Origin of the sequence: Pantoea sp. ICBG 1758 (assembly GCF_002928325.1) — a bacterium.
Taxonomy (GTDB): domain Bacteria; phylum Pseudomonadota; class Gammaproteobacteria; order Enterobacterales; family Enterobacteriaceae; genus Pantoea; species Pantoea eucrina.
Genome location: NZ_POWL01000003.1, coordinates 342,921 through 400,591 on the forward strand (window position 1 = coordinate 342,921; position 57,671 = coordinate 400,591).

The following is a 57,671-nucleotide window of genomic DNA, read 5'->3' on the forward strand; positions in this document are numbered from 1 at the left end:
TGAAAGAGAGTATTGAGCAGCTGATGGTGGTTGCCGATAAGCGCGGCATCGATATCGGCTATAGCGGCAGCACGCGTTACCGGCTGCAGGCCAGCCGCTCTGAGCTGCGCACTCTGTTTGATAACGTCATCGGCAACGCAATGCTGCATACGCCAGAAGGAAGCCTGGTCGATGTGCTGCTGCACCGCACAGGCGATCGTACGGTGGTCGATATCGTCGATAACGGTTCCGGTATGCCGGAATCGTTTCTTGAGCGGGCGTTTGACCGCTTTACCCGTTCACCGGACGTGCAGGCGCAGGGCAGCGGTCTCGGCCTGTCGATTGTGCGCAGCGTGGCGCAGAAGCATCAGATGCAGGTGGCGCTCTCTAACTGTCTTACCCCTCAGGGCGAGCGCTGCGGACTGCGGGTGCGGGTGACGTTGCCATAGGGGCTGGCGCTGAGCCGCGCGGGGCTGATTGCGGCAGCGCGCGGCACCGGAGGGGTTCCGCCCGCCAGCGCAGAGGGGCGCTAAGCAGTGCGCGGCACTGAGGGGGTTCCGCCCGCCAGGCTTCTGGCAGTTTCAGCGGCATCTCCGCACGCGGACGGGCTAAGGGGCGGGTGGGCGCGCCCCTTAGAAATCCGCGCCCCGCGCCGTCCTCGCGAATTCCCGGACTTATCCCTCCGGCCTTAACGGACCGCGCGGATTCGCTCCTGCTCACCCCGCGCTCTCGCCGGCGTCCTGCCGGCTCGCCCTGGCCGTCACTCTGCGCCCGGCGCTGCGGATAGCGCCCCTCCTCCCCGCCTGCAAATTCTTCGTTTCTTTTTTAAATTTGGTTTGGTGTGCGCAGAGGCTTCTCTACAGAACCTTCAGCCATAAGACACTTGTTGAAGAGAAAAAAAGCAGCAGCGGCGGGAAGCGCCATCCGTGTCCGCCGAGGGAGGGCACGGTTCCGGGATGAGCCGACAGGACGTCGGCGAAAGGGCGCGGTGAGCAGGAGCGAATGGCGGCCGGTCCCCGGGAAGCGGGCGTGAGCGAGGGAACCGCGCAGCGGCGGACGGGGCTGGCGCAGGGCCGGGGAGTGCAGAGGGCGCGGCCAGGCGTCCTCTGCCCGGTCGCCGTGCCGGGGCAAAGGCAGCCGCCGCAGCTGACGGCGAACGGAACCGGCCCCGGGCCCCGTAGCGAACGGAACCTGCCCCGGTGCAGCATCGCCGTGCCGGGGCACAGGCTGCCGCCGCCGCTGACGGCGAACGGAACCGCCTCCGTGGCGAACGGAACCGGCGCTTAACCCGGAACCGGTGCCCGTAGCAAACGGAACCGGCGTCCACGCCCCACTCCCAATCGTATCTCTTCGCGACCACGTAAACGGTTGCGGAGTTCCGTTCGCTGCAGATAGAATATGTGACAATTGTCACAAAATAACTGAATCCTATTGCAACACTTTTTGACAAATGTGATGAAAATCTATTTTCTAACGCTCTGTTACAGGCACATTACGCGGGCCTGAAGGCTGGCAGTCAGCACGCGTTATCGCCGCATACTGCTCAATACCCGGGAACGTACTCATTCGATCGTGGCATCTCTGCGGCGATCCTCAGCAAGTGGTCAAACAATAATGAAATTTAAATCGTTGATAGCAGGTGCATTACTGATTGGTAGCGGAATGGGCGCAGCGCAGGCAGAGAGCGACCCGCAATATCTGTCTGACTGGTGGCATCAGAGCGTAAACGTGGTGGGCAGCACCCATACCCGTTTCGGGCCGCAGTTTAATAACGACGTCTACCTGGAATATGAAGCCTTTACCAAACAGGAGTGGTTCGATTTTTACGGCTACATCGATTTGCCAAACTTCTTCGGTGCGGGCAACAGCAACGCCAATGGCATCTTCGATCACGGCACGCCGCTGTTTATGGAAATTGAGCCGCGCCTGTCGCTCGACAAGCTGGCGGGCACCAGCCTGGCATTCGGTCCGTTTAAAGAGTGGTTCTTTGCCAACAACTATATCTACGATATGGGCCGCAACAGCGACAACCGGCAGAACACCTGGTATATGGGTCTCGGTACCGATATCGACACCCACAGCGATGTCGGTCTTTCGCTTAACGTTTACGCCAAATATCAGTGGGAAAACTACGGCGCGGCCAACGAGAACAGCTGGGATGGTTACCGCTTCAAGGTAAAATACTTTGTGCCAATTACCGACCTGTGGGGCGGCAAGCTGAGCTATATCGGCTTCACCAACTTTGACTGGGGCTCCGATCTGCGCGATAAATCTGACCGCTCGCGCACCAGTAACTCTGTTGCCTCAAGTCATATTTTATCACTGAACTACGACCACTGGCACGTCTCTGCCGTTGCGCGTTATTTCCATAACGGCGGTCAGTGGGCGGATGGTCAGGAGCTGAATTTCGGCAATGGTCCGTTTGAAGTGAAATCAACCGGCTGGGGTTACTATCTGGTGGCAGGTTACAACTTCTAAGTGCGGCAGTTTTGCCCCGCCGGATGCAGCGCCGGAGGGGCAAAAACAGAGGCGTTAATCCTGCGATTTCACGACGTTGATGCGCCACGGAATGTTGAACTTATCGATAAACATGCCGAAGCCGTCTGACCAAAATGTTTTCTGCCATTCGGTCGTGATTTTGCCGCCAGCAGAGAGTTTATCAAACCACTCTTTGCCCTCTTTCTCGTCAGTGGTTGCCAGGCTTACCGCATAACCCGCGTGCTCAGACGCCGGTGGCTTGCTGGTATCGCCGTCGCTCAGCATCAGCTCGCCCTGACCAATCTGCAGATGTGCATGCATGATTTTTTCCGGTGGCAGCGGCGGTGCGGATTTATCGCCCACCTGCTCTCCCTGCTCCGGATTATCGCCGAAGGTCATTTTTTGCAGCACTTTGCCGCCGGTGGCCTGCAGGTAAAATTCGATGGCTTCTTCACAGCGACCATACAGAAACAAATAAGGACTTACTTGCATCGTTCCCTCCGCTTATCAGTTAGTGAGCTTTTGCACTCACCACTAAGTGTAGACGATCGCGTTCAGCCCCCGCCCGCGCTGGCTTTGGCTGATCCGTCGCTGTTTTTCGCCCATAAAAAATCCGGGCACCAGGCCCGGATAATTAACGCTCCGCAGGCGCGCTTACTTCTCTAATGCGTGGATATCCGCGCTGCCCTGATAAGGCTGTACCGTTTTATCCTTACGCTGCTTCGCCACGTCGCCAGCCGTTACGCGGGTGGTAACGCCGTTGCCCCAGCTGCTGCGAATAAAGTTCACCACATCCGCAACCTGCTGGTCGCTGAGACGCCAGCCAAATGCCGGCATGGTGATGGCCGTCGGCGCGCCTTTCACGCCTGGGAGCGTACCGCCCACCAGCACAATGTGGATCAGCGAAGCCGGATCGTCAGCCATCACGACCGGGTTGCCGCGCAGCGCCGGATAGAAGCGCTGATAGCCTGAACCGTCAGTTTTATGGCAGGCAGCACAGCTGTCTACGTAGACTGACGCGCCCGGCTGGCTGTCATCGCCGTGCCACAGCGCTTTCGCTACCGTATCATCCGGGGTAAATACCGCCTGCTGCGGATCCTTGGCGCCCAGCGACTTCAGATACTTCGCAATCGCGCTGATATCCTCATCGCTGAGATGCTGCAGGCTGTGTTCCACCACCTCGGTCATACCGCCAAACGCCGCGGTGTGATCGTTACGGCCAAAGCGCAGGAACTGCTTCAGCTCCTCTTCGCTCCAGCGGCCCAGCCCGTCACGGTTGTCACCGCGCAGATTGCTGGCGGTCCAGCCATCAATCGGTGCGTTGCTGCCGGCAAGGTAGTCGCTGCCGTCACCGTTGTTCAGCGCTTTCTCCTGCATCGTAATGCTGCGCGGCGTATGGCACGCTCCGCAGTGTCCGAGCCCTTCAACCAGATAGCGTCCGCGCGCCAGCGCCGGATCTTCCTGTGCGGCGGGCTGGAACGCTTTCACGTCCGGTGCAAAGATGCCGCGCCAGATCGCCAGCGGCCAGCGCATGGAGAGCGGCCAGGGAATGTCGCTCTCTTTGTTCGCCTGGCTGACCGGCGCCACGCCGTGCATAAAATAAGCGTAAAGCGCTTTCATATCCTCGTCGCTGACAACCGCGTAGGAGGGATAAGGCATCGCCGGATAGAGCGTATCGCCATTTTTCGCTACGCCATGACGCACTGCTTTCTGAAAGTCGTCATAGCTGTAGTCACCAATGCCGGTCGCTTTATCAGGTGTGATATTGGTGGAGTAGATGGTGCCAATCGGCGTCGCCATTGCCAGTCCGCCGGCAAACGGCTTGCCGCCGGCCGCGCTATGGCAGGCCACGCAGTCCCCGGCGCGCGCCAGATATTCACCGCGTTTGATCAGTGATTCGGCGGCCACATCGTCAGCCAGCGCGCTGAACGTCAGGGTGCCCAGCATCAGGGCCAAAACTGATTTCATCATCGTCATGTTCCTTATGCCTGTACCAGCGGACCCGGGTTTTTCAGATACTGTTCGCGGATCGCTTTCGCTGACCAGTAGCTCAGTGCAGCGACCATACCGGTCGGGTTATAGCCCAGCCCCTGCGGGAAAGCTGACGCCCCCGGCACAAAGACGTTGGGCACATCCCAGCTCTGCAGATAGCGGTTGACCGCGCTGGTCTGCGGATCTTCACCCATGATCGCACCGCCGCTCATATGTGTGGTCTGATAGGAGGTCGTATCAAAATGGGTTCCCGGCGCTTTGGCGGAGCCGATAATGGTTTTCGGGTTCATCGCCTCGGTGATCTTGCGCATCTTGCCAATCATAAACTGCGCCATTTTGATGTCGTTATCCTGCCAGTCAAAGGTCATACGCAGCAGCGGCTGGCCGTACGCATCTTTATAGTTGGGATCGAGATCGAGATAGTTAGCGCGATAGGACTGGTGCGCACCGTGCGCATCCATGGAAACATGGTGCGTATAGGTATCGGCTACCGCCGCTTTCCACTGGCTGCCCCAGCCTGGCGTACCGGCTGGCACCGGCACGCCGGAGATAGGCTTGGTGCCGGCCTGGTTAACCCAGAAAGGAGACCCGCCAACAAAACCGTGCGGCCCGTGATCAAAGTTGTCCGCGTTAAAATCATCTACCGCCACACCCGCCCCGCCTGCGCCGATAAACGGGTTGGTGGTGGTGTTTTTATCAAACAGCGCTTTCAGCGTGGAGAGATTCTGATAGGCGAAGTTGCGCCCCACCACGCCCTCATTAGTGATCGGATTATAAGGTTTGCCGATCCCGGAGAGCAGCATCAGATGAACATTGTGGAACTGGAAGGCGGAGAGGATCACCAGATCGGCCGGCTGCACCACTTCACGTCCCTGACCATCAAGGTAGGTTACGCCGGTAGCACGCTTTTTATCATCGGTCAGATTGACGCGCAGAACGTATGAATTGTTGCGCAGCTCAAACTTCGGCTCCTGACGCAGTGCCGGCAGGATATTGACGTTAGGCGACGCTTTGGAATACATGTAGCAGGCGTAGCCACTGCAGAAGCCGCAGAAGTTGCACGGCCCCATCTGTGCACCGTAGGTATTAGTATAGGGTCCGGAGGTGTTCGCTGACGGCATATCATAAGGGTGATAGCCAACCGACTCCGCCGCCTGCGCAAACAGCTGCGCAGAGTAAGTACGCTTCTGTGCCGGCAGCGGAAAGTCGCTGGAGCGATCCGGCGCAAACGGGTTGCCGCCGTGTGCGTTATTGACCACTTTGCCCTTGATTGACCAGGCGCTGCCGGAGGTGCCAAACACCTTTTCGGCTTTGTCGAAGAACGGTTCCAGCTCATCGTAGCTGACGCCAAAATCCTGAATGGTCATGCCTTCCGGAATAAAGCTTTTACCGTAGCGCTGCTCATAGTGGCTGCGCAGATTCAGCTCAACCGGATCGACGCGGAAATGCACGCCGGACCAGTGCAGGCCCGCACCGCCGGTGCCGGTGCCGGGCAGAAAAGCGGCCAGCTGGCGATAAGGTACCGCGGTCTGCGACGCATCGTGACGGATAGTCACGGTGCTTTTAGAAAGGTCCTGAAACAGCTTTTTGCGAACGTTGTAGGTTAGTTCATCAATCGACTGCGGATAAGAGCCGTCCGGATAGGTGTCGCGATGCGGACCGCGCTCCAGCGCAACGACGTTAAGACCCGCTTCGGTCAGCTCTTTCGCCATAATGGCGCCCGCCCAGCCAAATCCCACAATCACTGCATCAACTTGTTTTAATTCGTTTGCCACGCTTACGCCCTCGCTCCGCGAATGTCGACTGACGGGAACGGATAACGTTCACCGCGCTCTACCCAATCCATAAAGTCGGCGCGGGCGCCCGGGAAGCCAATCAGCTTCCAGCCCACCATGCCCTGGTTGCCGCCATGAATCGGGTCGCAGAAAAAGCCTTCGCGGGTATTCTGCAGCAGGTAAGAGAAAAAGGTTTTTGCCGGCAGCTGGGCAAACTCAGCCTTACCGGTTTCGAAGGCGCTCAGCAGCGCATCCTGCTGTTCGCCGCTCAGGCTGGCGAACACCTTGCCATGCTGTTTCTGACTCCAGGCATTGGCGTCGGCAATGCCTAAGCGATAGATCTGCTGCGGCACCAGCGGCAGCTGGTAGCCCAGCTCTTTCGGCATATCCGGGTGAAAAGGTCCCTGCATATACCAGTTGCTGCCGGTGGCGTAAGGCGTATTCATCTGACGATCGATAAATTCCGGTACGCCTGCTTCCAGCGCGCCTGGCCCGCGCTCGTCGCTGGGGATCAGCCGCGCCACGGCGGCGGTGATGAAGGCAAACTCTTCGGCGGTAAACCAGCCTGGCTGATAGTCGCGTGCCGGCTGCGCTGGCGCTGCTGCATCGCTGGCAGCAGCAGGCGCGACCAGCACGCCCATGGCGGTTGAACCGACCGCCATAGCGGGTGCGAGGGTGATCGTCCTCAGCAGGAAATCACGACGTGAATGACCCTTTTTTTGTTCTGACATGACATTGCCTCAGTACCGCATATAATGCGGCATGGAAGGTTAAGTAGTTGCGTTGTAATGGTTTTTATTCTTGACTTAAGGGATACAGCACGTTTGTTACCGGTAACAAGATGACAATTGTAACACCGAAACGGTAACGAATTTAGTTTTCCGAAACAATTACGCACAAAATACTTAACATTTTCCCGCGCTGGTTTACATTCCGGCGACGGAATTGTCATGCCCGGAAACAACCCACTACAGACAGATAAACAGAAATAGCGGTATAAACGTGTCTACACCACAGCGGAGTGCTTATGTTTAAATCCTTTTTTCCGCGGCCCGGCGCATTTTTCAGCTCGGCAGCGATTTGGAGCGTGCTTGTTATTTTTGCCTGGTTTGGCTTTTTCAGCGACCTGCCGGCGCGCTGGCCCGCACTGCAGGCCGCGATGCAGCAGCCGCTGCCTACCAATGCCAGCCGGTTTATTCACGCCAGCCAGCTCTGGTTTTACGGCTACTACTGGTCTGCGGTTGCGCTGTTTGCCCTGGCGTGGATGATAATCGATCGCCATCCGTGGCAGCGCTGGTCGGTCTGGGGCACGGCGCTCATCATCTTTGTCACCTGGTTCAACGTTCAGGTCAACGTGGCGGTCAACGCCTGGTATGAGCCGTTTTACGATCTGATCCAGAAAGCGCTGACCAAAGCGGGTGCCGTACAGATAACCCAGTTTTATAGCGAAATCAGCGACTTTCTCGGTATAGCGCTTATCGCCGTGACGATTCTGGTCGCCAACGTCTTTTTCATCAGCCACTGGATTTTCCGCTGGCGTACCGCGATGAACAGCTACTACATGCACAACTGGCAGCGTCTGCGGCATGTGGAGGGGGCGGCACAGCGTGTGCAGGAAGATACGATGCGTTTCTCCACCACGCTGGAGGACTGGGGCGTCAGCTTTATTAAGGCGATCATGACGCTGGTAGCGTTCCTGCCGGTGCTGCTGGCGCTGTCGAAACATGTGAAAGATATACCGATTCTCGGTTCGATACCCTATGGCCTGGTGATCGCCGCTATTCTCTGGTCGGTGTTCGGCACCGCGCTGCTGGCGCTGGTCGGCATTAAGCTGCCGGGACTGGAGTTCCGCAATCAGCGGGTGGAAGCGGCCTACCGTAAAGAGCTGGTCTATGGCGAAGACGATCCGTCGCGCGCGTCACCGCCCACGGTGCAGGCGCTGTTCAGCCGGGTGCGCTACAACTATTTCCGGCTCTACTTCCACTACCTCTATTTCAACGTCACGCGTTTTCTCTATCTGCAGGTAGATAATGTCTTTGGCGTGTTTCTGCTGTTTCCGGCGATCGTGGCCGGTGCGCTGACGCTGGGCCTGATGAATCAGATCCTCAACGTGTTTGACCAGGTACGCTCCTCCTTCCAGTATCTGATCACCTCCTGGTCGACGCTGGTCGAGCTGATGTCTATCTACAAGCGTCTGCGCAGCTTTGAGCAGATCCTGCAGGATATCCCGCATCAGGAGATGCTGCGCGAGGCGGCGAAAGAGCCAGCCGGCGAGTAACGGCATCCTGGGCCCGCCTTCTGCATGGCCGGGAAGGCGGGCGCAGCCTGGTGCGGTGTCACCCTGGCAGGCAACTCAGCCTGCCATCACCTGAAACACTTTCTCTACCGCATACGCACCGGGATCTTTTACCCCATCCAGACTCTGCTGGTTGAGATAGGCTGAGCGTCCCGCTTTCGCACTGTTCATCTGCGCCGTAGCCTCTGCGCCCTGCGCCGCCGCCTGCGCGGCCGCCGTCAGCGATTCGCCCGCTACCAGTTTTTCCAGCGCCGGCTGCAGCGCATCAATCAGCGTGCGATCGCCCGGCTGCGCGCCGCCATAGTGCTTCATGCGCTCCAGCCCCTGCATCAGCGCCTCCGGCAGTGAGCTGCCCTCTTCCAGATGCTGTCCGGCGGAGGTAAACAGAATCGACATCAGTACGCCGCTGGAGCCGCCCATCGCCCCTGCCAGCTGCTCGCCAATCAGCGCGATCAGCGTCGGCAGCTCGTTCAGCGGCAGCTGCTTCTCCTGCAGCGCGCGCTGAATACGCTTTGCACCCGCAGCAAACGTGGAGCCGGTATCACCATCGCCGACCTTTGCGTCCAGCGCATTCAGTTCACTCTCCAGATCGATGAGCGTCTGCGTAACGCGCGTGATCCAGCCCGCCACCTCATCATTTTCAGAGGGATCGAAGTCGAGCGCGCTGCTGACTTTCTCTGCCGTCTGCAGATTGATGGGCGCAAACTCATAGGGCGCAACCCAGCCCTGCACCTGAACCGGTGCCTGCAGCGCCAGCAGGAACGGCTCTTCCAGCGCCAGCACGGAGAGTGAAAAGCCTTTCATATCCAGCGCGCTGACCAGCGTAGCGGGACCGATAAGATGGGTAATACGCGCGGCCAGCGGCGTGCGCAGGACTTCACGCGTCAGCAGCGCCAGCTCCAGCTGCGAAAAACCGCCTAAATTGTTGATAAGCAATAGCGCCAGCTTACCGTCCGGCAGCGCCTGCGCCAGTTTATCCGTCATCAGAGCGGTGATTTTTCCGCTGTCCTGCGTATCCAGCGTAATGACCCCCGGCTCGCCGTGGATCCCCATACCGAGTTCACTGTGGCCTGGCGCCACGCGCGCTTCGCGCTTCTCACCCGGAAGATGGCAGGTCGCAAACGCCAGACCAATAGAGAAAACAGACTCAATCGCCCGCTGCGCCAGCGCCTTCACCTCCTGCAGTGAATGCCCGTGCTCAGCCGCGTAGCCCGCAATCTTATGCACCAGTGCGGTGCCGGCGAGACCGCGCGGCTGCGGGTTTTCAGGCAGCGCAATATCATCCTCGACCATGACCAGTTCTACGTGATAGCCCAGGTTTTTGGCTTTCTCAGCCGCCAGACCAAAATTAAGGCGATCGCCGGTATAGTTTTTAACGATCAGCAGACAGCCCGCGTCACCGGTCACGTTGATAATGGCGTTAAGCACCGCCTCCACGCTGGGCGATGCGAAAATATCACCGCAGACGGCCGCAGTCAGCATCCCTTTGCCGACGAACCCGGCGTGCGCCGGCTCATGGCCCGATCCGCCACCTGAGATCAGCGCCACCCGGCTTTTATCCCAGTCTGAACGCACCACAACGCGGATATCATCGCCCAAATCGAGACGACGCAGGTTACGCCACGGCGTGCTGAGTAAAATACCTTCGATGGCTTCGTTAATCAGATCGTTCTTTTCATGCATAAAAAACTGGCTCATCGCTTTTTTCCCCCTGGTGTAGTTGTCACTAAAGGTAGCGCATCTGTGCAGAAAACCGTCAAAGCAACGCGCGGAAATGCAAAGGGCGGCACACGCCGCCCCTGAATCAGAAAAAGCCCTGCCGCTGCACCTTAGCCATGCTGCCTGACGCGCGTATAGATGGTTACCGCCGCCAGCAGCATCATGACGCCGCTTGCCATAAAGACGCCGCCCGCGCCCTGCAGGTCAAACATCCAGCCGCCGGCCGCCGCGCCCGCCGTGATCGCCAGCTGAATGGTCGCCACCAGCAGTCCGCCGCCCGACTCTGCATCATCAGGCACGGCACGCGAAATCCATGCTGACCAGCCGGTGGGCATGGAGCCAAATGCCAGTCCCCATAGCGCCACGCCGGCTCCCACCAGCCACGGCAGCTGCGCCATTGCGGAGAGTACCACCGCCGTCACGCTCATCAGCAGCGCCATGCCGGTCAGCGTCAGCGAGACGCTGCGCGTAACCAGCACGCCCGCCAGCGAGGTGCCAAAGAAGTTAGCTATTCCAAACGCCAGCAGCGCGAGCGACAGCTGATTAACGTTAAGCTGCGCGCTGCCCTCCAGATAAGGTCGCAGGTAGGTAAAGAAAGCAAAATGTCCGGTAAACATCAGGATCACCGCCAGCATGCCCCAGCGCATGACGCCCTGGCGCAGCAGATCAAGCACGCCGCCGCTTTGCGTCCGGTTTTCCGGCGGCATTGCCGGCAGCGTGAAGAACTGCCACAGCAGCGCCAGCACGCCCAGCAGCCCCGTCATCAGAAAAATGTTGCGCCAGCCAATCACATCGCCGAGATAGCTGCCGAGCGGTGCCGCAATAATTGTCGCCAGCGAGATGCCGCTAAAGACAATTGATAGCGCGCGCGGCACCTGCTCTGCCGGCACCAGTCGCATGGTAATGGCGGTTGACAGCGTCCAGAAGCCGCCAATCGCCATACCCAGCAGCACACGTGCCAGCAGGATCATCGGCAGACTGTCCGCCAGCGCCACCAGCAGCGCCGAGGCGATAAGCAGCAGGGTAAATGCCAGCATCACCAGACGACGATCAAACCGCCGCGTAAGCGTGCCGATCACCAGACTGGTGAGCAGCGCAACCAGCGCGGTTACCGTCACCGTCTGCCCCGCCTGACCTTCGCTGACCTGCAGCGACGCGGCTATCGGCGTCAGCAGGCTAACCGGCAGGAACTCAGCGGTGATCAGGCCAAACACGCCAAATGCCATGGCAAATACCGCGCCCCACGCGGGTTTTTCTGCCACCGCGCGGGCAGCTGTCAGTTCAGTTTCCAGACTCATTTGCGATCCCCATCACAAAAAAATAGTTTCGCTAAGGATAGAGCGCTGCGGTAAGACGATCTATGATACAGAAAGTTTATTAGTTGATAATTCGTCTGGATTGCGATGAGCCGTTATAAAGATTTAACCAGCGAGCTGCTGATGGGCATGCGCCTGTACGGCGTAAAATATCAGCGTATTGCGCTGCATGCGCCTTTTGGCCTGCAGTATGACGACGCGCCTGGCCGGGCGCAGCTGCATTTTGTCGGGCGCGGTACGCTGCTGCTGCGCGCCGCTTCCGGTACGATCTATCCGCTGCAGGCGGGCGATGCGTTACTGATCCCGCACGGAAAAGCGCATGCGCTGATCTCAGATGAGACGGCGCACTGTGAACCGATCACCACGTTTAACAGTAAGCCCATCTGCCCCAGCGTCTGCGCGATCAACGATGCGGCAGATGCCGATCTCTGTCCGGCGGATAGCGATGTGATCCTGTTCAGCGCCTGCATGGCGTTTGAACTGGGCGGTATGCAGCCGCTGGTACACACCATGCCGGATGTCATGCTGGTCAGCACCCTGCTGGGACAGTATCCGGAAATCCAGCCGATTCTGGACGCGATGGAGCGGGAAACCCGCCAGCGCAAAGCGGGCTTCGCCGGTATTCTGTCGCGGCTGGCGGATGTGGTGGCCGCGCAGATCGTGCGCGGCTGGGTAGAGAACGGCTGCGGCGCCGGCAGCGGTCTGGTCCAGGCGCTGCGCGATCCGCGCCTGAGCCTGGCGATGGCGGCGATGCACCGTGCGCCGGGAGAAAACTGGACGGTGGAGCGGCTGGCGCGTGCGTCCGGCAGCTCGCGCTCGGTGTTTGCTGCCCGCTTTCAGAACGCCACCGGCATGACGCCGCTGCGCTATCTTACCGAACTGCGTATGCGGCTGGCGAAAGAGCGTATCGTTGATCAGGGCGAGGCGGTAGAGAGCGTTGCGTTTGAGCTTGGCTACGGATCGCTGGCTGCGTTCAGCCGCGCCTTTAAACGGATTACGGGCACGTCACCCGGCGCGCTGCGCGCCGGGCGGGAAGTGGCATAAGCGTTAGCGAAAGACGCTAATCGCCTCAACCAGGCGGTTCGCCTGATGCGCCATGCGGGTTGAGGCTTCTGCGCCTTCAGCCACGCGCGCGGCGTTTTGATGGGTGATATCATCCAGATCTTCTACCGCCGTGCTGACCTCGCTCAGCGCCGTGGCCTGCTCGGCGGTGGCTGCGCTGATCTGCGCAATCAGCGTCGTCACGTTCTGCACCTGGCTGACAATATCCTGCATGGTGCGGCCGGCGGCTGCCGCATAGTCGTTGCCTGACGCTACGCGGCTGGCGCTGGTCTCTACCAGCGTTTTGATTTCGCTGGCGGCTTTTGCGCTGCGCTGCGCGAGATTGCGCACTTCACCCGCGACTACGGCAAACCCTTTACCCTGCTCACCAGCCCGCGCCGCCTCTACCGCCGCATTGAGCGCGAGGATATTGGTCTGAAAGGCGATGCTGTCGATCACGCTGGTGATGCTGGCGATGCGTTTCGCGCTGTCGGCAATATCGCCCATCATGCCTGCCATCTCCTGCATCACCTCGCCACCTTTGATAGCAGCGTGGCTGGTGGTGCCCGACAGCGCATTGACCTCGCTGGCGGTTTCCGTGTTGCTCTTCACGGTGGCCGTCATCTCATTCATGGTGGCGGCCGTCTGCTGCACGTTAGCGGCTGCCTGTTCAGTCCGGCGGGAGAGCTCACTGTTACTGCGCGCCATCGCATCACTGGCACTGAGGACGTTGATCGCCTGGCCGCTGACGTCATCCACCAGCCAGCGGAACATCAGCCCCAGCTGGCCGATGGCGCGCAGCGTCATGCCGATTTCATCCACGCGGTCGGGCTGATCGACTTTATGGCTGTTGCCGGTCGCCACGCTCAGCGCCTGCTGGCACATCCGCTCGATGGGGCGTGAAATTTGCTGCTCCAGCCAGAGGCTCGCCAGCAGCAGGCAGAGGGCCGTCGCAACGCTGAAGCCGCCGAGTGCCAGCGCCGTCAGGCCTGCCCCCCAGGCGCTGCCCGCTATCAGCGGCAGCAGCAGCGCCAGCGCTGAACGAATGCGCCAGCGCAGCGGCAGCGTTTTCAGCAGTGAGGTGGCGCGACGCCAGCCGCTGCCGATAATCAATCCTTTGTAAAAACAGCGTCCTTTGCTGCGCCCTTCGCGAAAATCGCGGTACAGGGTTTCAGCCTGCTGCACTTCCGCTGCTGAAGGTTTGGTCCGCACCGACATATAGCCGCGCACGCATCCTTCGCGTACCACCGGCACCGCATTGGCCCGCACCCAGTAGTGATCGCCATTCTTACGCCGGTTTTTCACCAGCGCGCTCCAGGGCTGCCCCTGCTTCAGGGTATGCCACATATCGGCAAAGGCTTCGGGCGGCATATCCGGATGGCGCACCATGTTGTGGGGCTGACCGTTTACCTCTTCCGGCGTGAAGCCGCTGACCTCAATAAAAGCGTCGTTGGCGTAGGTAATATGGCTGCTGAGATCGGTAGTCGACATCAGCGTCGCATCGTCATTGAAAACGAATTCACGCTGTGTCACGGGCTGGTTATTGCGCATACAGAGATCCCTGGTCAATTCAGGCTGATAAACATTATTCCGGATCTATCGGCTGATTAGCGGAACGACTTAAGCGCTGATGATTTATTTCTTGCTGCTAAAAAAGAGCAATTTTTATAAATAACTGTATTGAAGGGTAAAAACTGAAAGATGAAAACAGGATTATGCGTTGCGGCTCACACCATTATTTAGCCAGAATGGAGGAAACGGTAAATATTTACGGGCGCAGCAGCGCCCGCAGCGGGCGTTAACCCAAATCGATATTTTTCATGCCCCACCACCAGGTGAAGAGAAACCCGCCCGTCCAGGCGACCAGCAGACCGGCAAGATAGACCGCCATGCCGGCAAAAATGCCCTGTGCTGACGTCATCAGCGGCAGCGTCACCAGGCCGGAGGGGCCAAACACCGTATTCATCCCCACCGGCAGGCCGAGCCAGGCCACCAGACCGATAAAGAAGCCGCCCAGTGCACCCCCGCAGCAGGCGGTGATAAAAGGCTTGAGGCGCGGTAGCGTGACCCCGTAAATCAGCGGTTCCCCCACGCCCAGCAGCCCCGGCACAATGGCTCCTTTGATCTGGCTGCGCAGCAGCGACGCTTTTCCGGCTTTGCACCACAGCGCCAGCGAGGCACCGACCTGCCCCGCTCCCGCCATAGCCAGTATGGGAAACAGCGAATTAAAGCCCTGCGTCTCCATCAGCGCGAAATAGACCGGAATAAAGCCCTGATGGATACCAAACATCACCGCAATTAAAAACAGCCCGGCCAGAATGGCACAGCCAAACGGATTGTTATTGAGGTGAATAAACAGCCACGACATTCCTTTAAACAGCTCCCCCCCCACCGGCATAATGAGCAGAAATGTCACGGCGCCGGTAATAAGCAGCGTCAGCAGCGAGGTGAGGATCATATCCAGGTTATCGGGAATGATTTTACGCAGCTGCTTCTCTGTCCAGGCACCAAATATCGCGGCCAGCAGCACGCCGATAATGTTGCCGCGCGGATCGATCGTCAGCCCGAAAAAGTTCTCCATCCCGCTGTAGTACCCGACGGTGGCTTCCGGGCTGTAGCCAAGCACAAACAGCGAGGCGATAATCGCGCCGTTGACGCCGGTGCCGCCAAACGCTTTCTGCGCGTTATAGCCGATCAGAATGCTGAGAAAGGTAAACAGTCCTTTGCCAAACACTTTCATGTAGGCCACGGTCGCCAGCAGCCACGGGGCGTGCTCACCCGGCTGATTAAGGTGAAACAGCTGCTCGGTCAGGGTGGCAAAACCGAGCAGCAGGCCAGCTCCGATAAATCCCGGAATAAGCGGCGTAAAGATGGTGGCAAAGCAGGCGAGAAAGCGGTGCAGCGCACTGCTCTGTTTCGCTTTTAACTGCTGCTTTTGCGCCTGGGCGATCGCCTGCAGATCCTGCGCCGGAGTGCCGTCATTGAGCAATAGCTGCATCTTTACCGCCGCGGTTTGCGCCTTGCCCGGCCCCAGAACAATCTGCAGCTGAGCGTCGCTGACAATCACGCCCAGTACGCCCGGCAGCTGTTTCAGCTGCGGGCTATCCGCCAGCGCAGCATTCACCAGCGTCAGGCGCAGGCGGGTCATGCAATTGCCGCACATCGCTACGTTACCCGGCCCGCCCACGGCCCGCAGAATATCGCGCAGCAGCGTTTCAGTGATTGCGGCCATCAGCGTACTCCTGAGTCACGTAATGCGGCGCGGATAAACCCGCGGTTCTGATCCAGCAGCGCGCGCGCCTCCTCCGCCGTCAGGCCCGCCAGCACCATGACGATAGCGGTTTTGCAGTGGCCGCCGCACGCCGTCAGCGCCTGCTGTGCCGTGGCGTCGTCGCATTCGGTGGCCTGCTTAACAATGTTTATCTGACGCTGAACCAGTTTCTGGTTGGTGGCTTCCACATCTACCATCAGGTTGCCATACACCTTGCCGCTGCGGATCATCGCGCCGGTGCTCAGCATATTCAGCACCAGCTTCTGTGCCGTGCCCGCCTTCATGCGCGACGATCCGGTGACGATCTCCGGCCCCACAACCGGCGTCAGCGCGACATCAGCCGCCTGCGCCATCGCGCTGTCGGGATTGCAGGTCAGCGCGGCGGTAAACGCGCCCTGTTCACGTGCGTAAGCGAGCGCGCCCAGCACATAGGGGGTGCGGCCGCTGGCCGCAATTCCGACCAGCACGTCCCGGGGGCTGAAACCGATATCCGCCAGATCCTGTGCGCCCTGTCCGGCGTTATCTTCCGCGTTCTCAACCGCCTGCAGGATCGCCGTATGCCCGCCGGCAATCAGCCCCACCACCTGACCGCGCGGCGTACCAAAAGTAGGCGGGCACTCACTGGCATCCAGGATACCGAGCCGGCCAGAGGTACCGGCGCCGCAGTAAATCAGTCGCCCGCCCTGGCTAAAGGCGTGCGCAATCGCCTCCGTAACCTGTGCGATCTGCGGCACAATCGCCTCTACCGCCAGCGCCACTTTTTTATCTTCGTCATTAATGACGCGCAGCATCGCTTCCGTGCTGAGCTCGTCAATATTCTGGCTGGCCGGATTGCGGCTCTCGGTGATCATTTTGTTGAGATCAAGGGTCATACTACGCTCCTGCGAATGAATAATTTATTCTGAAAAATTTATACCACAAAGAATTGTTAATTCATGTGCAGCGGCGCAGAATTTTTTTATTTTTACTGCAGGCATAAAAAAACCCGCCAGCGGCGGGTTTTGTTATGCTTAGTAGCGGATCAGGTGGCGCTTTGCATACGCAGCTGCAGCTCGTAGGCGGCGGCCTGCTTAGCATCAAACTGATTTTCCCAGCGTGCAATGACCAGCACAGCGAGCGCATTTCCCACCACGTTCAGCGCCGTACGCGCCATATCCATGATGCGGTCAACGCCTGCGATAAACGCCAGCCCTTCAAGCGGGATCCCTACACTGCCCAGCGTCGCCAGCAGCACCACGAAGGAGACGCCCGGAACACCGGCAATCCCTTTTGAGGTTACCATCAGCGTCAGCACCAGGATGATCTCATCGGTCAGCGACAGGTCAATGCCGTAAAGCTGGGCAATAAAGATGGCGGCAATACTCTGATAGAGCGTAGAGCCATCCAGGTTGAAGGAGTAGCCGGTAGGCACCACAAAGCTGGTGATCGCTTTCGGCGCACCATACGCCTCCATCTTCTGCATAATGCGCGGCAGCACCGTCTCTGAACTGGAGGTAGAGTAAGCCAGAATCAGCTCATCCTTCAGAATACGCATCAGGGTCGTAATACGCAGCTTGCAGAAGCGCGCGACCGCACCGAGCACGACAAAGGCGAAAAACAGGATGGCGGCATAAACCAGCAGTACCAGTTTCGCCAGCGGGTAGAGCGATGCAAAACCGAAGTTAGCAATGGTTACCGCAATCAGTGCAAATACGCCCACCGGCGCATACCGCATGATCATATGAGTCACTTTGAACATGGTTTCTGATACCGAGCGGAACAGGCCGACCAGCGGATCGCGATGTTCCGACGGCAGCGCCGACAGACCCAGGCCAAACAGCACTGAGAAGAAAATAATCGGCAACATATCGCCTTTGACCAGCGAGGCGAAGATGTTCTGCGGGATCAGTGACAGGATGGTACTGACCAGGCCATGAGGAGCGCCCTGAACCGCTTCGGTGGTAGCTTCATATTTAGAGATGTCCACCGTTGCCAGCGTTGACATATCAATGCCGCTGCCGGGTTGGAATACGTTAGCCAGCGTGATGCCGACCACAATGGCAATGGTGGTGATCACTTCAAAATAGATAATGGTTTTCACCCCGATACGCCCGAGTTTTTTCGCGTCCCCGACGCCGGCAATGCCAACAATCAGCGAGGAAATAACAATCGGCACCACAATCATCTTGATCAGATGAATGAAGATATCACCGGCAGGAGTAAGAATATTGGTGATTAACCATTCACGATCGTCTGGCTGATTATGCAGCACGGTTCCTGCGATAATGCCGAGGATCAGGGCAATCAGGATCTGCCAGGCGAGGGTGAGTTTAAAACCTTTCATAACGCGTTATTTCCTCAGTTAAAACCCCTTTGCTCTGCTGCGAAGGTGCAGGAGATGGTACACACAGGGAAGTGAGCAAAAGCCCGATAAAATAGAGGGTTATAATGGGCTGTATTCCGCTTTGTTCTGCCGGCGGTTTGCGCCAGCGCAAGGATACAGCCTGAGTTGATACCTGCTGAACAGCGGCCAGATAAGTACCATTTTCACTACGGTAAATGCAACCCCCGGCGCGATAGCTTAAATCGTGCGCAGCTCAGTAGCATAAAATGCTGCTGTTATCCTGTGGCTATAACCCGCTGTTATGAAAAGCGTTAATTCGATAATTTTCCGCATAGCTATTCAGATCTGACGATTTTATCGCCCGGCGCGTTTGCTTAACATTTAATCACAAAACCCTCTGTTGCCTGCTGACAGCCGCTTTCAGCACGCTGCTTTTTTGCCGCAAAAAGCGCCGTTTTTGCGCGCTTTAGCGCATGCCGGCAGGCCGTGATCCAGACTGCAAAACCGAAACAAAGCCCCTGCCCCCTCTTCAATTAACCTTTGATTGACATATGATTAACATCTTCAAGGAGGTCAGCCATGAGCCAAATTCACAAGCATCCTGTACCCGCTGCCATCGCAGCGAACGCCCTGATTAATGCCGACGAGTATGCGGCGCGCTATCAGCAGTCCGTGGACGATCCTGACGCCTTCTGGGGTGAGCAGGGAAAGATTCTCGACTGGATCACGCCTTACAGCACGGTGAAAAATACCTCGTTTGCGCCGGGCAATATCTCTATTCGCTGGTATGAAGATGGCACGCTGAATCTTGCGGCTAACTGCCTGGATCGCCATCTGGCGACGCGGGGCGATCGCCCGGCCATTATCTGGGAAGGGGATGACGCCAGTGAAATTAAAACGCTGACTTTCCGGGAGCTGCACGCTGACGTCTGCCGCATGGCAAATGTATTAACGCAGCTTGAGATTAAAAAAGGCGACGTGGTGGCCATTTATATGCCGATGGTGCCGGAGGCCGCTGTCGCCATGCTGGCCTGCGCGCGTATTGGTGCCGTGCATTCAGTGATTTTTGGCGGCTTTTCGCCGGAAGCCGTGGCGGGACGCGTGGTCGACAGCAACGCGAAGCTGGTGATCACGGCGGATGAGGGTATCCGCGCCGGACGTGCCATTCCGCTGAAAAAGAATGTTGATGACGCGCTGGCAAATCCGCTGGTGACCAGCGTGAAGCAGGTAATCGTATTTAAGCGCACCGGAAAAACCACGGAGTGGCATGAGGGACGCGATCTCTGGTGGCACGATCTGGTCAGCCAGGCCAGCGCAGAGCACGAAGCAGTGGCGGTTGAAGCGGAACACCCGCTGTTTATTCTGTACACCTCCGGTTCAACCGGCAAGCCAAAAGGCGTATTGCATACCACCGGCGGCTATCTGGTCTATGCGGCCAGCACCTTTAAATATGTCTTTGATTACCATGACGACGACGTTTACTGGTGCACCGCAGACGTCGGCTGGATCACCGGTCACAGCTATCTGCTCTACGGGCCGCTGGCCTGTGGCGCAACCACGCTGATGTTTGAAGGGGTGCCCAACTGGCCGAAGCCGAGCCGGATGGCGGAAGTCGTCGACAAGCATAACGTTACCCTGCTCTACACGGCGCCCACCGCGATTCGCGCGCTGATGGCGGAAGGCGATCGGGCGATTGAAGGCACCCGACGCAGCAGCCTGCGCATCATGGGCTCCGTGGGTGAACCGATCAATCCGGAAGCCTGGGAGTGGTATTACAAAAAGATTGGCGACAGCCGCTGCCCCATCGTCGATACCTGGTGGCAGACTGAAACCGGCGGCTTTATGATCACGCCGCTGCCGGGCGCAACCGAGCTGAAAGCGGGCTCGGCCACCAAACCCTTCTTTGGCGTACAGCCGGCGCTGGTGGACAACGAAGGCAATCAGCTTGAGGGCGCAACCGAGGGTAACCTGGTTATTAATGACTCCTGGCCTGGTCAGGCGCGCACGCTGTTTGGCGATCATGAACGCTTTGAACAGACCTACTTCTCCACGTTTAAGCATCGCTACTTCAGCGGTGACGGCGCGCGGCGCGATGAAGATGGCTACTACTGGATCACCGGACGCGTGGATGATGTCCTGAACGTTTCCGGACATCGTCTGGGCACGGCAGAGATTGAGTCCGCGCTGGTTTCACATCCGAAAATTGCTGAAGCGGCCGTGGTCGGTATTCCGCACAGCATTAAAGGGCAGGCCATTTACGCCTATATCACCCTGAATCAGGGCGAAGAGCCGTCAGCGGAGCTGTATACGGAAGTGCGCAACTGGGTACGCAAAGAGATCGGCCCTATCGCCACGCCGGACGTGCTGCACTGGACCGACTCGCTGCCGAAAACCCGCTCCGGTAAAATTATGCGGCGTATTCTGCGCAAAATTGCAGCGGGCGATACCAGCAACTTTGGCGATACCTCTACGCTGGCCGATCCAGGTGTAGTAGAGAAATTACTGGAGGAGAAGCAGTCGATCGCCATGCCGTAATCGTTGCCCTTATCAGCGGAGAGCATCAGCCTGTCCCCGGCAGGCTTCTCTCCGTTAGTTCACCTTACGCCGTATGCTGTTCACCATCGCACAACCCTGATAACCAGAATATTCAATCCGTTAAATCACATTAATGTGAGATTTCCGTCTGCTTTGCCTCTGGAGAAACTGTGATGAATGACACCCTGAATCAACAGGAAGCCGTCTGGCAACAAATAGAAAATAACCCCCGTTTTCAGGAGCTGGTCCATAAGCGCCAGTCTTTTGCGCTGCTGCTGAGCATTATTATGCTGGTCCTGTATGTCGGGTTTATCCTGCTGATCGCGTTTGCGCCCGGCTGGCTCGGCACGCCGCTGCATGCCGGTACCAATGTGACGCGCGGTATTCCGATTGGCGTGGGCCTGATTGTGGTCTCTTTTCTGCTTACCGGCGTCTATGTCTGGCGCGCCAATGGCGAGTTTGATCGCCTGACTAAACAGATCGTCAGCGAGGTAAAATCATGAAGCGCGCGCTCCCGATTCTGCTGGCGCTGGCGCCAGCGGGCGTACTGGCGGCCGATGCGCTGACCGGCGACGTCCAGCAGCAGGCGACCAACTATGAAGCGATAATCATGTTTGTGGTGTTTGTCGCGTTCACGCTGGGTATTACCTGGTGGGCATCAAAGCGCACCCGCTCACGCAGCGACTACTACACCGCAGGCGGCAATATTACCGGCTTCCAGAATGGCCTGGCGATGGCGGGCGATTTTATGTCCGCCGCCTCATTTCTTGGTATTTCGGCGCTGGTCTATACCTCGGGCTATGACGGGCTGATCTATTCGCTCGGCTTTCTGGTCGGCTGGCCGATGATCCTGTTTCTGATCGCTGAGCGGCTGCGCAATCTCGGACGCTATACCTTTGCCGATGTGGCCTCCTACCGGCTGCAGCAGAAGCCGATCCGCACCCTCTCTGCCTGCGGTTCGCTGGTGGTGGTTGCGCTCTATCTGATTGCGCAGATGGTGGGGGCCGGCAAGCTTATCCAGCTGCTGTTCGGCCTTGATTATCATATCGCCGTGGTACTGGTTGGCATTCTGATGGTGCTCTATGTTCTGTTCGGCGGCATGCTCGCGACCACCTGGGTGCAGATCATCAAAGCGGTGCTGCTGCTGTTTGGTGCCAGCTTCATGGCGATTATGGTAATGAAAGCTACCGGTTTCAGCTTTAACGCGCTGTTTACGGAGGCGATGGCGGTCCATCCTAAAGGCGCGGCGATTATGCAGCCCGGCGGACTGGTGAAAGATCCTATCTCCGCCCTGTCGCTGGGGCTGGGGCTGATGTTTGGTACAGCGGGACTGCCACACATTCTGATGCGCTTCTTTACCGTGGCGGATGCGCGCGAGGCGCGTAAAAGCGTGTTCTGGGCAACCGGCTTTATGGGTTACTTCTATTTCCTGACCTTTATTATCGGCTTTGGTGCGATTCTGCTGGTGGGTGCAAACCCGCTGTTTAAAGACGCCAGCGGCGCCCTGATTGGCGGCACCAATATGGCAGCGGTGCATCTATCGAATGCGGTAGGCGGCAGCCTGTTCCTCGGCTTTATCTCGGCGGTAGCTTTCGCCACGATTCTGGCCGTTGTCGCCGGGCTGACGCTGGCGGGCGCGTCGGCAGTGTCGCACGATCTCTACGCCAGCGTGATCCGCAAAGGTCAGGCAACGGAGCGTGAAGAGCTGCGCGTCTCTAAAATTACCGTGCTGGTGCTGGGTGTGGTTGCCATTGCGCTGGGGATCCTGTTTGAGAAGCAGAACATCGCCTTTATGGTCGGTCTGGCCTTCTCTATTGCAGCCAGCTGCAATTTCCCGATTATTTTGCTCTCCATGTACTGGTCGAAACTCACCACACGCGGCGCGATGGTGGGCGGCTGGCTGGGACTGCTGACGGCGGTGGTGCTGATGATTCTGGGCCCTACCGTCTGGGTTCAGGTGCTGGGTCACGCTACCCCGGTCTATCCTTACGAGTACCCGGCGCTGTTCTCCATGCTGGTCGCTTTTGTCTGCACCTGGTTCTTTTCCATCACCGATCACTCCGCTCAGGGTGCACAGGAGCGCGCACGGTTCCGCGGACAGTTTATTCGTTCGCAAACCGGTATCGGTATTTCACAGGGGAAATCGCACTGATCGCAGCCGCACCGGGTTCGACACGGTCGCCATAAATGGCGTCATCGGATCCGGTGCGGGAATTGACCAGGGCGTCATGAATGGCGCCCCTACGGGGGTGATGTGGGGGGCGCATTTATGCGCCCCTGGTTTATTACGCGCACCGCATCGACCGCCATAAATCGCGTCATTCAGTCACGTGCGGGAATTGGCCAGGGCGTCATTAATGATGTCATCGGAACCGGGGCGGATATCAACCAGGGCGCCATTAATGGCGCCCCTGCGAGGTGATGTAGGGGGCGCATTTATGCGCCCCTGGTTTGCAGCGGCAGATCAGAAGCGGAGTGAGGCACCTACGTATGGGCCATCTACCAGCACGTTATCTTTGCGGCTGCCTTTATTGTTCAGCTCGATATACTGGTAGCCCACGCGCAGGTTCAGCAGTGAAACTGGCGTAAAGCTCAGGCCGCCTGACGCTTCCTGATAGCTGTCCAGACGATCGGAAAACGCCTCTGGCGCATAGTAATATTCACCATACAGGCCCCACATGCTGTTGAAGCTGTACTGTGCACCTGCACCCACGGCGATGGTGAAGCCATCACGGCCATCTTCCGGGTGCGTAAACAGCGCTTTTGCCGTCGGCGCGACGCGCAGATCGCCAACATCGATGTTATAGCCCAGACCTGCACCGTAGGTGCTGCCGTCATGGTCGCTGCGCAGCCAGTTACCTTTCAGAAACAGACCCGGAGAGGTAGTACCGAGGCCAAGGTTCAGGTTGGTGCTGTGCTCACCCACGTCAACACTGCCCTCAATCGCCTGTACGCTACCGCTCAGCAGTGCAAGGCCCAAAACGCTTCCGGTAACAAGTTGCTTGATCATGCTAATCCACTCCATGAAGTAAAAAATAAGTCGGCGCAAAGAGTAGTTAGCATAGTCGTCAGACACAACTTTTATTGGAAACCTTTACGTAAAATTAAATTACAATGGGAACGATTTATCGATAAACGTGTCACGCCTGCCACAGCAGATGGCTCAGAAGCGGCGCCAGCAGAACCGTGACGACGCCCGAAAGCATCATCACCAGGCTGGATACCACCCCCTCCTGCTGACCAATCTGATAGGCGCGCGCAGTTCCGGCACCGTGAGAGGCGGCACCCAGCCCGGCGCCTTTCGCCACCCCCTGTTTTATCGCGATGCGCAGAAAAAGAATATCCCCTGCCGCCATGCCAAACACGCCTGTGATCACCACAAACAGCGCGACCAGATCGGGCTGTCCGCCCATCGGACCGGCGGCGGCCAGCGCAAATGGCGTGGTGATTGAACGCACGGCCAGACTACGCTGAATACTCTCCGGCAGCGCCAGTAATCGCGCCAGCCAGACTGAGCTACACACGGCAACCGTGGTAGCGCACAGAACCCCCGCACTCAGCGACAGCCAGTGACGCCGGATGAGCGCCATGTTTTCATACACCGGCACGGCAAACGCCAGCGTGGCGGGTCCCAGCAGCCAGAGCAGCCAGTGACTCTCCGCAATATAGTTTTGCCAGCTGACATGCGTAATCAGCAGCAGCCCGACCAGTATCAGCGGCGTCAGCACCAGCGGCATCAGCATCAGCCGCCGCCAGCGCCGGTAGAGACGCTTGTTGAGGTAATAGACCAGCAGGGTGAGTGCCAGACAGAGCAGACTGATGATGGCGTTACTCATTGATATCCTGCCTGCGTGCCGCACGCGCCATTTCAAACCGGTAGAGGCGATCAACCACCAGCGATGTGACCGCCAGCACCAGCAGCGTGCTGATCGCAATCACGATAAAAATACGCCATCCCTCACTGCGCAGCAGATCGCTGTAATTGACCACCGCCACCACCGCCGGAATAAAAAACAGCAGCATTTCAGCCAGCAGCCAGTTTGCCCCGGCCCGGACCCAGCCCAGCGGCAATACGCGCAAAACAATCAATAACAGCAGCATAACCATGCCGAGTACATTTGCCGGTAGCGGCAGGTGCAGCCAGCGCACCAGAAGATCGCAGACGCTGAATAGCCCGATATAAAGCAGCAGCTGCAGCGGCAGTATCAGATGTTGTAACAGACGGGGGCGCGGATTAATGGCGGCAGCCATGGCGATCTCCGGTAAGGAATGTGAGAAACGCAGTATAAATCTGCCGCTAACCGTGAAAGAAATGAATTAAAATCATCCGGACTATGCCATTAAGGAATGATCATGGATATACGTGCCCTGCGCTACTTTGTCGCCGTAGTACAGCAGCAGAGCTTTACCCGTGCAGCAGAGCAGCTTTATGTTACGCAGCCCACCATCAGCAAAATGGTGCGCCAGCTGGAAGAGGAGCTGGGGTGCGCGCTGCTGCGGCGGGAGGGACGCCGTCTGCATCTCACCGACAGCGGTCAGGCGGTCTACCAGCGCGGTCTCGCGATCCTGCAGGAGTTTCATCAGTTGGAGGCGCAGATTGGTGATATCAATCAGCTGAAAACCGGTGAGCTGCGCCTGGGTATTCCGCCGATGGTGGGCATGCAGATTGCCGGCTCAATTTCAGCATTTCAGCGCCGCTATCCCGGCGTGCAGCTGCATATTGCAGAATCAGGTGGGCTGACCGCACAGCAGGCGGTGCTGAGCGGCGCGCTGGATATTGCGCTTACCGCCCTGCCGGTTGAGCCCGATTTACCGCTTAACACGCTGGAGCTGATGCGCCATCCGCTCTGCGTGCTGGTGTCGCGCAGCGCGGCCTGGCACGCCCGCCCGCATCTGACGCTGACAGAACTGGCGCAGCATCCGCTGCTGATCCTGAATGAAGAGTTTGCCCTTAACCGCCAGCTGATGCAGGCATTTCAGCGTGAAGGCGTAACGCCTCAGATTGCGCTGCGCAGCGGTCAGTGGGATTTTCTGGCTGCGATGGTGCAGGCGGGGATGGGCGTAGCCGTACTGCCGGAACCTATCTGTCAGCGGCTGGATCCGCAGTCGCTGGCGTGGCTGCCGCTGGCATCTGCGCTGGAGTGGCGTATCGGGTTGATCTGGCGTGAAGGGAGCTATCTGTCGCGCAGTGCGGAAGCCTGGATCAGCTGCTGTCGCACACACTGGCCGGATGATGCGCCGCGTCTGCAGGTGTGAGACGCGGCGGCATGCAAAGGAGGTTACTCCTCTTTCTCGATCAGTAGCGCTTCCAGCAGATCGAGATCGCGCAGCAGGCGCTGCATCGTTTCATTGGAAATCTGCTGCGTTGCGCGCAGGTGATACACTTCAGCACGCTCGGCGCGCAGCGCGGTCAGACGGAAACGACGCTCCAGGTTCTCAGCAAACAGTGCCTGATCCACGTCATCCTTGCCATCCACGCGGCGGCGCAGGTTGCCAATCACCCGCAGGCTGACCTCTTTAAGCAGCTCCGGATCGATATTCTCTTCGGTATCACTCTCCAGCCGCTGCTCCATCTTATGCAGGCTTTCAATCGCCACACCCGCCATCGCGGCTCGCGCATGCTGCAGTTCATGACGGTGGCCTGCTTTATCATGGCTGTCGATACCGCGCAGCAGGAGAGGCAGCAGGATAACGCCAACAAACAGCGAGAAGAGGATCACGCCGGTGGCGATGAATACCAGTTCATAACGCGCCGGGAAGGGCTCGCCATTACTGAGAAACAGCGGAATAGAGAGCACGCCCGCCAGCGTAATCGCACCGCGTACGCCCGCAAAAGAGGCAATCAGCAGCTCGCGCAGCGAGTAGTTTGAGAATTCCAGCGGTTTTTTCTTCAGCAGGCGCATGCTGGCGCGCTTCATGATCCAGAGCCAGCCAAAACGCACAATCATCAGCGCCGCATACACCAGCGCGACATCGGTAAACAGCATCCACAGCTCGACGTTGGGATCGGCATTCGCCTGCTCAACGGACGTCGCAAGGATATCCGGCAGCTGCAGGCCGAGCATCAGGAACACCATGCCGTTGAACACAAACTCCAGCATCTGCCAGACGCTGTTTGCGCGCAGGCGCATCGCCAGCGGCGCCTGACGGATGATGCCGGAGCGCGTGATGGTCATCCCGGCCGCGACGGCGGCAAGGATACCGGAGACGCCGAGATGTTCAGCAATCAGGTAGGAGGCAAACGGCAGCAGCAGCAGCAGCACGGTCTGCGTCGCCGGATCGTCTCCGCTCCAGCGGCTCAGCAGGCGCAGCGAGCGGCCATAGAGCCAGCAAACGGCCACGCCGGCAATCAGTCCGCCAATGGCCACTTTAAGAAACTCCACGCTGGCGCCGCCCCAGGTAAAGACCATGGTGCCCATCGCCACGGCGACCGCAAATTTCAGCGATACCAGGCCAGAGGCGTCGTTCATCAGCGCCTCACCCTGCACAATCGACATGATTTTCTTTGGGATGCGCCCTTCGCCAACGATACCCGACAGCGCCACGGCGTCGGTCGGTGACAGCACGGCTGCCAGTGCAAAAGCCGGGATCAGCGGAATACCCGGCACCAGCCAGTAGATCAGGTAGCCGATACCGACCACGGTGATGAGCACCAGTACCAGCGCCAGCCCGAGGATCTCGCGACCGTGGCTCAGAAACTCATTGATAGGCGTCTTCCAGCCGTCAGCAAACAGCAGCGGCGGGATAAACAGCACCAGAAAGAGTTCCGGATCGAAATCGACATGCAGGCCAAACGTGGGCCAGGCAAGTAAGGCACCCGCTGCGATCTGCACCAGCGGCAGCGGAATTTGAAACGGCAGGATTCTTGCCGCGACGCCGGAGAGTGACACCACCAGCGTCATAATGAGAATAGTAAAAAAGATTTCCATGCTTTCCTTAGGCGAATCGAAATGGTTAAAAGCGAGGGTCGTTACGCTAAAAAGTGTAAAACAAAACGCCGCACATAGGGGGACCCGATGTGCGGCGCTGGCAAAGTCAGGGGATTATCTGAAAATTACTGGAACCTGTGGTCAGATAGCCCAGCCTGCCGCATAAAAGGTGACCAGTGCAACAGCGATCGCTACCGTCCCCACGTTGAGTTTGCGCCACTCCCCGGCAAACAGACGGCCAATCACCAGCGAGGCGAAGCCCAGCATAATGCCGGTCACGATGTTACAGGTCAGCACAATAAACACCGCGGTCAGCAGGCCTGACATGGCATCTACAAAATCGCTGAAATCAATTTTTGCCACGTTGCTCAGCATCAGTAGCCCGACATACATCAGCGCCGGCGCGGTCGCATAGGCCGGCACCAGACCGGCAAGCGGCGACATGAACAGCATCAGCAGAAACAGTACGCCTACGACGATAGCGGTTAAGCCGGTTTTGCCACCCGCTGCCGTACCGGCTGCTGATTCAATATAGACTGCTGCCGGAGACGCACCGACCAGGCCGGCAAACAGGCTGCTGAGGGAGTCGCTGGTCAGCGCCCGGCCGCCATTGAGGATCTGCCCTTCTTTATCCAGCAGATTGGCCTGCCCGGCAACCGCACGAATGGTGCCGGTCGCATCGAATACCGCTGTCATAACCAGCGCCAGAACGCTGGGCAGTACGGCTGGCTGCAGCGCGCCTGCGATATCCAGACTGAACATCGCTGACTGACCGCTGGCATCCTTCAGGCTTGGCATCGCAAACAGCCCCTGCCAGGTCACCGCCGGATCAAACACAAGCCCAATCAGTGAGATAGCCAGTATAGTCAGCAGGATGCCGCCAGGTACGCGGCGTTTTTCCAGGCCAAAGATTGCCGCCAGACCCACCAGCGACATGATGACCGGAAACGCGGTAAAATCGCCCAGCGCCACCGGCAAGCCTGCGGCCGGGTTTTTTACCACCAGGCCAATACCGTCTGCTGCAATCAGCAGTAAAAACAGGCCGATACCAACCCCGGTACCGTGCGCCACGCCCATCGGCAGATTGCGTAAGATCCAGGCGCGGATACCGGTTACCGAGATAAACGTAAACAGTAATCCCATCAGGAATACGGCGCCCAGCGCGACCGGTACGCTGATGTGCTGCCCAAGGACCAGGCTGAATGCAGTGAAGGCGGTCAGCGAGATAGCACAGCCGATAGCCAGCGGCAGATTGGCCCAGAGTCCCATCAGCAGGGAGCCAAACCCGGCGACCAGGCAGGTGGCAACAAATACCGCCGTAGGGGAAAAGCCCGCTTTACCAAGCATGCCCGGTACCACAATAACCGAGTAGACCATGGCCAGGAAGGTGGTAAGCCCCGCCAGCACTTCCTGCCGCACGTTGCTGCCGCGTGCTGAAATGTGGAACCAGGCGTCCAGTTTTCCACTGGCCGGGCGTGAGTCGCCAGACATAATTATTCCTCTGCATATTTTAGATGTAAGTCGCCGCACAGCTGCCGCTTACGCATCACCCTGGTGGGGATTTCTCAAAGAGAAAAGAGGCGCAAACGATTACGCAGCTATGTACTTCCCGTCAAAGAGGGGGAGATAAAATGGCAGGCGATTATCTGGCGTTTGGGGTAACGTTTTCAACTGTTAATCGTCACCGGACTGGAGAAAGCACGCCTGCGGTGACGGCGGACCAATTCGGGGCGCATTAATGCGCCCCCTACGATTACCGGATTCCGGGCCGGCGTCAGTCGCTGAATTTAATCGGGCCGCCCTGCTTCAGCGCCCGCTGCCAGGCGGCGCGCTGCTGCATCTCTTCCAGCCAGCGGGTGGTGGCAGGCAGATCGTGCAGGCCGCCGCGCATCTGAAGCGCCAGCAGCGGAAAACTCATCTGAACATCAGCGATGCTGAAACGCGAACCGGCAAAAAACGCATGCTGACTTAAATGCTGTTCAATCACGCGGGTATGCAACGCCAGCTGCTTATTCAGCCAGGCTTTCTCCATTCCTTTACGCATGGCGCCACCGATCGGGCGCAGCAGCCAGGGAACCGGTTTTTTGCTTAGCTGCGCAAAAACCAGCTTGATGATCAGCAGCGGCATCAGCGATCCCTCGGCATAATGCAGCCAGTAGCGTCCCTGAATCTGTTCATCTTCATTGCTCAGCGTCAGCTGCTGCTCGCTGTCATACTTCAGCTGCAGATACTCCAGAATGGCGCCGGATTCAGCAATAACGCGGTTGCCATCGGCTATTACCGGTGATTTCCCCAGCGGATGCACCTTTTTCAGCTCATCGGGTGCCAGCATCGTATTTTCCCGCTGATAACGTTTGATCTGATACGGCACCGCCAGCTCTTCCAGCAGCCATAACACACGATGCGAACGGGAGTTTTCCAGATGATGAACGGTGATCATGTACAGCTCCTTGCTGATAAAGGTATCGCACCAGTATAGCGGATTAACGCCCCTGCTCATCCTGCTCCGGGTCAAGCAGCACGGCGCCTGAACCCTGCTGCGCCAGCCGGTCGCCGGGGTTGCGTAACGGACAGTCGCGCATCGACAAACAGCCACAGCCAATACATCCGTCCAGATCGTTCCGCAGCCGCGTCAGCGTCTCAATGCGTTTATCCAGCTCCTCACGCCAGTGCTGCGTCAGTGCATCCCACTCCTGCGTCGACATCCGTTTATTCGCCGGGACATGCATCAGGCTCTCACTCACCGTCGCCAGCGGAATACCGATACGCTGCGCAATTTTAATAATCGCCACGCGGCGCAGTACATCACGGCTGTAGCGTCGCTGATTGCCATTATTACGGGTGCTGGAGATCAATCCTTTGGTTTCATAAAAGTGCAGTGCCGAGACCGCTACGCCGCTACGTTTTGCCACTTCTCCTGGCGTCAGCACCGGCTTTGGATAGTTACGCTCTTTTTTTACCATCAGCCTTTACCTCAAGTTAACTTGAGGAACTATACTCGCTCACCATCAAAAGTACGAATTTCTCACCGGGTAATACCCCTTCAGAAGGATGAGGCTATGATGCAACAGGAAATCATTCATTCACTGACTAACTGGATCGATCAGAATCTGGATAAAGCACTGTCGATTGATGATGTGGCAGCAAAATCGGGTTACTCAAAATGGCACCTGCAGCGTATGTTCCGTACCGTGACGAAACAGACGCTGGGTGGCTATATTCGTGAACGGCGTCTGACGATGGCGGCAGAAGCGCTGCTGCAGACGCAGCGACCGGTTTTTGATATCGCTATGCAGTATGGTTACGATTCGCAGCAAACCTTTTCGCGCGTGTTCCGCCGGCAGTTTTCGCAGACGCCTACGGCCTATCGTCACGCCATGCGTCGTCAGGCGATTGCGCAACGGCCTCGCCTGCTTAGCTTTGACTGCAGCGACAATATGAACAGCTTCGCCCAGCGCACCACCGGTGAATGCTGCCCTGTCCGGTAATCAGCGCGCCTGCTTCAGGCGCTCTCTTCCAGCTTTAGCCGCGCGTCCCAGCCCGCCTTCGCGGGTACAAAATTTGTTCAAAAATTCAAATCCGCTGATATAATGTGATCCAAATCACACTCAATCCGACGTGAGAGCGTTTCCTGACGCGCTCTTTGCCGTCAGTGATGTCCGGTTAATGTCAGGGATATCACTGATTCGAAGAGGTTTTGCGTTAATGGCTACGTTAACAACCAGTTTACTGGTAATGCGCTGGGGTATTCTGAGCGCCGTTCTGATGTTTCTCGCCAGCTCAATGAAAATAAAACTGCTGCAAAAGAGCCATCCGGTTATGGCGCTGCTGTGTGGCGGTCTGGGCGTGGGGATGTCGTGCTGGTTTGTGACCGGACTGCTGGGTATTACGCTGAGCATGGAGAACGTGCACAACTTTATGCAGATTGGCAAACAGGCTTTTATCGATGTGATGAGTCAGGCGCCGACTGAGTGGCCAATTCCCTGAATAGTATGCATAAAAAACCCCGCGCTGCGGGGTTCTTTATATTGCTGTGCGATCAAATTTTCTTCAACACGGCGGGAATACCGACTTCCGCAACCGAAACGCCCGGTCTCTTCGTACCGCGACGATCCTGAATCCACATATCACCCATCATCTGGTCCAGCCCGCGGTCCAGACCCGTTACCAGTCCGGCACCCGGCGTGAAGGTCAGCTCACCAAAGTAGATCTCTTCACCGTGGATATACCAGTCAACGCGGACATAGTCGAAATCGCTGGCCAGCGTCTTGCTCAGCGCCAGCGCCTTCTGCAGCTGCGGCAGAATAGGCTCAACATCCAGACCGGTATCGCGGATCTTATGATACGCCTCGTTCAGATTGTTGACGTAAAAGTTCATCGACAACAGCGGGTTGCAGCGGTTGTAGATCACCTGCAGCACATATTCAAAACTGCCATCGCGCTTATTGAACATGTGAAATTTGTAGTCAATCGGCGCACTTTTGCCATCGCCAATGTACTGCTCTACCAGAATCCGCGGCTTGATGTAGCGATAGTGGATCTCACGCGCTTCATTAGCGAAGTCCGTTTTCAGCCAGCGATGACAGTCGCTGATGATCTGCTGCTTCTTCAGCGCATCCGGCTCTTCCAGCAGGATCTCAACCATGTTGGAACCATGGTTAGGCTTGATCACAGTATTCTTCCACTGCGACAGCGTGTGAAGCGAATGCGGATCGCTGGTCTCGTAAACCAGCGGGATCAGATACTCACTGCCTACCTTCTCAGCAATGTATTCGCGTACTGAATACTTGTCCGACAGGCGACCATAGATTTGATAGTCGCCATACACAAATTTGCGATACAGCACCTTCTCGTTAAACACCTTTGGCTCGCGCAGATTAGGCAGCTTACGGAATTTACGGAAGTAGTAGATGCGATCCTGCGTAGCCCAGGGCATCTTCTTGATAAAATACTGAACGCTTCTTCTGAGTTCTTCTTTCAACCTGAGCATATCTGACCTCATTTGTAGGTTTTGTAGTTGAGTGAGGAAACCTGAATTTTTTGAATGACGCCGTTTTTAAAGAAGTAATTCATTACGGTAAGGGAGAGCAGCTCAGTGATGAAGACGCTCCAGGCGGCACCCATAATGCCGTACCCCTGGATCAGCCACCATGAGAGCGGCAGGCTGATAACCATCAGGCAGAGGATCTTCTTCAGCAGATAGTTAAACCCGCCCTCTTTGACCATGTAGCGGTAAGCTACGGTCCCCATTGCCGAAAAGCAGGTTGCTAACGACAGTAACGTAACGAGACTTCCCGATTGTGTGTACTCGTGACCATATAACGCGATGATGATCTTCTCGCCAAACATGGCGATCACCGCCAATAACAGCAATGAAACTCCCATGACATAGCCGTTCAGCCGCGCGGTGAGTTTGATTGCGGCTGCTCCACGCTCACGGAAAATTTCCGAAAAGCAGGAAGTGATGATGGCAACCGGGATAAAAATCCAGGAAGCCGAAATGGTGTTAGCCGCGGCGAACAGGCCCAGATCGCGGGCGGAAGCGATACCGGCCAGAAACATCTGCGCCGCTTTTACCTGCACGGAGATAAAAATGCTGGAGATAGCGAGCGGCAGACCGGCATACATCAGGTAGCGCAGATAGGTAGTGCGTTTCTGCTGCGGCGGCGCAATGTCCTGATGCTCACGGTAAAAATTGATGCGCTTGATGAGATAAGGCACCAGCGTTACCGCCACGATGGATATGGTCAGCCACAGCGGATTGAGATGCAGCCACGCGATGGTAAAGCTCAGCGCGAAGCCAAGCAGCAGTCCCACTGAGTTAGCCAGCGTATTGAGCCGCGACGCGAGACGCGCATTGTTGTAGACGCTAAAAGTGTCCTGCGTTACAAATACCGAGGAGATAAATGAGGCCAGTGCAAATGCGAGAAAATTCTCCTGCATGTTGTACCAGACCCAAATCAAGACCGGAATGGAGGTCAGCAGCAGCAGCGCGAGGCGCATGGTGCGCGCCACGGCCATCAGACGCAGACCTTTAGGCGCACTTTTGCTGATGCGCTTAAACAGGATGGTTTCGGTACCGAAAATCGCCACGGTCTGCACCATGGAGAATAGCGAAGCTGAAAATGCCATCTGGCCAAATATGGTCGGGCCAAACGATTTTGCCACATAGGAGGTGACAAAGATGACGCCGAACACCGAGACGACTTTTTCAGACATCATCCAGACGGCATTAGACATTACGCTCAATTTCATTGACTGGTCCTTAGTATTACTTACAGCAACTGCCTTGCGGTAAAACGTCCTTGAAATGAATTAACAAGCGCTCAGTGGGCCTGACAAAAATTAATAACTTCAAACCAGGCTGGTCCGAAAAATGAGACTCGCGTCAGGATTTAGAAGAGAAATTCAGGAAAATTCTGATTAAATCTGGTGCGAATTTCAGCGGATGTAAACGATTTCAACCCGAATTCGAGACAAAAGTTTACTGGCACGCCCTCTCTTTTTTGCAAGAAAGCTGTACCGAATATCCAATGTTTGTCGTATTTTTCTGCATTTGGGATGGAATGAATCTATATCAAAAAGCCAATGCCAGGAAGATGTTCATTGGCATTCATAATAAAATAAGATTTATCCCATGATGATATTTATTCTAAATATCTTAATTTATCCCTCGCAATTCAAATCGCGCACTTTAATACTGCATTAATACCGTTTTTGCAGTACCAGATATTAATACAGTAATTCTCATCCACTAATTGATAAGAAAGGTAAGAGCATTTATGAGAAAGTCACGATATAGCGAAGAGCAAATCACAAATGCCATTAAAGCTTCTGAAACAGGAGTAAAAGTCAGGGAGATTTGTGAAGAGCTCGGCATTTCAGAGGCTACCTTCTACAGCTGGAAGAAGAAATTTTCAGGCCTTTCTTCTGAAGAAGGAAGAAAGATCAAGGAGTTAGAGGACAAACTACAGAACCTTACCCGCGAACTGCAAACGCTGAGTTCCGATAAAGAGATGCTGCAGAGCGTGCTCAAAAACTTCTTTACCACCAATGAAAAGCGTCAGGCAGTCAACTTTTTGCAGACAACCTTTGATATTGGAACCCGCCGCAGCTGTCGTTTGCTCGACATCAGCCGCAGCGTTTACCACTATCCGTCAGGATCAGAAAATCGCTAATAGTTGTAAGGCCGCTGTTATTTGACTAAATGCTGAGATTTGTTCTTACCAGAAGAGATGAAGATCATTTAATCCGGCGTTCACAATATAACAATTCGCACCTCTTTTTCCTGATGAGTAATGGCAGGAAAATGCTTCTTTTTTTGCGGTAAAATTGATTCACACCAGCAAAAGTCTTGTAGTTTAAGCCATTTAGACGTTGCCCAATCTCATTGCGGTGAGATTGGCGCTTCGTTTATTGCATTAATGCCACTGTTGCTGGCCTTAAATCACAGTTGTTTTTAGTTAGCACAACTGAACATCTCCTCCGGCTGCACCACTTTTCCCCTCTCATTTATCCTGGCCCTGACGGTTGCGCTTAAAAATCGGCGCGTCGCGTGGGATAAACAATTTATGATTTAATTTCTCCAGGAATTTTCCCGCCCAAAAACGTAATGAGCTTTAAACTATGTAAGATAAAAAGCGATATGATCGATAAATAACATTCGGTTATTTGTCGCTGGTTTTAATATTTTTATGCGGAATGTGACCGGGATCATTCTTAACCGCAGCGCTCTCGCTTGATACCTGAATGGTTTTTCTTACCATTAAACAGGGCCATTCTCTGATTAAAACCGGGGGCAGCAGAGCGGTTCCAGCCAATTTTTATTCTCATTTCGTCTCATCAATATGCAACTGCTGCTCTGTTTTGCATAAAAAACAGACGTCCTGACACATTTATCATCGGGGTAAGCACGCCATAGCAGCCGGGCTTTATGTCAAAAGGTGATTAAAAGACAACCTGTCTGCCTGCTCAGGAGCATATAGCAGCGGATGTGCAGGCGATAAGGCGGGTAAATCAGGCAAAAGCGGGTGGGCTAAATTCTTAAAAACGCCGGTATAACACTACAAATCAACGCCGGTTGGACATCGCTGGCCGTGGTCACAGAATGAGGAGGCATGAACGCCAGCAACCTCAGCAAAAGCTGTTAGCGACATAATACGCAGAGCACAACCGGCACGCCTCTGGCTGTAAAAAGCGCGTCACTGCTGGCGAGCTATATCGCAGCGTAAACCTGCCGGGCTGACGCTACGGCACTTCTGTTTTCGTCAGGCTGTCCGTTGCCTCTCAATCTCAGTCAGTAACTTCTGGACTAACCCTGCAGCAAAACGCTGTCGGCTAACAAGCTCATCTTCGTCTTCATCGTTCTCGCTATGGAAACGTGCATAGGCAACGGGGGACCAAACCACCGACAAGTCTCAGAGTTTCTCTCAAATTTCCAAAGGCGCTTAACAGTGTAAGCAGCGTCCTCTCGCATGCCAGTGTGACATTTTGATCGTATCCAGCCGCTGTACGAGGTTTCAATTCCGTTGCCATAAAGACTCCAATCGTTCTCTGATATGTTGCGCCAGTTCCTTGTTACGGCCCCGACCATCTAATAAGTCCAGATACAGAATGTAAGGACTGGCGAAAAAGGCAGGCTGATCCGAGCGCATATATCGATAAAGCAAGCTCGCAGGTTCGCGCTCGATGAGCGTAACGTTTGCCCCTTTACTCACTGGCTTCAGGCCTAATCTATCAGCCATCTTATCCGCATAGCCCCTGGGCACAATGATTTCTGCTCCCTCAGTACTGGTCAGCAGTGGAGCATAAACATTCGCTGCAGCAGCACCCGTAAATGCCCACGGATAATCCACTTTCTGACGGTCTATCTCTTCCGCCAGGTGAGCCAGCAGATGCTCGGGCGTTTCGACAAAGGTGTACCACTTTGACCTTTTTTCTTTACGCCCCTGCCACTGCTCAGACCAGGCGTCTAAAAGCTTATCAGGGTGAGTGAGCATTCTGCGCTTGCCCGGTCCTCTACCAGTAGACTCCACCCATTCACGCAGCGTCAGCTCCTGCAGGACGAGAGAGCAGGTGTATGGAGATGTTTCGGCTTTTTCGGCCAGTTCTGCACCGGTTAACCACTTATGACTATTCATCAGAAGCGCATGTATTACACTTTCCCGAGCCTCAGTGAAAAGCTCAATGCCATGAGTGTTCTTTTTGGTACGGTGGGAAGGCTTTTCGATGTTAATGAGCCAGCCTTCATGCTTCAGATAAAGGCTGCCCCCCAGCTCGAATGAGGCGATATTTTGATTCCTGAGCTCCTGTTTAGCCCCGGGACTCAACTCACCTGCAGCAAGCAGTCCAATCGCTTCGTGACAATCACTGGTTTCATCTATGCCTCTGCGAAGCTGGTAGACAGCATTTCTCAGGTCTCTTGGGTAGACCTTTTTTTTGACGTCGACGAATACCTGCAGGGTTTTACCAGGAGTCTTGATCACAATCTTGCCATCAAGTTCAACTCCAGCTTCGGGAAGCTCGTGTGAGGCATTCAGTACAGAAGCTTTGGAGCCGAAGGCTTCAGCAATAGCTTCCCTCAGTGCATCCAGCATCTGTTGTTCGAATTCTGAATAATGTGCGTAATGGCTCATAACATTCGTTTCCAGCCCGTTATTAGCTGTGCAAAAATAAAGCTAGCTTAGCTAATATTAGTCATAATTGCATCATTAGCTGCGCAGCTAATAATTATTCTAAGGCTAATATTGCTCTTTCCTGCTTTACATCAGCTGACGCGTTCATACAGATAAAATATGCCACTCTTTTTTCTCCTGGCTGTCATGCAGGATCTTTGGATCAAAAAACGGATATGAATTGATATTTGATGAGTGCCGAAAGTACAAAATAAAAAGCCCCTGTATTAACAGGGGCTTGCGCATATATTTTAAAAGGTGACTTATCAGTCAGCTTCAGAACGGGATATCGTCGTCGAAATCCATTGGCGGTTCGTTGTTCGCCGGTGCGCTCTGCTGCTGTGGACGCTGCTGCGCGCCGCCGCTGAACTGATTGCCGCCCTGAGACTGCTGCTGCTGCTGCGGCTGCTGTGGCTGACCCCAGCCGTTGTTATTTCCGCCGCCGCTCTGGCCGCCCATCGGTGCGCCACCTGCATTCGCACCGCCCTGCTGACGTCCGCCCAGCATCTGCATGGTGCCGCCTACGTTGACAACAACCTCGGTGGTATATTTTTCCTGACCGCTCTGATCCTGCCACTTGCGCGTACGCAGCTGACCTTCAATATAGACCTGTGAGCCTTTACGCAGATATTCGCCGGCAACTTCAGCCAGTTTGCCAAACAGCACAACGCGGTGCCATTCGGTGTTCTCTTTGTTTTCACCGGTCTGCTTGTCACGCCAGCTTTCAGACGTGGCCAGCGTGAAGTTGGCTACAGCGCCACCGTTTGGCATGAAACGCACTTCCGGATCCTGACCCAGATTCCCGACAAGAATCACTTTGTTTACGCCACGACTGGCCATGTTGCTCTCTCCCGATGAGTTGATGCTATAAGTCTAAACGACAAAGTTTAACACGTCCTGATCTATGATGGATACTTTGGAGCGTGCTTCCAGTTTTGCGTCTCTAGTGTACCAAAGGATAAAACTACTGGATATTTATTCAGGTTATTTTTTGTGCCATAATGATGCGTTTCTATCCGTTATGCTTTGCTGGCATAGCGGGTGTAGTTCAATCCGGGAAAGGTGAATGGATAAGATCGAAGTCCGCGGTGCTCGCACCCACAATCTGAAAAATATTAACCTGATCATTCCACGCGATAAGCTGATCGTTGTCACCGGTCTCTCAGGTTCCGGGAAGTCATCGCTGGCGTTTGATACGCTCTATGCCGAAGGTCAGCGGCGCTATGTAGAGTCCCTCTCTGCTTACGCGCGCCAGTTTCTCTCGCTGATGGAGAAGCCGGATGTCGATCACATCGAAGGCCTGTCGCCCGCCATTTCCATTGAGCAGAAATCGACTTCGCATAACCCGCGCTCGACGGTGGGTACTATTACTGAAATCCACGACTACCTGCGCCTGCTGTTTGCCCGCGTGGGTGAGCCACGCTGTCCCGATCACGACGTCGCGCTTGCGGCGCAGACCGTAAGCCAGATGGTGGATCAGGTGCTGGCGCAGGAAGAGGGTCGCCGCCTGATGCTGCTGGCACCGGTGGTGAAAGATCGCAAAGGTGAGCACACCAAAACGCTGGAAAACCTGGCGGCGCAGGGTTACATCCGTGCCCGCATCGATGGCGAAGTGTGCGATCTCTCCGATCCGCCGAAACTTGAGCTGCAGAAAAAGCACACTATTGAAGTCGTCATCGATCGTTTTCGCGTGCGCGACGATCTCGCCACGCGTCTGGCGGAGTCGTTTGAAACCACGCTTGAACTCAGCGGCGGCACCGCGATCGTGGCGGACATGGACGATCCTGACAGCGAAGAGATGCTCTTCTCCGCCAACTTCGCCTGCCCGATCTGCGGCTACAGCATGCGTGAGCTGGAACCGCGCCTGTTTTCGTTCAACAACCCGGCCGGCGCCTGTCCAACCTGTGACGGCCTTGGCGTGCAGCAATACTTCGATTCCGATCGCGTGGTGCAGAACCCTGAGCTGTCGCTGGCGGGCGGTGCGATTCGCGGCTGGGATCGCCGCAACTTCTACTATTTCCAGATGCTGCGCTCGCTCGCTGAGCATCTCGATTTTGACGTAGAGGCGCCGTTCAGCAGCCTGAGCGACAAAGCGCGTCAGGTGATCCTGTATGGCTCGGGCAAAGAGAATATTGAATTCAAATATATCAACGATCGCGGTGACACTTCCGTGCGGCGTCATCCGTTTGAAGGGGTGCTGCATAATATGGAGCGCCGCTATAAAGAGACGGAGTCCAATGCGGTGCGCGAAGAGCTGGCGAAGTTTATCAGCAACCGCGCCTGCACCAGCTGTCACGGTACCCGCCTGCGCCGCGAAGCGCGCCACGTGTTTGTTGAAGATACTAACCTGCCTACCATCTCTGAAATGAGTATTGGTCATGCGATGGAGTTTTTCACCAACCTTAAACTGAGCGGCCAGCGCGCAAAAATTGCTGAGAAAGTCCTGAAAGAGATCGGCGATAGGCTGAGTTTCCTGGTCAACGTCGGCCTGAACTATCTCTCCATGTCACGTTCGGCTGAAACGCTCTCCGGCGGCGAGGCGCAGCGTATTCGTCTGGCCAGCCAGATTGGCGCGGGCCTGGTTGGCGTCATGTACGTTCTTGATGAGCCCTCTATCGGGTTACACCAGCGCGATAACGAACGCCTGCTCTCGACCCTGATCCACCTGCGCGATCTCGGCAATACCGTGATTGTGGTAGAGCATGACGAAGACGCGATCAGAGCGGCTGACCATATCATCGATATCGGTCCGGGCGCGGGCGTGCACGGCGGACAGATAGTGGCTGAAGGTGATGTACACGCCATTATGGCGCATGAAGAGTCGCTGACCGGCCAGTTCCTGAGCGGCAAGCGCGAAATCGCAGTGCCGGCCGAGCGGGTGAAAGGCGATCCGGCTAAAGTGCTGAAGCTCACCGGCGCGCGCGGCAATAACCTGAAGGATGTGACGCTGACGCTGCCGGTTGGCCTGTTTACCTGCATTACCGGCGTCTCCGGCTCCGGGAAATCAACGCTTATCAACGATACGCTTTTCCCGATCGCGCAGCAGCAGCTTAACGGTGCAACCAGCGGTGAAGCGGCACCTTATCGTGAGATCGCCGGCCTTGAACACTTCGATAAAGTGATCGACATCGATCAAAGCCCGATCGGGCGTACGCCACGATCTAACCCGGCGACCTATACCGGCATTTTTACGCCGGTGCGTGAACTCTTTGCCGGTGTGCCGGAGTCGCGCTCGCGCGGCTACAATCCGGGCCGCTTCAGCTTTAACGTGCGCGGCGGACGCTGTGAAGCGTGCCAGGGCGATGGCGTGATCAAAGTGGAAATGCACTTCCTGCCCGACATCTATGTGCCGTGCGATCAGTGTAAAGGCAAGCGCTATAACCGCGAAACGCTGGAGATCAAGTACAAAGGCAAAAGCATTCACGAAGTGCTGGAGATGACGATTGAAGAAGCGCGCGACTTCTTTGAAGCGGTCCCGGCGCTGGCACGCAAGCTGCAGACGCTGATGGATGTCGGCCTCTCCTATATCCGTCTCGGCCAGTCCGCCACCACGCTCTCCGGTGGTGAGGCGCAGCGCGTCAAGCTGGCGCGTGAGCTGTCGAAGCGCGGTACCGGACAGACGCTCTATATTCTGGATGAGCCGACCACCGGCCTGCACTTTGCCGATATTGCGCAGCTGCTGGAAGTCCTGCATCAGCTGCGTAATCAGGGCAATACCATTGTGGTGATTGAGCATAATCTGGATGTGATTAAAACCGCAGACTGGATCGTGGATCTGGGTCCCGAAGGCGGCAGCGGCGGCGGTGAGATCCTGGTCGCCGGTACGCCGGAAACCGTGGCAGAGTGTGAAAAGTCACATACCGCACGCTTCCTGAAACCGATGCTGAAGAAGTAAGCCTTTTCTGTCTGCGCCTTTACCATTATCAGGCCGCCCTCCGGGGCGGCTTTTTATTTGCCGGTTATTCAGACGTGCCTGATTACGCAACAAAATGCAGAAACAGGCAAGAATCAGACAACTTCAGGCATGGTCGCATCCAGGCGAGCTGACTACGCTTATAGCGGTCTGCTTGCAACGCTGCCTCAGCGTTGCGGCCTTTCGAACTCCGTAAGGCGTTTGCATACCCTACTCACGACACATCCGACTGGAGACACCATGAATATTACCCATGCCTGGGCTGCACAGGACGCCAAATCAAAACTCGCCCCGTTCGACTACAAACCGCGCGAACTGCGTGAGCATGATGTGGAGATTGAAGTGCTCTATTGCGGCGTCTGCCACTCCGATCTGCACCAGGCGCGCAACGAATGGAACAACACAATTTTTCCGGTCGTACCGGGCCATGAAATTGTCGGTCGCGTAACCGCCGTGGGCGCGCACAGCCATAAATATCAGCCCGGTGACCTGGTGGGCGTTGGCTGTATGGTTGACTCCTGCCGCAGCTGTCCGAGCTGTCAGGAAGGGCTGGAGCAGTATTGCGAAGAGGGCATGACAGGCACCTACAACGGCCAGGATCGCGAAACCGGCGCGGTCACCTACGGTGGCTACTCCACCAGCATGGTGGTCAACGAAGATTTTGTGCTGCGCGTGCCGGAAAACCTCGACCTGGCAGGCGTTGCGCCGCTGCTGTGCGCGGGGATCACCACCTATTCGCCGCTGCGCCACTGGAATGTCGGGCCGGGCAAAAAAGTGGGTATCGTAGGCCTCGGCGGCCTGGGCCATATGGGGGTGAAAATTGCCCATGCGATGGGCGCGCAGGTCGTGCTGTTTACGACATCGCCATCAAAAGTCGAAGATGGCAAACGTCTTGGCGCTGATGAAGTGGTGATATCTAAAGATGCCGATCAGATGGCGGCCCACGCTAACAGTTTCGATTTTATTCTGAACACGGTAGCCGCACAGCACGATCTCAACCCGTTTATCACCCTGCTGAAGCGTGATGGCAATATGACGCTGGTCGGTGTGCCCGAGCACGATCATCCGGCACCTCAGGTGGTTAACCTGATTTTCAAACGCCGCAGTGTCTCTGGCTCGCTGATCGGCGGCATCGCTGAAACGCAGGAGATGCTCGATTTCTGTGGCAAGCACGGCATCACCTCAGACATTGAACTGATTGCCATGGATCAAATTAATGAGGCGTATGAGCGCATGCTGAAAAGCGATGTAAAATATCGCTTTGTCATCGATATCAATACCCTGCGCGATACGCCTGCGGCGTAACGGCTCAGGCGTTGTGCTGGCTGGCGCCCGCCGCGTGCGTGGCGTCGGCCTGCTGGTAAGAGGCGTCAACCAGATAGTAAATCTGCGAATCCTTCAGCGATCCATCCAGCCACAGCGTGCTCCAGCAGGATTTATTCAGGTATTCGCTGGGAAAGACGTCGCTGTGCTCTTCACGCAACAGTTCAGCCAGTGCGGGAGAGGTTTTCAGCGTCACCGCCGGCCGCCCTGCTTTCTCATAAAGCATGGCAAACAGCACACCGTGGCTCTTAATCTGCGTTGCATCCCACGCCTCTTTAATGTCCTGTTCTGCGGCGGGTTTGCTCATGCAGTAGGTCAATAGCTCAGAAATCGTCATTGGTTATTCCCCTTGTAAAGTCGCGACGATGCGTCTTGCACCGCCCTGTATGCGATGTTCGCCCAGCCAGATGCCCTGCCAGGTCCCCAGCATCAGCCGCCCGCGACTGACCGGCAGCAGCAGTGAAACGCCCAGCAGTGACGACTTGATATGGGCAGGCATATCGTCTGCGCCTTCATAATCGTGCTGCCACCCTGCGTTTTCAGGCACCTGGCGTAAGAAATGCTGCTCCATGTCGCTGCGCACGGTGGGATCGCAGTTTTCATTCAGCGTCAGCGACGCGGAGGTATGCTGTAACAGCAGATGCAGCTGGCCGATGCGCACGCCATTGAGGCCGTTAAGCTGGCTTAAGATCTCATCGGTAATGAGGTGAAACCCGCGCGCTTTTGCGCTCAGGGTGAGGGTCTGTTGCTGCCACATAGCAAAGTCCTAAAAAAACAGGTCTCTTAAGTGTGCAGCATGTTGGCGAAAGGTAAACCCTGCCGCAGGAAAAAGCATCAGCCTGCCTGGCAGACGCAAAAAAAAACCATCCGCATTAAAACGGATGGTTCGTGGTGTCGCGTCCGGCAGTTACATAACGGCAGCAAACGCCTCTGCAACGCGTTTAACGTTACTGCGGTTCAGACCAGCAACGCACATACGCCCGCTGGCGATAAGATAGATCCCGAACTCATCGCGCAGGCGATCAACCTGCTGTGCGCTGAGACCGGTGTAGCTGAACATACCGCGCTGCTTCAGCAGATAGTCGACATTTTTACCCGGCAGAATTGCCTGCAGCTCGCTGACCAGCGCCTGGCGCATCTCCGCAATACGCAGGCGCATCGCTTCAACTTCTGCCAGCCACATGTTCAGTAATGCGGCATCATTCAGCACGCAGGAGACTACCTGCGCACCAAAATTTGGCGGACTGGAGTAGTTGCGGCGCACGGTGGCTTTCAGCTGACCCAGCACCCGTCCCGCTTCTTCAGCGCTGTCGCAGACCACAGAGAGCCCGCCCACGCGCTCGCCATAGAGCGAGAAAATCTTGGAAAATGAGTTGCTCACCAGCGCCGGCAGACCCGCGGCTGCGATAGCGCGAATGGCGTAAGCATCCTCTTCCATTCCTGCACCAAAGCCCTGATAGGCGATATCGAGGAACGGGATCAGCTCCTGCGCTTTCAGCACGGCGGTGGTCTCATCCCACTGGGCGTCAGTGAGATCGGCGCCGGTCGGGTTATGGCAGCAGGGATGCAGCAGCACAATGGCATGCTTCGGCAGCGATTTCAGGCAGCGGATAAATGCGTCAAACTTAACGCCGTTGGTCTCAGCATCGTACCAGGGGTAGGTGTTTACCGCGAAGCCCGCGCCGTTAAAAATCGCTACGTGATTTTCCCAGGTCGGATCGCTGACCCAGACCTCTGAGTGCGGAAAATAGCGCTTCAGGAAATCAGCCCCCACTTTCAGCGCACCGGAACCACCCAGCGTCTGAATAGACGCGATGCGTCCCGCTTTCAGCACCAGGTGTTCGTGACCAAACAGCAGCGGCGCAATGGCGTTGCGGTAAGGGCCTAAACCTTCCATCGGCAGATAGAGTGATGCCTGATGCGGCTGCGCCTGCAGACGCTCTTCAGCTGCCGCAACGGCCTGCAGCTGCGGAACGATCCCTGCTTCGTTGTAGAACAGGCCGATACTGAGATTGACTTTATGCGCGCGCGGATCTTGTTTGTAGGTTTCCATCAGCGACAGAATCGGATCGCCGGCGTAGGCATCAACGTTTTGAAACACGGTGCAGATCTCCATAAAAATGCATGAGTAAGCGTAAGACGGCGCTTTTATACCTGATAGCGGCCAGGACGATGGTTCAGCGCAATGATAAGGTTAAGGATCGCCGCGCCCGCAACAGAGGCCAGCAGCATCGGTAGCGGTACGACAAACAGCGAGGCGCATACCACACAGGTATCAACCATCATCTGTAGCTTCCCGGCACGCAGACCGGTGCGATCCTGCAGCCAGAGCGCCAGAATATTGATACCACCCAGGCTGGCTTTGTGACGAAACAACACTATAAACCCGATCCCCATGACCACGTTACCGAACAGTGTCGCATAAAAAGGATTTAATGCCGAAAAGTGGATAAACAGCGGATGCAGCTGTGTGAACAGGGAAACCAGCGCCACGGCACCAAAGGTTTTGCAGGTAAACTCCCACCCCATGCGGCGTATCGCCAGCCAGTAAAACGGCAGATTGATGGCAAAAAAGGCGGCGCCGAAAGAGGAGGATGAAAGGTAGCTGATTAAAAACGCGATACCGGCCGTTCCGCCGGTCAGCGCGCCCGCCTGCTTCAGCAGCATGACGCCAAATGAGACCATCAGCGTTCCCAGCACGATAGCCAGCGCATCTTCGATGCGGGAGTGAGGAGCCGCCACTGGCTGAGCGATGTTGTCCATCAGGAGTTCTCTGTGCAAATAAAAGCGATATAGCTGCAAAAAACGCACCACTCCGGCCTCGCTGCTGCTTAGCCGGAGGGTGCCAGCGAATATCCCATTGATATCTAAGGCGCTTTATTGCACAGTTTTATGCATGAATCAGAATAAAACCGTTGATTCATGCACAAATTCGGTCTTAATCGCGAGAAATAAGCAGAGAGAGGGAGTCTGATGCACTTTTATGGCGCATTATGCACCTTTATGGCGCACTTTGTGCGCAGGCTTCATCATCAGGCCATTCTCTTTCAGCCGGTTGAGTACCACCGCCGTTTTAACGTGCGACACGCTCTGATGGCCCGCCACCAGCTGGCTGATCAGCGCGCTCAGCGAAGCGAGATCGGCCACCGCCACTTTCAGCAGATAGTCAGCGTCTCCGGTGGTTTTAAACGCGTCAACAATGGCGGGTTCTGCTTCTACCATCTGCAAAAAGTTATCTTCGTAATCGGGCGTATGGTTTTTCAGCCGCACTTCAATCAGTCCGACCATGCCGAGACCCACCGCATCAGGCGACAGCCGGGCATGATAGCCAAGGATTAAATTCGCCTGTTCAAGATTGATGCGGCGGCGTGAGCATTGTGATGCGGATAACCCCACCAGATCGCTCAGTTCCTGATTGGTAAGACGGCCGTTAGATTGTAATAGCGTCAATATCTTAAGATCGTAATCATCTACCTGCGTCATTCTGATCCCACAGCGTTGTCACATTCGCTTTGGCACAGATAACCTGATAGCGGACCGCCTTGTCCAACACTATTTTCTGATGACGTGAGGTGCATGCACAAAACGTGCATGCACTGGCAGGCAAAGGCTTATTCGTCGTCGTATTGCGGGCCGGCGTAGTTGTCAAAGCGCGACCACTGGCCGTTGAAGGTAAGACGCACGGTACCGATCGGCCCGTTACGCTGCTTGCCGATGATGATCTCAGCGATGCCTTTCAGATCGCTGTTTTCGTGATAAACCTCATCGCGGTAGATAAACATGATCAGGTCAGCATCCTGCTCGATCGATCCTGATTCACGCAGATCGGAGTTAACCGGACGTTTGTCGGCGCGCTGCTCCAGTGAACGGTTTAGCTGCGACAGCGCCACGACCGGCACATTCAGCTCTTTGGCCAGCGCTTTCAATGAACGCGAAATTTCGGCGATCTCCAGCGTACGGTTCTCGGAGTGCGACGGCACGCGCATCAGCTGCAGATAGTCGATCATGATCATGCTCAGACCGCCATTTTCGCGGAACACGCGGCGGGCACGCGAGCGTACTTCGGTTGGCGTCAGGCCGGAAGAGTCATCAATAAAGATGTTTTTCTTCTCCAGCAGAATACCCATCGTGGCGGAGATGCGCGCCCAGTCCTCATCTTCCAGCTGGCCGGTACGAATACGCGTCTGGTCCACGCGCGACAGAGATGCCAGCATACGCATCATCAGCTGCTCGCTGGGCATCTCCAGACTGAAGATCAGCACCGGTTTCTCATTGAGCATCGCGGCGTTTTCGCACAGGTTCATGGCGAACGTGGTTTTACCCATTGAGGGACGCGCCGCCACGATAATCAGATCGGACCCCTGCAGGCCAGCCGTTTTTTTGTTCAGATCCTGATAGCCGGTATCTACGCCGGTTACGCCATCGTGCGGCGTTGAGACCAGCGCTTCAATACGGGACACGGTGGCTTCAAGGATCTGCTCAATGTTCTGCGGGCCGTCATCTTTATTCGCGCGCTGCTCGGCGATTTTAAAGACGTTGGATTCGGCAAAGTCGAGCAGATCTTCACTGCTCCGCCCCTGCGGATCGTAACCGGCGTCAGCAATCTGGTTAGCAACCGCGATCATCTCACGCACTACCGCACGTTCGCGCACGATATCTGCATAGGCGCCGATGTTAGCCGCACTTGGCGTATTTTTCGCGAGTTCGGCCAGATAGGCAAAGCCGCCCGCCATCTCCAGCTCGCCGCGCGTTTCCAGCGACTCTGACAGCGTGATCAGGTCGATAGGCTGGCCCAGCTCCAGCAGCCGCTGCATCTCAGCAAAAATCATGCGGTGTGAGCGGTTAAAAAAATCGTCTGCGACAACGCGCTCAGAGACGTTGTCCCAGCGCTCGTTGTCCAGCATCAACCCACCCAGCACCGACTGCTCCGCTTCTATGGAGTGCGGCGGCATTTTTACGCCTTCCAGCTGCCGATCGCGGGGTTCGTTCGATTTGTTGGTGGGTTTGTTTCCTGCCATAGTGAATGCATTACCGATCGTGAAAGGGACGCGCAAGTATACCGCCCCCGGATGAACATTCACAGGAGTCAGCATGGCAAAGCGTATTCAGTTCAGTCAGCACGGTGGCCCGGAGGTTTTGCAGTGGGCAGATTTTGATCCTGCCGATCCGGCTGAGCATGAGGTGCAGGTAGAAAACCGGGCGATAGGCATCAACTATATCGACACCTATGTGCGCAGCGGGCTCTACCCGGTTTCAGCCTTTCCTTCCGGACTCGGTACCGAAGCGGCAGGCGTGGTCAGCAAAGTGGGCGCAGCGGTCACGCGTTTTCAGCCTGGCGATCGGGTGGTTTACTGTCAGGCCGCTCTGGGCGCTTACAGTGAACTTCACAACGTTGCGGAAGAGCGGCTGGCGCTGCTGCCGGAGAGTATCTCTTTTGAAACGGCGGCTGCCTCATTTCTTAAAGGGCTGACAGTCCAGTATCTGCTGCGACAAACCTGGAAAGTCAAAGCGGATGAGACGTTTCTGTTTCATGCTGCCGCAGGCGGTGTGGGTCTGATTGCCTGCCAGTGGGCCAAAGCGCTGGGTGCACATCTTATCGGCACGGTGGGTTCTGCCGAAAAAGCGCAGATTGCCAAAGCGGCTGGCGCATGGGCCACCATCAACTATCGCGAAGAGGATATTGCACAGCGCGTCAGCGAACTGACGCAGGGGAAAAAAGTGGCCGTGGTGTATGACTCTGTCGGTAAGGATACCTGGGAACCATCGCTCGACTCTCTGCAGCGCCACGGGCTGCTGGTCAGCTTTGGCAACGCCTCCGGCCCGGTAACCGGCGTGGATTTAGGAATTCTTAATAAGAAAGGCTCTCTGTTTGTCACCCGCCCGTCGCTGTTTGGCTATATCACAAACCGTGAGGAGCTGGAGCAGGCGAGCAGTGAACTCTTTTCCCTGATAGCCAGCCGCGCCATTCAGGTAAACGTACCGGAGCAGCAGAAGTTCCCGCTGCGCGATGCCATGCGCGCGCATCAGATACTGGAGAGTCGTGCGACCCAGGGCTCCAGCCTGCTGCTGCCCTGATGCAGGCAAAAAAAGAGGGCTTCCTGAAGGAAGCCCCTGATTCTTTTTTTAGTTCGCGCTGGTGTAGGGACAGCGGTACTGAATCTGTATACGTATAGTGGCAGAAAACATAAGTAAAAAATATGTTTACGTTTTATTTAGCGCCAGCGGAATTCAGCGCTGTGATCTGAGCCGCATTTTTTATCAGCCGCGTCGCTCCATCCTGCTGATTTTTCTCCTGAGCCGGTTCAGTCTGGTGCTGCTACCCGGTGTGGTAACGCTGCGCCAGACCCAGACGGCGACCACGGCCAGCAGCAGCCAGGGTAACAGTTTTATAACAAAGGCAAACAGGCCGGTTAAAAACATCAGCGCGGTGGCAACGGCTAAAGCCGCAATCACCCCTAGCAGGGAAACGCCGGTCAGCAACAGCATTAAAAAGAACCCAAGCACAAATACAATTTCCACGTCTATTCTCCTCTGTCAGGACTCTGCTGACAGATACAATTTTCGTGCCAGATCGGTTAATTTATAAGATATTGATTTAAAAGTATTTATTCAGGGCACTGCGGTAGAAGTGGTGAAAAAAACCAGGTTTCAGGCAAAATAAAACCGCACCATTTCTGCTGCGGTTTTCAGAGCGCGCGGATTACGCTTCCTGGGGGATGCGATCGGCCACCAGCGCCAGCGCGGCTTCCAGCACCCGCACATCAGCACCCGGTTTATGGGCATTTTCGCTCAGATACCGTCGCCACTGACGGGCACCCGGAATACCCTGAAACAGCCCCAGCATATGCCGGGTGACGTGCCCCAGATAAGTGCCCTGCGTCAGTTCCGCTTCGATATAGGGATACATTGAACGCACAACGGCGACCAGATCCACTGCCGGCGTTGTGCGGCCAAAAAGCTCGCGGTCAACCTGCGCCAGCACGGAAGGATTTTGATACGCTTCGCGGCCCATCATCACGCCATCCAGATGCATCAGGTGCGTCTTGGCCTCTTCAAGCGTTTTTACCCCGCCGTTGATCGCCATGGTCAGCGCCGGAAAATCACGTTTTAGCTGATAAACGCGCGGATAGTCCAGCGGCGGGATCTCCCGGTTCTCTTTGGGGCTCAGGCCTGACAGCCAGGCTTTGCGAGCGTGAATGATAAAGGTGTCGCAGCCGCCCCGCTCTGCCACGGTGCCGGTAAAGTCGCGCAGAAACGCGTAGCTGTCCTGCTCATCAATACCGATGCGGGTTTTTACCGTGACCGGAATAGAAACCACATCGCGCATCGCTTTAATGCAGTCAGCCACCAGGTTCGCATCCGCCATCAGGCAGGCACCAAAACGACCGTTCTGTACGCGGTCGGAAGGACAGCCCACGTTAAGGTTGATCTGATCGTAACCGCGCGCTTCAGCCAGTCGGGCGCACTGCGCCAGCGCCGCCGGATCGCTGCCGCCCAGCTGCAGCGCAACCGGATGCTCCTCTTCGCTATAGGCAAGGTAATCGCCTTTGCCATGAATAATCGCGCCGGTCGTCACCATTTCGGTATAGAGCAGCGTATCGCCGGTCAGCTTGCGATGAAAATAGCGGCAGTGACGATCGGTCCAGTCGAGCATCGGCGCGATAGAGAAGCGTTGCGAAGAGAAGTTATCAGTCATGAAGCGCAGTAGATCCGGAGTTAAATGATGAGAAACTGCGCAATGATACCACAGCCGTCACGGACGACACAGCCGCCCGTGACAGACCCGTCAGAAGTTAAAGCCGAGCTGTACCATCGCACCCCAGGTACGATCTTTACCGGCGGAGCCCGCGAGATCCAGATGCACCGCATTATTAAACGGCGACAGCCCGAGGCCGGCGGTAACCACGTTAACGTCATTTGATTTCAGATCGGCGCGATAGCCTGCCCGCAGTGCCAGCCAGTCGAGCACGCGATATTCCGCGCCTGCGCCCGCATACTGGCTGCTCTCCTGCGACTTAAAGCGTTTGGTTTCCGTCAGGTCCACATCGCCGGTCAGGGTAACCGGCCCGCGCTCCCATGCCAGTCCGGTTGTCACCAGCGGACGGATTTGATAGGTATCGCGATAGCCATTGACGACTTTGGTTTCCAGATCGCGTGAGATCAGGTTCTGCCCGGTCAGACCAAACGTCCAGTTTTCAGCAAACGCGGTTGCGAGACCGGCATCAACGTTAAAGCCGGTGTCTGAACTGCGATAGCGTCCGTTTTTAAGATCGTTTTTATCGTAGTTATAGACGCTGGCGCTGTAGTTATAGAGCCATGTCTTCTGCAGCTTGGGCGTAATACCGAGCGAGACCGGATGACCGGCAACCGTGAACTCATGCGCCATGGCGATACCATAATCGGTGACCAGCGCTGCCAGTCCGTTCGCGCTGGAGCGCAGGTTATCCTGATCGCCCGGCTGCGGAAACGCCCCGTTTGCCAGACTATCCAGATAATCGATATCGCTCTGAGCCACATTGGCCCGGATATGGGCGGTGCCATAGGCTTTGGTAATAAAAGCAAACGGCAGCGTCGCATTGGGAACGGTGACGGCCAGCGCAACGCCAGCGGTGGCATCCGCTTTGTTACCTTTAAGCCCGCGCAGCTGATCGGCCATATCACCGGCTGCGGCACGCAGTTGCGGTACCGCATTGATGGCGGCAAACGGATCCGAGATGAGATTCGCGTTGATGTTATCAATCACGTCGCGATAGCGATCAACCGTATCGGTGATGTCATCAATGCGATCGACCAGCTTGTCTTTATCCGTCACCTGTAACCCGGCAGAGGGAAAAATAATGCCGGCGTTCTCTTCCGGCTGCGCGCGTGTCATCAGCGCGGGGTTAGCCAGCACGGCAGAGCTCCAGTGCGACGATGCGACACCGGTTCCGCCCATCGCATCATTGCGCGCATCATACCAGGTTCCCGCGGCCAGCGCTGAAGAGGAAACCAGCAGCGCGTTTAAACCAGCAAAATAAGCCACCCGGGCCAGCGTAAAGCGTGTTGTCATCATGAGGCTGCTATCACCTTAAAAAATTATTGAGTGTCGCGTAGGCGAAATAATGGTGTTAACCGCTATTCTGAATGGCGGCTAACGCTTCATTGCTGTGAACTGAAAGGGATAAGCACTGCTGTTCGCAGAATTGGACACGATTGCGTCACACTGCGCTTTTTTTAGCCACTCAGGCGAATTATTGCTCTTATAAGGCCAGTGATAACTTTAGCCTGCCTGAACCATATCGGGAATCTGGTCACTTGCAAAGCAAAAATAGCGCGCTAAACACGCTTAAAATTGCCGGATAAGTGTGATCGACAGCACGCTTCGGCCAGGGCAGGCAAAAACAGCATGGGCGGATGGAGTGTGATAAAATAACATCACCTGTTAGCCGGAGAACATTATGTCAACTCTTACCCCAGCGCAGCTGCTGACCCAGGTCGAGGCGCTCTGTCTCGATCGCGGCGTGCGTCTTACGCCACAGCGTGCCGAAGTACTGCGCCTGATGGCTGAGCAGAAAGGTTCTGTCAGCGCCTACGATCTGCTGGATCAGCTGCGTATGAGTGAGCCTCAGGCGAAGCCGCCCACGATTTACCGCGCCCTCGACTTTTTGCTGGAGCAGGGATTTATCCACCGCGTGGAGTCCAACAACAGCTATGTGGTCTGCCATCATTTCAATGAGCCGGCCCACAGCTCTGTCATGCTGGTTTGCGACAGCTGTGCCGCAGTGAGTGAACAGCAGGCGCACGGCGTGGAAAAAATCATTGCGGGACTGGCTGACCAGGCAAACTTCAGCCTGCGCCATACGGTAATTGAAGCGCACGGCCTGTGCGAAAACTGTGCGGAAATTGCCGCCTGTACACAGCACGCCAGCTGCGCGCACGATCATGAAGCGATGAGTAAAAAACGCGGCAAAAAGGGCTGAGCGCACGCCTGAAGGCATGCGGGCGGGTTATGCTCTGAAGCGGGGTGGCACTAGCTGTGTGGATCGTTGTGCCGGCTTTCCCATTCGTTTACTTCGCGCTCCGCTTCTGCTCTGGCATAGCCGTAGCGCTCCTGAATTTTGCCGATCAGCTGCTCGCGTCTGCCTTCGATCACGCTCAGGTCATCATCGGTCAGCTTGCCCCACTGCTCTTTGCATTTTCCTTTAAACTGTTTCCAGCTGCCACTCGCTTCATCTCTGTTCATTGCATCTCTCCCCGGTTTGCTGAGCCAGACGGTATGCCACCACAGCGCGGGCTGAACCGCCGTATAACCCGCGTGCTGTCACGTTAAGGTTAACCGCTGCAGCACAAACTGCCAGTTTTGTGGGCTACCGCCTGACCGGCTGCTATCACACGCTGAACCAGCTGTCGCGCTGCCAGTGATGACGCCAGATCAGCCCGAGCGTAATGCCTCTCAGCGCGAGAAATACGGTAATAGCCAGCCATAAACCATGATTCCCGAGCCACGGCAGCGTCAGCAGCGTCAGCGCATAGCCCAGCGCCGCCAGCAGCATGCTGTTGCGCATATCCCGGCCGCGCGTGGCTCCGATAAACATCCCATCCAGCAGATAGCACCAGACGCCAGCCAGCGGCAGGATCACCTGCCAGATCAGATAGCGGTCAGCCGCCTCACGCAGCGACTCAATCGAGGTCAGCAGCGCGATAATTGCCGGACCGCAGAGGGCGTAAATCACAGCGAACAGCAGCGCCACAATGCCCGCCTGCCGGCAGGCGGCATACCAGATCAGCCGCAGCCGGCTGCGATCGCCTGCGCCGGTCGCCTCACCGGAGCAGGCTTCCACCGCATACGCAAAACCATCCAGCGCATAGGCAGTAAAAGTCAGGAACATCAGCAATACCGCATTGACGGCGACCACGTCAGCGCCGAGTCGCGCGCCCAGTAGCGTCAGTGAGGCGAAGCAGAGCTGCAGCAGCAGCGAACGCAGCATGATGTCGCGGTTAAGCCGGAACAGGCGCGCGGCGTCGCCGCGCCAGCTGGCTTTAAGCAGCGAAAATGATATGCCGCGCAGCGCCAGCACCCGCGCCACCATCCATAGCCCCACGGCCAGCGTCACATAGTCCGCGACGGCGGTGGCCGCTGCGGCACCCGCCACGCCCCAGTGCCACTGCAGAACAAACAGCAGATCGAGCAGGATATTCACGACGTTGCCGGTAATAAGCAGCACCATCGGCGCGCGCGCATACTGTACGCCGAGCAGCCAGCCGAGGATCACCAGATTTGCCAGCGTGGCAGGCGCGCTGAGCCAGCGGATAGCGATAAAGGTTTGTGCCTGCTGCTGCACCGCCTCGCTGCCGCCCATCAGCGCGGCTGCCAGCTCGCTGACCGGCGTTCGTAGCGCAATGAACAGCACGCCTGCCGTCAGCGCAATCAGCATCGGCTGGATCAGCGCCCGCGCCAGCGCTGGCTTATCGCGGGCGCCGAACGCCTGCGCCGTCAGGCCAGTGGTGCTCATCCGCAAAAAGAGCAGCAGCATAAAGACAAAGCTGGTGGCCGTTGCACCCACGGCTACGCCGCCGAGGTAAACCGGGCTGTCGAGGTGGCCAATGATAGCCGTATCCACAATGCCCAGCAGCGGTACGCTGATGTTAGAGAGGATCATGGGCAGCGCCAGGCGCCAGAGCGTGCGATCAGAAGAGGTAAACAGCGGCATCAGCCAGTCCTGTTATTGCGGGCAACGCGCCTCATGCAGCTGCACGGCGCCACGGTTGGAAGCAGAGGGGTAATATAGCAGACCGCGGCCTGTGCAGGCACAGACCGCAGCGGGGGGACTAACCAGGTATTACAGCCATTCACCGGTACGGACAATACCGACAGCCAGACCTTCAACGGTCAGAGACTGCTGGCGCGTATCCACTTCGATAGGCTGAAAATCGCTGTTTTCCGGCAGCAGATGCACGATAGCACCCTGCTTTTTCCAGCGTTTTACGGTGACCTCGTCGTCAATGCGCGCCACCACGACCTGGCCATTACGCACATCCTGGGTTTTATGCACGGCAAGCAGATCGCCATCCATAATCCCGATATCTTTCATCGACATGCCGCTAACGCGCAGCAGAAAATCCGCGCTCGGCTTGAACAGGTTAGCATCGACCTGATAGTGGGTCTCGATGTGCTCCTGAGCCAGCAGCGGCTCGCCGGCAGCGACACGCCCGATTAACGGCAGTCCGCCGCTTGTCTCTTCTTCCATCAGCAAGCGAATGCCGCGCGAGGCGCCAGAGACAATCTCAATGACCCCTTTACGCGCCAGCGCTTTCAGGTGCTCTTCAGCTGCATTGGGTGAGCGGAAGCCCAGCTGTGAAGCGATTTCAGCACGCGTTGGCGGCATGCCGGTTGTATTAATATGGTCGCGAATCAGGTCATAGACCTGCTGCTGCCTGCTGGTTAACGCTTTCATCCCGCCCCCTGGTTGTTTATACAGTCGCTGTGAGTATATACAGGTATTGGCGAAATGAAAACCGCAGCTGCGGCAAAAATCAGCGATATATCGGTACGGGCGGCCTTATTATGCGTGCGGCCAGAGCAGCGTTATCCAGACAAACAGCGCGAGAAGGATCGTCAGCAGTACGGCGGCAGAACCCATATCCTTAGCGCGGCCCGCCAGCGGATGACGCTCCTGGCCGATTCGGTCGACCACCGCCTCAATCGCGCTGTTGAGGATCTCCACCACCACCACCAGTATCACCGAACCAATTAGCAGTACGCGCGTCACTGCGTCCACATCCAGCCAGCAGGCGACAACTACCGCAATCACCGCTGCAACGGCTTCCTGACGAAAGGCCGCTTCATGTTGCCAGGCTGCGCGTATTCCCTGCCAGGAGTAGCCCGCCGCTTTGATAATACGCAGCAGGCCGGTAACGTTATTTGCCATGAATAGGGAACCCTTGAGTAATTTTGGCGTCAATGAGTGCGCAGCGTGCGATGGCACAGCCACAGATCTCCGCTGCACTTTCTGGTATGCTTGCCGCGCTTTGCTAACAAGAGGCTTCAAGTTGTCTATGTCAGGTTGGCGTAAACTCTATTACAAATTATTGAATTTACCACTCTCTATTTTGGTAAAAAGTAAGGTCATACCGACCGATCCGGTTTCGGAGCACGGTATCGATCCCACTCGTCCCGTGATGTATGTTTTGCCTTATGATTCAAAGGCGGACCTGCTTACATTACGCAACCAGTGTCTGCGGCTTGATCTGCCCGATCCGCTCGCGCCGCTGGAGATTGACGGCACGCTGCTGCCGCGCCATGTGTTTATCCATGATGGCCCGCGTGTCTTTCCTTACTACGTGGCGAACCCGGAGTCAGTGAAACTGTTTCACGACTATCTGGATCTGCATCGTAATAACCCGCAGCTGGATGTCCAGATGCTGCCGGTGGCGGTGATGTTTGGCCGTGCGCCGGGTCGTGAAATTCAGGGCGAGCCTACGCCGCATCTGCGCGTACTGAATGGCGTACAGAAGTTTTTCGCCATTCTCTGGCACGGTCGCGACAGCTTTGTCCGCTTCTCTTCCACCGTCTCGCTGCGCCAGATGGCGACCGAACACGGCACGGATAAGTCGATTGCGCAGAAGCTGGCGCGCGTGGCGCGTATTCACTTTGCCCGCCAGCGTCTCGCCGCGGTGGGACCAAGCCTGCCCGCCCGTCAGGATCTGTTCAACAAGCTGCTGCAGTCGAAGGCGATTGAAAAAGCGGTTGAAGATGAAGCGCGCAGCAAAAAGATTTCGCATGAAAAAGCGCAGCAAAACGCCGTTGAGATGATGGAAGAGATCGCGGCAGACTTCTCATATGAGGCGATCCGCGTTACCGACCGCATCATGGGCTGGCTCTGGAGCCGCCTCTATCAGGGCATTAGCGTCAACGGCGGCGAGCGCGTGCGTCAGCTGGCGCAGGATGGTCATGAAATAGTCTATGTGCCCTGCCACCGCAGCCATATGGATTATCTGCTGCTCTCCTACGTGCTTTATCATCAGGGGCTGGTGCCGCCGCACATCGCTGCCGGTATCAATCTTAACTTCTGGCCAGCCGGGCCCATTTTCCGCCGGCTGGGGGCCTTCTTTATTCGCCGTACCTTTAAGGGCAATAAACTCTACTCCACCGTATTCCGCGAATATCTGGGCGAGCTGTTCAGCCGCGGCTACTCGGTTGAGTACTTTGTTGAGGGCGGACGCTCGCGCACCGGTCGCCTGCTCGATCCCAAAACCGGCACGCTTTCAATGACGCTGCAGGCGCTGCTGCGCGGCGGCAGCCGTCCGATTACGTTTGTACCGATCTACATCGGCTATGAGCACGTAATGGAAGTGGGTACTTACGCCAAAGAGCTGCGCGGCGCAGCGAAAGAGAAAGAGGGCTTTGTGCAGATGGTGCGCGGCCTGCGTAAGCTGCGCAATCTCGGTCAGGGCTACGTTAACTTTGGCGAACCGCTGCCGCTGGTTAACTACCTGAACAAGCATATTCCCGAGTGGCGCGAGGCGATCGACCCGATCGATCCGCAGCGCCCCGCGTGGATGACGCCAGCGGTAAACGATATCGCTGCCCGCCTGATGGTGCGCATTAACGAAGCGGGTGCGGCCAACGCCATGAATCTGTGTGTGACCGCGCTGCTTGCGTCCCGTCAGCGCTCGCTGACGCGTGAGCAGCTGACGGAGCAGCTGGAGTGCTACACCCAGCTGCTGCGCAACGTGCCCTATTCACCGGAAGCGACGGTGCCCGATCTGAGCGCCGAAGCGCTGCTGGATCACGCGATGGGCATGAATAAGTTTGAAACCGAGCAGGACAGCATCGGCGATATCATTATTCTGCCGCGCGAGCAGGCCGTGCTGATGACCTACTACCGGAATAACATTCAGCACATGCTGGTGATGCCGTCGCTGATTGCCGCGATTGTGCAGCAGCACCGCGAAATCAGCGAAGCAGAGCTTCTGCGTCAGGTAAGCCTGGTCTACCCGATGCTGAAAAGTGAACTGTTCCTGCGCTGGGAAAGTGCCGAACTGCCGGCGCTGCTTAGCGCGCTGTGCGCGGAGATGGCGCGACAGGGGCTGGTAACGCAGCTGGATGGGCAGATTAAGCTGAGCGC

Annotated in this window: 50 protein-coding genes (2 of these 50 cut by a window edge); 16 read left to right on the forward strand and 34 right to left on the reverse strand. The window is 56.6% G+C overall.

Features of this window, described 5'->3' with window-relative positions:
- On the forward strand, window positions 1-428 hold the 3' portion of the coding sequence (locus tag C1Y41_RS13345; protein WP_071669147.1) for a HAMP domain-containing sensor histidine kinase. 931 nt of this gene lie to the left of the window's left edge; only the last 428 of its 1,359 coding nucleotides appear in the window; the start codon falls outside the window, past its left edge; it ends in the stop codon at window positions 426-428.
- 1,165 nt (window positions 429-1,593) lie between these two features.
- On the forward strand, window positions 1,594-2,457 hold the full coding sequence (locus C1Y41_RS13355) for a nucleoside-specific channel-forming protein Tsx (protein ID WP_039382084.1): 864 nt from the start codon (window positions 1,594-1,596) through the stop codon (window positions 2,455-2,457).
- A gap of 54 nt (window positions 2,458-2,511) precedes the next feature.
- Here C1Y41_RS13355 and yjdN read toward each other — a convergent pair whose 3' ends face one another.
- The 4 genes from yjdN to C1Y41_RS13375 form a co-directional block, all read right to left on the reverse strand.
- A complete protein-coding gene (gene yjdN / locus C1Y41_RS13360) occupies window positions 2,512-2,949 on the reverse strand; it encodes a VOC family metalloprotein YjdN (protein WP_039382083.1) in 438 nt (145 codons plus the stop codon).
- A 162-nt stretch (window positions 2,950-3,111) separates the two neighbouring features.
- Window positions 3,112-4,428, reverse strand: a complete 1,317-nt coding sequence (locus C1Y41_RS13365) for a cytochrome c (protein ID WP_039382082.1) — start codon at window positions 4,426-4,428, stop codon at window positions 3,112-3,114.
- Between the two features lie 11 nt (window positions 4,429-4,439).
- A complete protein-coding gene (locus C1Y41_RS13370) occupies window positions 4,440-6,224 on the reverse strand; it encodes a GMC family oxidoreductase (protein WP_071668433.1) in 1,785 nt (594 codons plus the stop codon).
- Window positions 6,225-6,226: 2 nt separating this feature from the next.
- The gene (locus C1Y41_RS13375) at window positions 6,227-6,955 is read right to left on the reverse strand and encodes a gluconate 2-dehydrogenase subunit 3 family protein (protein ID WP_094111316.1); all 729 of its coding nucleotides are present in this window, start codon (window positions 6,953-6,955) and stop codon (window positions 6,227-6,229) included.
- 296 nt (window positions 6,956-7,251) lie between these two features.
- Between C1Y41_RS13375 and sbmA the strand changes: the two genes are divergently transcribed.
- Window positions 7,252-8,502 (forward strand): peptide antibiotic transporter SbmA, encoded by a 1,251-nt coding sequence (gene sbmA / locus C1Y41_RS13380; RefSeq protein WP_039382072.1) that lies wholly within the window; start codon window positions 7,252-7,254, stop codon window positions 8,500-8,502.
- 75 nt (window positions 8,503-8,577) lie between these two features.
- On the opposite strand, the gene C1Y41_RS13385 is transcribed toward sbmA, so the two are convergent.
- Together C1Y41_RS13385 and C1Y41_RS13390 are read right to left on the reverse strand one after the other, a co-directional pair.
- Window positions 8,578-10,218, reverse strand: coding sequence for a dihydroxyacetone kinase subunit DhaK (locus C1Y41_RS13385; protein ID WP_094111314.1), 1,641 nt, complete (start codon window positions 10,216-10,218; stop codon window positions 8,578-8,580).
- A 131-nt stretch (window positions 10,219-10,349) separates the two neighbouring features.
- Window positions 10,350-11,537, reverse strand: a complete 1,188-nt coding sequence (locus C1Y41_RS13390; RefSeq protein WP_094111313.1) for an MFS transporter — start codon at window positions 11,535-11,537, stop codon at window positions 10,350-10,352.
- A gap of 105 nt (window positions 11,538-11,642) precedes the next feature.
- Here C1Y41_RS13390 and C1Y41_RS13395 point away from each other — a divergent pair, with 105 nt between their 5' ends.
- Complete coding sequence (locus tag C1Y41_RS13395) at window positions 11,643-12,599, forward strand: AraC family transcriptional regulator (protein ID WP_071668437.1); 957 nt, start codon at window positions 11,643-11,645, stop codon at window positions 12,597-12,599.
- A 3-nt stretch (window positions 12,600-12,602) separates the two neighbouring features.
- On the opposite strand, the gene C1Y41_RS13400 is transcribed toward C1Y41_RS13395, so the two are convergent.
- The 4 genes from C1Y41_RS13400 to gltP all read right to left on the reverse strand — a co-directional run bounded on the left by C1Y41_RS13400 (window position 12,603) and on the right by gltP (window position 18,190).
- Entirely contained in the window at window positions 12,603-14,147 is a 1,545-nt protein-coding gene (locus C1Y41_RS13400; RefSeq protein ID WP_094111311.1) for a PAS domain-containing methyl-accepting chemotaxis protein, read from the reverse strand.
- Window positions 14,148-14,394: 247 nt separating this feature from the next.
- Window positions 14,395-15,828 (reverse strand): PTS N-acetylmuramic acid transporter subunit IIBC, encoded by a 1,434-nt coding sequence (gene murP / locus C1Y41_RS13405; RefSeq protein ID WP_104085607.1) that lies wholly within the window; start codon window positions 15,826-15,828, stop codon window positions 14,395-14,397.
- Window positions 15,828-16,739: an N-acetylmuramic acid 6-phosphate etherase gene (gene murQ / locus C1Y41_RS13410; protein WP_094111310.1), complete on the reverse strand. Its 912-nt coding sequence runs from the start codon at window positions 16,737-16,739 to the stop codon at window positions 15,828-15,830. The genes murP and murQ overlap by 1 nt, the downstream gene beginning before the upstream one ends.
- Window positions 16,740-16,888: 149 nt before the next feature.
- Entirely contained in the window at window positions 16,889-18,190 is a 1,302-nt protein-coding gene (gltP, locus tag C1Y41_RS13415) for a glutamate/aspartate:proton symporter GltP (protein ID WP_071668440.1), read from the reverse strand.
- Window positions 18,191-18,769: 579 nt separating this feature from the next.
- On the opposite strand from gltP, the gene acs reads away from it, so the two are divergent.
- The 3 genes from acs (at window position 18,770) to C1Y41_RS13430 (ending at window position 22,877) form a co-directional block, all read left to right on the forward strand.
- Window positions 18,770-20,725: an acetate--CoA ligase gene (gene acs / locus C1Y41_RS13420; protein ID WP_104085608.1), complete on the forward strand. Its 1,956-nt coding sequence runs from the start codon at window positions 18,770-18,772 to the stop codon at window positions 20,723-20,725.
- A gap of 173 nt (window positions 20,726-20,898) precedes the next feature.
- Window positions 20,899-21,228: a DUF485 domain-containing protein gene (locus C1Y41_RS13425; protein ID WP_094111309.1), complete on the forward strand. Its 330-nt coding sequence runs from the start codon at window positions 20,899-20,901 to the stop codon at window positions 21,226-21,228.
- Window positions 21,225-22,877: a cation acetate symporter gene (locus tag C1Y41_RS13430; RefSeq protein ID WP_104085609.1), complete on the forward strand. Its 1,653-nt coding sequence runs from the start codon at window positions 21,225-21,227 to the stop codon at window positions 22,875-22,877. The genes C1Y41_RS13425 and C1Y41_RS13430 overlap by 4 nt, the downstream gene beginning before the upstream one ends.
- Window positions 22,878-23,189: 312 nt before the next feature.
- Here C1Y41_RS13430 and C1Y41_RS13435 read toward each other — a convergent pair whose 3' ends face one another.
- The 3 genes from C1Y41_RS13435 to C1Y41_RS13445 form a co-directional block, all read right to left on the reverse strand.
- Window positions 23,190-23,735, reverse strand: a complete 546-nt coding sequence (locus C1Y41_RS13435; RefSeq protein ID WP_039382044.1) for a YfaZ family outer membrane protein — start codon at window positions 23,733-23,735, stop codon at window positions 23,190-23,192.
- 130 nt (window positions 23,736-23,865) lie between these two features.
- The gene (locus C1Y41_RS13440; RefSeq protein ID WP_104085610.1) at window positions 23,866-24,561 is read right to left on the reverse strand and encodes an LrgB family protein; all 696 of its coding nucleotides are present in this window, start codon (window positions 24,559-24,561) and stop codon (window positions 23,866-23,868) included.
- Window positions 24,554-24,976: a CidA/LrgA family protein gene (locus C1Y41_RS13445; protein WP_104085611.1), complete on the reverse strand. Its 423-nt coding sequence runs from the start codon at window positions 24,974-24,976 to the stop codon at window positions 24,554-24,556. The genes C1Y41_RS13440 and C1Y41_RS13445 overlap by 8 nt, the downstream gene beginning before the upstream one ends.
- Before the next feature lie 102 nt (window positions 24,977-25,078).
- Here C1Y41_RS13445 and C1Y41_RS13450 point away from each other — a divergent pair, with 102 nt between their 5' ends.
- Entirely contained in the window at window positions 25,079-25,981 is a 903-nt protein-coding gene (locus C1Y41_RS13450; protein WP_071668445.1) for a LysR family transcriptional regulator, read from the forward strand.
- Between the two features lie 23 nt (window positions 25,982-26,004).
- Here the strand turns inward: C1Y41_RS13450 and C1Y41_RS13455 are convergent, their stop codons facing one another.
- From C1Y41_RS13455 to soxR, 4 genes are all read right to left on the reverse strand, one after another.
- Window positions 26,005-27,654: a Na+/H+ antiporter gene (locus C1Y41_RS13455; RefSeq protein WP_039382034.1), complete on the reverse strand. Its 1,650-nt coding sequence runs from the start codon at window positions 27,652-27,654 to the stop codon at window positions 26,005-26,007.
- Between the two features lie 141 nt (window positions 27,655-27,795).
- Window positions 27,796-29,145 carry an NCS2 family permease gene (locus tag C1Y41_RS13460; protein WP_094111306.1) on the reverse strand — a complete coding sequence of 450 codons (1,350 nt, stop codon included), beginning with the start codon at window positions 29,143-29,145 and terminating at the stop codon, window positions 27,796-27,798.
- 283 nt (window positions 29,146-29,428) lie between these two features.
- On the reverse strand, window positions 29,429-30,094 hold the full coding sequence (locus C1Y41_RS13465) for a glutathione S-transferase family protein (RefSeq protein WP_104085639.1): 666 nt from the start codon (window positions 30,092-30,094) through the stop codon (window positions 29,429-29,431).
- Window positions 30,095-30,137: 43 nt separating this feature from the next.
- On the reverse strand, window positions 30,138-30,617 hold the full coding sequence (gene soxR, locus C1Y41_RS13470) for a redox-sensitive transcriptional activator SoxR (RefSeq protein ID WP_039382028.1): 480 nt from the start codon (window positions 30,615-30,617) through the stop codon (window positions 30,138-30,140).
- 96 nt (window positions 30,618-30,713) lie between these two features.
- Here soxR and soxS point away from each other — a divergent pair, with 96 nt between their 5' ends.
- Both soxS and C1Y41_RS13480 read left to right on the forward strand, forming a co-directional pair.
- Window positions 30,714-31,142, forward strand: coding sequence for a superoxide response transcriptional regulator SoxS (gene soxS / locus C1Y41_RS13475; RefSeq protein ID WP_039382026.1), 429 nt, complete (start codon window positions 30,714-30,716; stop codon window positions 31,140-31,142).
- Between the two features lie 217 nt (window positions 31,143-31,359).
- The gene (locus tag C1Y41_RS13480; protein WP_104085612.1) at window positions 31,360-31,641 is read left to right on the forward strand and encodes a YjcB family protein; all 282 of its coding nucleotides are present in this window, start codon (window positions 31,360-31,362) and stop codon (window positions 31,639-31,641) included.
- A 52-nt stretch (window positions 31,642-31,693) separates the two neighbouring features.
- Here the strand turns inward: C1Y41_RS13480 and C1Y41_RS13485 are convergent, their stop codons facing one another.
- Window positions 31,694-32,644 carry an ATP-grasp fold amidoligase family protein gene (locus C1Y41_RS13485; RefSeq protein WP_039382021.1) on the reverse strand — a complete coding sequence of 317 codons (951 nt, stop codon included), beginning with the start codon at window positions 32,642-32,644 and terminating at the stop codon, window positions 31,694-31,696.
- Between the two features lie 8 nt (window positions 32,645-32,652).
- Complete coding sequence (locus C1Y41_RS13490; protein ID WP_104085613.1) at window positions 32,653-33,909, reverse strand: polysaccharide biosynthesis C-terminal domain-containing protein; 1,257 nt, start codon at window positions 33,907-33,909, stop codon at window positions 32,653-32,655.
- Between the two features lie 527 nt (window positions 33,910-34,436).
- Here C1Y41_RS13490 and C1Y41_RS13495 point away from each other — a divergent pair.
- Window positions 34,437-34,832: a transposase gene (locus tag C1Y41_RS13495; protein ID WP_039382017.1), complete on the forward strand. Its 396-nt coding sequence runs from the start codon at window positions 34,437-34,439 to the stop codon at window positions 34,830-34,832.
- A gap of 1,341 nt (window positions 34,833-36,173) precedes the next feature.
- On the opposite strand, the gene C1Y41_RS13500 is transcribed toward C1Y41_RS13495, so the two are convergent.
- Together C1Y41_RS13500 and C1Y41_RS13505 are read right to left on the reverse strand one after the other, a co-directional pair.
- Complete coding sequence (locus tag C1Y41_RS13500) at window positions 36,174-37,289, reverse strand: type IV toxin-antitoxin system AbiEi family antitoxin (RefSeq protein WP_104085614.1); 1,116 nt, start codon at window positions 37,287-37,289, stop codon at window positions 36,174-36,176.
- Between the two features lie 315 nt (window positions 37,290-37,604).
- On the reverse strand, window positions 37,605-38,168 hold the full coding sequence (locus C1Y41_RS13505) for a single-stranded DNA-binding protein (RefSeq protein ID WP_104085615.1): 564 nt from the start codon (window positions 38,166-38,168) through the stop codon (window positions 37,605-37,607).
- 226 nt (window positions 38,169-38,394) lie between these two features.
- Here C1Y41_RS13505 and uvrA point away from each other — a divergent pair, with 226 nt between their 5' ends.
- Entirely contained in the window at window positions 38,395-41,223 is a 2,829-nt protein-coding gene (gene uvrA / locus C1Y41_RS13510; RefSeq protein ID WP_039382007.1) for an excinuclease ABC subunit UvrA, read from the forward strand.
- Between the two features lie 258 nt (window positions 41,224-41,481).
- Complete coding sequence (locus C1Y41_RS13515) at window positions 41,482-42,546, forward strand: NAD(P)-dependent alcohol dehydrogenase (protein ID WP_039382002.1); 1,065 nt, start codon at window positions 41,482-41,484, stop codon at window positions 42,544-42,546.
- A 4-nt stretch (window positions 42,547-42,550) separates the two neighbouring features.
- On the opposite strand, the gene C1Y41_RS13520 is transcribed toward C1Y41_RS13515, so the two are convergent.
- From C1Y41_RS13520 to dnaB, 6 genes are all read right to left on the reverse strand, one after another.
- Window positions 42,551-42,901, reverse strand: coding sequence for an MmcQ/YjbR family DNA-binding protein (locus C1Y41_RS13520; RefSeq protein WP_039381999.1), 351 nt, complete (start codon window positions 42,899-42,901; stop codon window positions 42,551-42,553).
- A 3-nt stretch (window positions 42,902-42,904) separates the two neighbouring features.
- Window positions 42,905-43,321, reverse strand: coding sequence for a secondary thiamine-phosphate synthase enzyme YjbQ (locus tag C1Y41_RS13525; protein WP_071668448.1), 417 nt, complete (start codon window positions 43,319-43,321; stop codon window positions 42,905-42,907).
- Between the two features lie 150 nt (window positions 43,322-43,471).
- Window positions 43,472-44,665 (reverse strand): amino acid aminotransferase, encoded by a 1,194-nt coding sequence (locus tag C1Y41_RS13530; protein ID WP_104085640.1) that lies wholly within the window; start codon window positions 44,663-44,665, stop codon window positions 43,472-43,474.
- Between the two features lie 47 nt (window positions 44,666-44,712).
- Complete coding sequence (locus C1Y41_RS13535) at window positions 44,713-45,327, reverse strand: YitT family protein (RefSeq protein ID WP_039381991.1); 615 nt, start codon at window positions 45,325-45,327, stop codon at window positions 44,713-44,715.
- Between the two features lie 228 nt (window positions 45,328-45,555).
- The gene (locus C1Y41_RS13540; RefSeq protein ID WP_039381989.1) at window positions 45,556-46,047 is read right to left on the reverse strand and encodes an Lrp/AsnC family transcriptional regulator; all 492 of its coding nucleotides are present in this window, start codon (window positions 46,045-46,047) and stop codon (window positions 45,556-45,558) included.
- A gap of 128 nt (window positions 46,048-46,175) precedes the next feature.
- The gene (gene dnaB, locus C1Y41_RS13545; protein ID WP_039381986.1) at window positions 46,176-47,582 is read right to left on the reverse strand and encodes a replicative DNA helicase; all 1,407 of its coding nucleotides are present in this window, start codon (window positions 47,580-47,582) and stop codon (window positions 46,176-46,178) included.
- 73 nt (window positions 47,583-47,655) lie between these two features.
- On the opposite strand from dnaB, the gene C1Y41_RS13550 reads away from it, so the two are divergent.
- Window positions 47,656-48,639, forward strand: coding sequence for a quinone oxidoreductase (locus tag C1Y41_RS13550; RefSeq protein WP_039381983.1), 984 nt, complete (start codon window positions 47,656-47,658; stop codon window positions 48,637-48,639).
- A 183-nt stretch (window positions 48,640-48,822) separates the two neighbouring features.
- On the opposite strand, the gene pspG is transcribed toward C1Y41_RS13550, so the two are convergent.
- The 3 genes from pspG to C1Y41_RS13565 form a co-directional block, all read right to left on the reverse strand.
- Window positions 48,823-49,083, reverse strand: a complete 261-nt coding sequence (gene pspG, locus C1Y41_RS13555) for an envelope stress response protein PspG (RefSeq protein WP_104085616.1) — start codon at window positions 49,081-49,083, stop codon at window positions 48,823-48,825.
- Between the two features lie 181 nt (window positions 49,084-49,264).
- Complete coding sequence (gene dusA / locus C1Y41_RS13560) at window positions 49,265-50,260, reverse strand: tRNA dihydrouridine(20/20a) synthase DusA (RefSeq protein WP_071668450.1); 996 nt, start codon at window positions 50,258-50,260, stop codon at window positions 49,265-49,267.
- A 90-nt stretch (window positions 50,261-50,350) separates the two neighbouring features.
- Window positions 50,351-51,613 carry a conjugal transfer protein TraF gene (locus C1Y41_RS13565; RefSeq protein ID WP_166714333.1) on the reverse strand — a complete coding sequence of 421 codons (1,263 nt, stop codon included), beginning with the start codon at window positions 51,611-51,613 and terminating at the stop codon, window positions 50,351-50,353.
- A 388-nt stretch (window positions 51,614-52,001) separates the two neighbouring features.
- Between C1Y41_RS13565 and zur the strand changes: the two genes are divergently transcribed.
- On the forward strand, window positions 52,002-52,523 hold the full coding sequence (zur, locus tag C1Y41_RS13570; protein WP_071668451.1) for a zinc uptake transcriptional repressor Zur: 522 nt from the start codon (window positions 52,002-52,004) through the stop codon (window positions 52,521-52,523).
- A gap of 50 nt (window positions 52,524-52,573) precedes the next feature.
- Here the strand turns inward: zur and C1Y41_RS13575 are convergent, their stop codons facing one another.
- The 4 genes from C1Y41_RS13575 to C1Y41_RS13590 form a co-directional block, all read right to left on the reverse strand.
- Window positions 52,574-52,786: a CsbD family protein gene (locus C1Y41_RS13575; protein ID WP_071668452.1), complete on the reverse strand. Its 213-nt coding sequence runs from the start codon at window positions 52,784-52,786 to the stop codon at window positions 52,574-52,576.
- 145 nt (window positions 52,787-52,931) lie between these two features.
- Window positions 52,932-54,254 carry an MATE family efflux transporter DinF gene (gene dinF, locus C1Y41_RS13580; RefSeq protein ID WP_039381969.1) on the reverse strand — a complete coding sequence of 441 codons (1,323 nt, stop codon included), beginning with the start codon at window positions 54,252-54,254 and terminating at the stop codon, window positions 52,932-52,934.
- Window positions 54,255-54,383: 129 nt separating this feature from the next.
- Complete coding sequence (gene lexA / locus C1Y41_RS13585) at window positions 54,384-54,998, reverse strand: transcriptional repressor LexA (protein ID WP_039381966.1); 615 nt, start codon at window positions 54,996-54,998, stop codon at window positions 54,384-54,386.
- A 108-nt stretch (window positions 54,999-55,106) separates the two neighbouring features.
- A complete protein-coding gene (locus C1Y41_RS13590) occupies window positions 55,107-55,472 on the reverse strand; it encodes a diacylglycerol kinase (RefSeq protein WP_104085617.1) in 366 nt (121 codons plus the stop codon).
- Window positions 55,473-55,599: 127 nt separating this feature from the next.
- On the opposite strand from C1Y41_RS13590, the gene plsB reads away from it, so the two are divergent.
- On the forward strand, window positions 55,600-57,671 hold the 5' portion of the coding sequence (gene plsB / locus C1Y41_RS13595) for a glycerol-3-phosphate 1-O-acyltransferase PlsB (protein WP_039381961.1). 352 nt of this gene lie beyond the right edge of the window; only the first 2,072 of its 2,424 coding nucleotides appear in the window; its start codon is at window positions 55,600-55,602; its stop codon lies beyond the right edge, outside the window.

Bases quoted from the DNA above. Each gene is read 5' to 3' on its own strand.
- sbmA (WP_039382072.1), top strand. From the start codon at position 7,252: ATGTTTAAATCCTTTTTTCCGCGGCCCGGCGCATTTTTCAGCTCGGCA.
- C1Y41_RS13520 (WP_039381999.1), bottom strand. From the start codon at position 42,901: ATGACGATTTCTGAGCTATTGACCTACTGCATGAGCAAACCCGCCGCA.
- C1Y41_RS13480 (WP_104085612.1), top strand. From the start codon at position 31,360: ATGGCTACGTTAACAACCAGTTTACTGGTAATGCGCTGGGGTATTCTG.
- dusA (WP_071668450.1), bottom strand. From the start codon at position 50,260: ATGACTGATAACTTCTCTTCGCAACGCTTCTCTATCGCGCCGATGCTC.
- C1Y41_RS13500 (WP_104085614.1), bottom strand. From the start codon at position 37,289: ATGAGCCATTACGCACATTATTCAGAATTCGAACAACAGATGCTGGAT.
- dinF (WP_039381969.1), bottom strand. From the start codon at position 54,254: ATGCCGCTGTTTACCTCTTCTGATCGCACGCTCTGGCGCCTGGCGCTG.
- acs (WP_104085608.1), top strand. From the start codon at position 18,770: ATGAGCCAAATTCACAAGCATCCTGTACCCGCTGCCATCGCAGCGAAC.
- C1Y41_RS13535 (WP_039381991.1), bottom strand. From the start codon at position 45,327: ATGGACAACATCGCTCAGCCAGTGGCGGCTCCTCACTCCCGCATCGAA.
- C1Y41_RS13485 (WP_039382021.1), bottom strand. From the start codon at position 32,644: ATGCTCAGGTTGAAAGAAGAACTCAGAAGAAGCGTTCAGTATTTTATC.
- yjdN (WP_039382083.1), bottom strand. From the start codon at position 2,949: ATGCAAGTAAGTCCTTATTTGTTTCTGTATGGTCGCTGTGAAGAAGCC.
- C1Y41_RS13590 (WP_104085617.1), bottom strand. From the start codon at position 55,472: ATGGCAAATAACGTTACCGGCCTGCTGCGTATTATCAAAGCGGCGGGC.
- C1Y41_RS13445 (WP_104085611.1), bottom strand. From the start codon at position 24,976: ATGGCTGCCGCCATTAATCCGCGCCCCCGTCTGTTACAACATCTGATA.
- C1Y41_RS13440 (WP_104085610.1), bottom strand. From the start codon at position 24,561: ATGAGTAACGCCATCATCAGTCTGCTCTGTCTGGCACTCACCCTGCTG.
- C1Y41_RS13385 (WP_094111314.1), bottom strand. From the start codon at position 10,218: ATGAGCCAGTTTTTTATGCATGAAAAGAACGATCTGATTAACGAAGCC.
- murQ (WP_094111310.1), bottom strand. From the start codon at position 16,739: ATGACCCTTGATCTCAACAAAATGATCACCGAGAGCCGCAATCCGGCC.
- C1Y41_RS13495 (WP_039382017.1), top strand. From the start codon at position 34,437: ATGAGAAAGTCACGATATAGCGAAGAGCAAATCACAAATGCCATTAAA.
- C1Y41_RS13390 (WP_094111313.1), bottom strand. From the start codon at position 11,537: ATGAGTCTGGAAACTGAACTGACAGCTGCCCGCGCGGTGGCAGAAAAA.
- C1Y41_RS13375 (WP_094111316.1), bottom strand. From the start codon at position 6,955: ATGTCAGAACAAAAAAAGGGTCATTCACGTCGTGATTTCCTGCTGAGG.
- C1Y41_RS13515 (WP_039382002.1), top strand. From the start codon at position 41,482: ATGAATATTACCCATGCCTGGGCTGCACAGGACGCCAAATCAAAACTC.
- murP (WP_104085607.1), bottom strand. From the start codon at position 15,828: ATGGCCGCAATCACTGAAACGCTGCTGCGCGATATTCTGCGGGCCGTG.
- C1Y41_RS13435 (WP_039382044.1), bottom strand. From the start codon at position 23,735: ATGATCAAGCAACTTGTTACCGGAAGCGTTTTGGGCCTTGCACTGCTG.
- C1Y41_RS13540 (WP_039381989.1), bottom strand. From the start codon at position 46,047: ATGACGCAGGTAGATGATTACGATCTTAAGATATTGACGCTATTACAA.
- C1Y41_RS13455 (WP_039382034.1), bottom strand. From the start codon at position 27,654: ATGGAAATCTTTTTTACTATTCTCATTATGACGCTGGTGGTGTCACTC.
- C1Y41_RS13505 (WP_104085615.1), bottom strand. From the start codon at position 38,168: ATGGCCAGTCGTGGCGTAAACAAAGTGATTCTTGTCGGGAATCTGGGT.
- lexA (WP_039381966.1), bottom strand. From the start codon at position 54,998: ATGAAAGCGTTAACCAGCAGGCAGCAGCAGGTCTATGACCTGATTCGC.
- C1Y41_RS13395 (WP_071668437.1), top strand. From the start codon at position 11,643: ATGAGCCGTTATAAAGATTTAACCAGCGAGCTGCTGATGGGCATGCGC.
- C1Y41_RS13400 (WP_094111311.1), bottom strand. From the start codon at position 14,147: ATGCGCAATAACCAGCCCGTGACACAGCGTGAATTCGTTTTCAATGAC.
- C1Y41_RS13450 (WP_071668445.1), top strand. From the start codon at position 25,079: ATGGATATACGTGCCCTGCGCTACTTTGTCGCCGTAGTACAGCAGCAG.
- soxS (WP_039382026.1), top strand. From the start codon at position 30,714: ATGATGCAACAGGAAATCATTCATTCACTGACTAACTGGATCGATCAG.
- C1Y41_RS13425 (WP_094111309.1), top strand. From the start codon at position 20,899: ATGAATGACACCCTGAATCAACAGGAAGCCGTCTGGCAACAAATAGAA.
- C1Y41_RS13460 (WP_094111306.1), bottom strand. From the start codon at position 29,145: ATGTCTGGCGACTCACGCCCGGCCAGTGGAAAACTGGACGCCTGGTTC.
- C1Y41_RS13355 (WP_039382084.1), top strand. From the start codon at position 1,594: ATGAAATTTAAATCGTTGATAGCAGGTGCATTACTGATTGGTAGCGGA.
- C1Y41_RS13465 (WP_104085639.1), bottom strand. From the start codon at position 30,094: ATGATCACCGTTCATCATCTGGAAAACTCCCGTTCGCATCGTGTGTTA.
- C1Y41_RS13575 (WP_071668452.1), bottom strand. From the start codon at position 52,786: ATGAACAGAGATGAAGCGAGTGGCAGCTGGAAACAGTTTAAAGGAAAA.
- C1Y41_RS13430 (WP_104085609.1), top strand. From the start codon at position 21,225: ATGAAGCGCGCGCTCCCGATTCTGCTGGCGCTGGCGCCAGCGGGCGTA.
- C1Y41_RS13550 (WP_039381983.1), top strand. From the start codon at position 47,656: ATGGCAAAGCGTATTCAGTTCAGTCAGCACGGTGGCCCGGAGGTTTTG.
- soxR (WP_039382028.1), bottom strand. From the start codon at position 30,617: ATGGTAAAAAAAGAGCGTAACTATCCAAAGCCGGTGCTGACGCCAGGA.
- C1Y41_RS13525 (WP_071668448.1), bottom strand. From the start codon at position 43,321: ATGTGGCAGCAACAGACCCTCACCCTGAGCGCAAAAGCGCGCGGGTTT.
- uvrA (WP_039382007.1), top strand. From the start codon at position 38,395: ATGGATAAGATCGAAGTCCGCGGTGCTCGCACCCACAATCTGAAAAAT.
- C1Y41_RS13365 (WP_039382082.1), bottom strand. From the start codon at position 4,428: ATGATGAAATCAGTTTTGGCCCTGATGCTGGGCACCCTGACGTTCAGC.
- gltP (WP_071668440.1), bottom strand. From the start codon at position 18,190: ATGAAAGGTTTTAAACTCACCCTCGCCTGGCAGATCCTGATTGCCCTG.
- zur (WP_071668451.1), top strand. From the start codon at position 52,002: ATGTCAACTCTTACCCCAGCGCAGCTGCTGACCCAGGTCGAGGCGCTC.
- dnaB (WP_039381986.1), bottom strand. From the start codon at position 47,582: ATGGCAGGAAACAAACCCACCAACAAATCGAACGAACCCCGCGATCGG.
- C1Y41_RS13565 (WP_166714333.1), bottom strand. From the start codon at position 51,613: ATGACAACACGCTTTACGCTGGCCCGGGTGGCTTATTTTGCTGGTTTA.
- C1Y41_RS13490 (WP_104085613.1), bottom strand. From the start codon at position 33,909: ATGAAATTGAGCGTAATGTCTAATGCCGTCTGGATGATGTCTGAAAAA.